Source organism: uncultured Salinicola sp., from assembly GCF_937921195.1.
Classification (GTDB): domain Bacteria; phylum Pseudomonadota; class Gammaproteobacteria; order Pseudomonadales; family Halomonadaceae; genus Salinicola.
Window position 1 is genome coordinate 1 of sequence record NZ_CALFQK010000013.1, and the last position, 52,067, is coordinate 52,067.

Sequence of the window (52,067 nt, forward strand, 5' to 3'; positions counted from 1 at the left end):
AGACGAAAGTCTGCGGCGGTATAGACCTCGGCCGGATCGCGAATGTCGATCAGACGATGCGGCGCCGCTGCCAGTTCTTCCCGGGACGGCTTGGCCGTGCCGATATCCATGCCGCGATAGACCATCGCCGAGTCGACACTGATCAGTTCCGCGTCGAAGCGCCGATGCAGCGCAATCGCGCTGTCGGTCTTGCCGGCGGCCGTCGGTCCGAGCAACAGGATCGCCAGCGGACGATCATCCCGCCTCGAGCCACCGTGCTCTCTCGGACCAGAAGATTCGTCGTGCATGCGACCATCGTTTTCGTTCACAGACATCCTCGTTCACTGGCCGCGAAGGAACAGCTTGTCGAGCTGCGCCATCGACATTTCGGTCCAGGTGGGGCGCCCGTGATTGCACTGCCCGCTACGCTCGGTACGTTCCATGTCGCGCAGCAGCGCATTCATCTCGGGCAGCGTCAGCAGGCGATTGGCGCGCACGCTGCCGTGGCAGGCCATGGTGCTGAGCAACTCGTTGATGCGGGTCTCGAGACGATCGGAACGGCCAAACTTCTCGAGATCGCCGAGCATGTCCCGCACCAGCGGCTCGATGTCCGCGTCGGCCAGCAGCGCCGGAACCTGGCGAATCAGCAGCGTCTCCGGGCCGGCCGCATCGAGCACGACCCCCAGCCGGGCGAACGCCTCGCGCTCCTGATCCGCCACTTCGGCCTCACCCGCACTGACCGCCATGGAGACCGGCACCAGCAGCGGCTGGGCATCGAGTGCGCCCGAATGAATCTGCTGCTTCATGCGCTCGTAGACGATGCGCTCGTGGGCGGCATGCATGTCGACGATCACCATCCCGCGCTCGGTCTGCGACAGGATGTACACGCCATGCAGCTGCGCCACCGCGTACCCCAGCGGCGGGGCCTGGGTGTCGTCCGTGGCCGGAAGGGTCGTCACCGCCGCCGGGGGGCGCTCCTGCTGGGCAACACTGGCCGCCTCGCCGCCGGGCGCGCCACCATCCGCTTCCCGCGGCGTGAGAAGCGTCGACTCATGATCCGGGTGCAGCGCGTGATAACCGGCCATGAATTCGCGAATGCGTTGCGTGCCGGGCCGATTCTGCCCGGCCTGCCCGCCCGGTGAGTGCTGCCCGGCCAGCGTCATCCGCTGTTGCTGCCAGTTCGGAGCCTCGCCCCCGGCCGGCGGGTACGTCGGATTGTCCGGCCGTGACGAGATCGATGCGGCAGCGCCCTCGCCGGCCGGTTCATGCGCGCCCTCTGCGCCGCCTTCCACCATGGCGTCGTTGGGCTTCACCGATGCCAGCGCCCGATGCAGGCTCGAGAACAGGAAATCGTGGACCAGACGGCCGTCGCGGAAGCGCACCTCATGCTTGGTCGGGTGCACATTGACGTCCACCACCCGTGGATCGAGCTCCAGGTAGAGCACGAATACCGGATGCCGGCCGTGAAACATCACGTCGCGATAGGCCTGACGAATGGCATGGGCGACCAGGCGGTCCCGGACGATGCGCCCGTTGACGAAGAAGTACTGCTGATCGGCCTGGGCCCGCGAATGGGTCGGCTGCCCCACCCAGCCCCACAATCGCAGCCCCGTGGCCTCCAGATCGACGTGCAGCGCCTCGTCCAGAAAGCGCCGGCTCAGCAAGTTACCGATCCGGCGCTCGCGCCCGGCCTGATCCGATGCCACACCGGGCAACTGATGAACGACCTTCTGATTGTGCCGCAGCACCCAGGTGATGTCGAAACGGGACAGGGCCAGCCGGCGGAACGCCTCCTCGACGTGACCGAACTCGGTCTTTTCGGTGCGCAGGAACTTGCGTCGCGCAGGCGTATTGAAGAACAGGTCACGCACCAGCACCGAGGTGCCCCGCGGGTGTGGTGCGGGCGTGACACGGGGCTCCATCTGGCGCCCCTCGGCCACCACGCGCCAGCCGCCGGCAGGATCGTCGGCGGCGTTGGAAATCAGCTCCAGCCGCGAGACCGAGCTGATCGACGCCAGCGCCTCGCCGCGGAATCCCAGGCTGGAGACATCCTCGAGATCATCGAGCGAGGCGATCTTGCTCGTCGCATGCCGGGAGAGCGCAAGCGGCAGATCCTCCTCGCCGATGCCGATGCCATCGTCGCGCACCCGGATCAGCCGGGAACCGCCCGCCTCGAGTTCGACCTCGATACGCTGGCTGCCGGCATCGATGGCGTTCTCGACGATCTCCTTGACCACCGACGCCGGACGCTCGACCACCTCCCCCGCGGCGATCTGGTTGGCCAGCCTGGGGTCGAGTATGCGGATGCGTGATGACTCGCTCACCGACGGTCTCCTGCTGCTGCCGCATGGATTGTCATCGTCATCCTCCTGGAATGGTCAACACCTGCCCGACCCGCAGAATATCGCTATCCAGCCCATTGGCCTGCTTCAGCGCCTTCATGCTGATGTTGTGGTTCGCCGCCACCTGGGACAACGAATCGCCTCGCTGGACGCGGTATTCGTTGCTGGCGCCGCCACGCCCCTGATCGCGCTGCCACGCCAGCAGGCTCGAGGGCGGCGGATGCTGGCGGAAGTGGGCCACGATCCCCTCGTAGATCGCCTGGGCCAGCTTGGCCTGATGCGCGGACGACTTGAGCTGGGCCTCTTCGCGCGGGTTCGAGATGAACCCGGTTTCCACCAGCAGCGACGGAATGTCAGGTGACTTCAGCACCACGAAGCCGGCCTGCTCGACGCTCGACTTGTGCAACTTGTTGATCCGCCCGAGCTGGTCGATCACCTGCCCACCGGTCGCCAGCGAGTCGTTCATCGTCGCGGTCATGGTCAGGTCGAGCAGCACGCCGCGCAACACCTCGTCCTTGTCGTCCAGACTCAGGCTGCCGTCGACACCGCCGATCAGGTCGGACTGGTTCTCGCTCGCTGCCAGCCACCGTGCGGTCTCCGACGTCGCCCCCCCTTGAGACAGCGCGTAGACCGAGCTGCCGGATGGCTGGCTGCTGCGCACCGCATCGGCATGCACCGATACGAAGAAATCGGCTTTCTGCTGGCGCGCGATCAGGGTGCGCTGGCGCAGGCCGATATAGTAGTCGCCGTCTCGGGTCAGGAACGCCTTGAATCCCGGCGTCTGGTCGAAGCGCTGCTTGACCTTGCGCGCGATATCCAGCACCACATCCTTCTCGCGGGTGCCGTGGGGGCCGATCGCGCCCGGGTCCTCGCCGCCATGACCCGGATCGACGGCGACGATGATGTCACGCTTGGGATGTGGCTGGGCCTCGACGGCGGACGCCACCGCCTCGGCCTGCTCCGGATTGCCCTCGACAACGGCCTCCTTCTGCGCCCGCTGCGCGGCGATCTCCTGATCCCGGATCATCGCCTCGATGGGATCGATGGGATCCTTGACCGCGCTGGCGCCGGGATAGTCGAGATCGACCACCAGACGATCGCTGTACTGCTCGTTAGGCGGCAGCGTGAAACTCTTGGGTGCCACGGCCCGATTGACGTCGAGCACGACACGCAGCCCACCGCTCTCGCGCACGCCGGTGCGCACCTTGGAGATGGCGCTGTCGTCAAGGTCCAGCTTGTCGACATCGAAATCCAGGTCGGTGCTGTCCAGATCGATCACCACCCGGTCGGGGCTGTCCAGCGTGAAGACGTTGGCGTTGACCGGTCCCGACATGTCGAACACCAGCCGGACGTGATCCGGCGCCGACCACAGGCGCATGTTGTGGACCTCCACCGCCTGCGCCTGCGCGGCCATGCCCAGGCAGCAGAGAGACATCAGCGCCGCGACCGTTGCCCGCCCATGCCTCGCCAGACGGCCCATCCGGCGACCAGTGAGACGGCTCACGGCCGCCCCGACCAACCCGGCCGAAGTGACCAGCGAGCAGATCAGCGCCAGCAGCAGCCGTAGCAAATGCCCGCCCCCACCGGAGACGGGTGACGGGGCATCGCGACGAGCGCTCGTGACCGCGGCCGACATCTCTCGAACGTCTTTCAGCATTCATCTTCCTTGTGACTCAAGCTCGCCGGCATTCTTGCCAGGGCGGCTCGTCCCTGTTGACTGTAAGCAGTTCCCGCCACCCGCCGGCCATCGGATACCAGTTGCAGATGAATCTCCAGATCCGGGACCGGCAACCAACCCGCGCCGCGGCTCGGCCACTCGATCAGGCACAGCGCGTCGCTGCCCAGCATGTCGCGAGCGCCCATGAACTCCAGCTCTTCGGGATCGCCGAGGCGGTAGAGGTCGAAATGAAAGATCCGGGCCGACGCGGTCTCGTAGGGCTCGACGAGCGTGTAGGTCGGACTCTTGACCGCCCCGTCATGGCCATAGGCCCGCAGTATGCCACGCGCCAGCGTGGTCTTGCCGGCGCCAAGGTCGCCGATCAGGTGCACCTGGCCGCGACCGGCCAGGGCCTGGCCCAGCATTTCACCAAAGGCCACCTGGGCGGCTTCGTCGTTAAGCGTGATCGGCATGACTCGAGACAGGTCGGGGGTTGGCCAAAGTTCGCGCATAGGATGCCAGATCAGTCGCCAGCAGACCACGCTCGCCGGCATCCAGCGCTGCCGCATCCGCCGCCAGGGCATGGAGCAGCACGCCGATCCTCGCAGCCTCTCCGAGCGAGGCGAGCTGGCCGGACAGCCCGGCGATGATACCGGTCAGCGCATCGCCCATCCCGCCGCTGGCCATGCCGGGATTGCCGAACGGGCAGAGCGTGAGCCGATCGCCGTCGTAGACCAGCGTACCGGCCCCCTTGAGCACGACCGTGCCGCCCCAGCGTCGTTGCAGGGCGATCACGGCATCGCGCCGATCCCGCTCCACTTCGGCGGTGGAAATTCCCAGCAGCCTCCCGGCCTCCCCGGGATGCGGCGTCAGCACCCAGTCGTCGCGGTGGACACCGCTCTCCTCGCGAGCCAGCAGGTTGAGCGCATCGGCGTCGACCACGCAGGGCTTGCCGGCGTCGAGCACGCTGCGCAGCGCCGCCTGTCCCCAGGCACCGTTACCGATGCCCGGGCCGATGGCCACCGTGTCGGCGGACTCGATCATCGCCTCCAGATCCGGCGCGCCACGCACGCCTCGCGCCATGATCTCGGGGAACCGGGTCAGGCTGGCGGAGACGTGCGCGGCGTCGGTGGCCAGACTGACCTTGCCGGCACCGACGCGCGCCACCATCTCGCTGGTCATCAGCGCCGCTCCACCCATGCCCGGGGCGCCGGCCACGACCAGCACATGGCCGTAAATCCCCTTGTGGCTGCCGGGCTTCCGCGGTGGCAGGGCCCGGGCCAGATCCTGACGCGTCTGCAGCCAGGCGACCGGCGCGATGTCGCCATGCGACCGTGGATCGACGCCCAGCGGGGCATATATCACATCGCCGACCACGTCGAGGGCCGCACCGGTATGCAGACCCAGCTTGTCGCCAACGAACGTGACCGTCAGCGTCGCCGCCACCGCTTCCGTCTCGACATGACCGGTATCGACATCGACGCCCGACGGCACATCCAGCGCCATGACCGGGCAGCCACTGGCGTTAACCTCCGAAATCGCCGCGGCATAGGGGGGACGCGGCGCACCGTGGGCCCCGGTCCCCAGCATCGCGTCGACCATCAACTCCCCATCCAGCGTCAGTTCGTCATTCCACGCAACCGGCACGACCCCCGCTTCCGCCGCCAGCTCGGCCGCTCGCCGCGCATCGCCCGCGAGCTCGGCCACCGGCTTCAGCGCCACCAGTTCGACCGCCACACCATCGGCGGCAGCCAGCGCGGCGACCATATAGCCATCGCCCCCATTGTTACCTCCGCCGCACAGCACGCAGATACGACGGATGCCAGGCCACCGGGCACACAACGCCTCGTAGGCCGACTCTCCGGCGCGGCGCATCAAGGCAAAGCCGTCACCCTCGGCATCGATGGTGCGGCGGTCCAGTTCACGGACCTGATCGGCCAAATACAGCGGATGCCAGTGAGAGGAGAGCGGCCGCTGCGAGGAGGAAGAAGTAGACATCGTGACTCCTGTGGTCTTGAGACGGCTCGGGGCATCGAACATGGCCCGCCCCGCCGTTCGGCCGGATAATGAGGTGACTCGATAATGAGTTGGTTAGTGGTGTAGGGTAGCGCACCCGACACCCCCATCCCTGCATGCGTCCCTGCGGTATGTCACAACGATCCAGCGTCGATTTCAACGACCTCGCCTCACGTGTCAAACAGTGGGGTCGAGAGCTCGGTTTCCAGGCGATCGGTATCACGGATACCGATCTGCAGACCCATGAGCGCTACCTGCAGCGCTGGCTGGCGGCCGGGCACCACGGCGAGATGCACTACATGGCCAGGCACGGGAGCAAGCGCACGCGACCGCAGCAACTCGTGCCCGGTACGCTGCGTGTAATCAGCGCCCGCATGGATTACCTGCCGCCCGAGGTCGAGACCACCAGGACACTGGGACAGCCGCACAAGGCGTATGTTTCACGCTACGCTCTGGGCCGCGACTATCACAAGCTGATCCGCAAGCGACTGGACCAGCTGGCGCGCAAGATCGAGAACGAAGTCGGCCAGATCGGCTATCGCGCCTTCGTCGACTCCGCCCCGGTGATGGAGCGCGCCCTGGCCCAGAAGGCCGGACTGGGCTGGTTCGGCAAGAACGCCATGCTGCTCGATCCGCAGGCCGGCTCGCTGTTCTTCCTCGGCGAGCTCTATACCGACCTGCCGCTACCGGTGGACCCGCCCTTCGAGCGCGAACACTGCGGCTCCTGCAGCAGTTGCCAGACCGCCTGCCCGACCGATGCCATCATCGACGACAAGGTGATCGATGCCCGGCGCTGCATCTCCTACCTGACCATCGAGCTTCACGGCAACATTCCGCTCGAGTTTCGCCGGGCCATGGGCAACCGGGTCTACGGCTGCGACGACTGCCAACTGTTCTGCCCTTTCACCCGCTTCACTCGCGCCAGCGCAGAGCCGGACTTCGCGCCGCGCCATGAGCTGGACCGCGCCGAACTGATCGACCTGTTCGCCTGGGGCGAGAGCGAATTTCTCAAGCGCACCGAAGGCAGCCCGATCCGGCGCATCGGCTACGAGCGCTGGCTGCGCAACCTGGCGATCGGCCTGGGCAATGCGCCCTGGAGCGAGCGCGTCGAACATGCCCTGCGAGCCCGCCTGGCGTATCCCTCCGACCTGGTTCGCGAGCACGTGCGCTGGGCGCTCGAGGAGCAGCGGATCAAGCGTGAAGCGCGCATCGCCAGCGCCTGAGGCGTGGCCGCGAAGGACCGGCGCCCCGTCGGCGATCAGTCCGGAAGCTTCAGGAAGGTTTCGCGGTAGTGCCTGAGCTCCGCCAGCGACTCGCGAATGTCGTCCAGTGCCTGATGGGTGTTCTGCTTGGTGAAGCCGTTGGCCGCCGCCGGATTCCAGCGCTTGGCCAGCTCCTTCAGCGTCGAGACGTCCAGGTTGCGATAGTGGAAGAAGTTGTTGAGCGCCGGCATCTCGCGCTCCATGAAGCGCCGGTCCTGGTGGACGCTGTTGCCGCAGACCGGAGAGGTGCCGGGCAGGACATAGGTGGCCAGGAACTCGAGCGTGCGCCGCTCCGCTTCCGAGGTGTCGATGGTGCTCTCGCGCACCCGTCGAACCAGTCCGGATTCACCATGCGTCTTCTGGTTCCATTCGTCCATCCCGTCGAGCAGGGCATCCGGCTGATGCACCGCCAGTACCGGGCCTTCGGCGATCAGATTGAGTTCACCGTCGGTGATCAAGGTCGCCACTTCGATGATTCGCTCCCGATCCGGGTCGAGGCCGGTCATTTCCAGGTCTATCCAGACCAGAAGATCGCTGCGGGCGCCAGCGGCGGATGGTTCAGACATGAACAACTCCAGGGTCGGTGTCCCCGGTCACACGGACGCGGGCGGACACGGCAGGTCGGTAACGGCTACAATGCCGCCATTCTACCCCCGTGACACGAGGAAGGGGCAAACGCCAGAGGTGAGCTTCACTCCCCTCTTGAGCCTCAGACAACCGCGAGCCGACACCCATCATGAGCCGCCGAAAACTGACCCGCCAGCAGCGCTGGCGGGTCGAGAAGATCCAGGCCGAGCGTGCCGAGCGCGCCTCGAAGAAGGACGAGCGCGACAGCGAGCGCCTCGACGCCGGCGAATACGGCGCCGAGCGCCCGGGCCGGGTCGCCGCCCATTTCGGCCGCTCGCTGGAGGTCGAATCCGTCGAGGGCGACCAGGTTCGACTGCACCGCTGCCATCTGCGCGCCAATCTCGAAGGCCTGGTGACCGGCGATCAGGTGATCTGGCGCCAGGCCAACGACGACAGCGGCGTGGTGGTCGCCCGCGGCGAGCGTCACAGCGTGCTCGAACGCCCCGATGCCCACGGTCAACTGCGCCCGGTGGCCGCCAATATCGACCAGATCCTGATCGTGGTGGCGGTCGAACCGGAACCGCACCCCAATCTGATCGACCGCTACCTGGTCGCCGCCGAGAGCACCGGGATTCCTCCCGTGCTGGTGCTCAACAAGAGCGACCTGCTGCCAGCCGAGGGCGGGCCGTTGCGCGCGACGCTGGCCCGCTACCGTGAGCTGGGGTACCCACTGATCGAAGCCTCGGCGCGCGGCGAGCAGGGGCTGGAAGGGTTATGGGCGCAACTGGCGGCTCGAACCTCCGTCTTCGTTGGCCAGAGCGGGGTCGGCAAATCCTCGTTGATCGACCGGCTGCTTCCCGACGAGACCCTGCGGATCGGGGCGCTGTCGACGGACACCCGCAAGGGCAAACACACCACCACCACGGCCCGCCTCTACCCGCTGCCGCTGGAAACCACGGTCGATGGAGAGCGTCGCGGCGATCTGATCGACTCGCCCGGCATCCGCGAATTCGGGCTATGGCATCTCGACGAGCACGAGCTGGCCGAAGGTTTCATCGAGTTCCGCCCCTATCTCGGCCGCTGCCGCTTCCGCGACTGCCGCCACCGCCAGGAGCCCGGCTGCGCCCTGCTCGACGCCGTCGAGCGCGGCGGGATCCATCCCCTGCGCTTCGCCAGCTTCCAGCGCATCAGAGACGACATCACGAACTCCTGATTCTCAAAATACGATCGCCGCGTCCTGAGACGCGGCGATATCTGATCATCCATAAATGCCTGAGCTGACTCATTCAAACAGTACCAGGTCACCACTGACGAAGCCGCTACCGTCCTCCTGCACGTTACTCTTGAGGGGCAAGCCCCTCAAACTCCCCTTTTTGACGCCACAGAACGGCGGACTCCGAACGCTAGAGCGCCTGCGCTCGGGTCGGCGCGAAAGGGCATCCTGCCCAACGCGCCTCTCGCGTCATCCATGACGCGAGACCCGGCTCGACGCTCTGCGTTCAGCGCCGTTCTGGAAGGCGTCCAGGGTGCGAGACTTCGAGCAAATCAACCTGACCAACAACAAACCAACTTGGCTCGGGAGTGCCCATGCCGCGTTAACGAAGGCTGATTAAGCAAAAGCAGCCTGGATCAGCCCTGGATCAGCCCTCGAACAACATCAGAATGGACAGGAAGAACAGTACCCACATCGCCGGGCGCACTTCCTTTGCCTTGCCGACGCCGACCTTGACCACCACGAACGTCAGGAAGCCGAACACCACGCCGTGGGTGATCGAGTAGGTCAGCGGGATCAGCATCATCGCCACGAAGGCCGGGATCGCGTCGTCGTACTGCTGCCAGTCGATGGTGCGGATCGGCGAGAGCATGAAGACGCCCACCATGATCAGGGCCGGCGCGGTGGCGATGGCCGGCACCAGCGCCAGCAGCGGCGACAGGAACAGGAACGGCAGGAACAGCAGGCCGGCGACCACGGCGACCAGGCCCGACCGACCGCCCTGACTGATCCCGGCCGCGGACTCGACATAGGCGTTGGCCGGGCTGGTGCCCAGCGGTGCGGAGATCAACGCCGAGAAGGCGTCCACCATCATCGAACGGCGAATGTTGCGCGGCTCGCCGTCCTCGTCGAGCAGGTTGCCCGCCTGGCACACGCCGATGAAGGTCGACATCGCGTCGAAGAAGGTGGTGAACAGGATCACGAAGATGAACGGCCAGTAGGCCACCGCCAGCGCACCGACGAAGTCGACCTGCCACAGCGCCCCGAAATCCGGCCAGGCAAAGATGCCCTGGAAGTTGACCAGCGTCGGCGCCCCGGTGGGCGACATGGCACTGGCATCGCCCCACAGCCGGCCGATGGGAATGGCGAGTATCGTGGTGACGACGATCCCCAGGATCAGCGCGCCCTGGACGCGACGAGCGACCAGTACGGCGGTGATGCCCAACCCGATCAGGAACGTCACCAGCGTCGGCGTCATCTTGCCCAGACCGACGACCGTCGCCGGATTGGAGACCAGCATCCCGGCATTGACCAGGCCGATGACGGTGATGAACAGGCCGATGCCACAGGCGATGGCATGACGCAGCGTCGCCGGAATGGCGTCGACCACGTAGCGGCGCACGTTGAACAGCGCCAGGATCCCGAACAGCACGCCGGACCAGAACACGCAGCCCAGCGCGGTCTGCCACTCGATGCCCGCCCCCAGCACCATGGTGTAAGTGAACAGCGCGTTGATCCCCATACCCGGCGCGACCAGGATCGGGTTGCGCGCGTAGAGCCCCATCATCACGCTGCCGAAGAAGCTGATCAGCACCGTCGCCGTCAGGGCGCCGGCAAACGGCACGCCGGCACTGGAGAGGATCGAAGGATTGACCACGATGATGTACATCGCCGCCAGGAAGGTCGCGACACCCGCCAGCACTTCGGTCTTCACCGTCGTTTCCAGCGAGCGCAGAGAGAACATTTTTTCGAGCACGCAGCAATCTCCTGGCCATGATGATTGTTATTGATGACGCGAACCGGTCGCGTCCGTGAATTTTGTATACGAAGTTGATTTCAATAAAAAGGTCTGGGCGAAACTTCTTGTAAAAAAGCCGAGAGGCCAAGCCGAGCGGCGCGCAGTATAACGAATCCGGTCGATGGCGCCACCCGCTACCTAGTGCCGGGTGCATGTGCCATCATCACGGGGATCGCCAACATAACCACGCCAGGAGTCGCCCATGAGCTCGGAAATCCCCCAGCTGCCGCTGATTCTGGAGCCGGCCACGCTAGCCCACCACCTCGATGACCCGAATCTGCTGATCATCGACGTACCGCTCAAGGCAGAGAGTTACGACTCGGGTCACGTGCCTGGGGCTATCTTCCTCGAGTCCCGGCGTCTGCTGGCCGGCAGCGGCGACGTACCCAACGATGTGCCCTCAGAAGCCGATCTGAGTGCACTGTTCTCCGAACTCGGACTGACCCCGGAGACCCACGTCGTCGCCTATGACGATGAGGGCGGCGGCTGGGCGGGTCGCCTGCTGTGGACGCTGGAGCTGATCGGGCATCGCCGCTACTCCTATCTCAATGGCGGCATCCATGCCTGGCGGGCCGAAGGCCAGCCGGTCTCCACGACGCCGGATTCGCCGACCCCCAGCGAGTACGAAGCGGCCTACCTCAATCCCCAGGTCCAGATCCGGCGCGAGGAGTTGCTGGAGCGCCTTGGCGACCCGGCGCTCGCCATCTGGGACGCCCGCTCCATGGATGAGTATCGCGGCCTCAAGGGCGACAACCGCAAGCTCGGGCATATTCCCGGGGCGGTCAATCTGGACTGGCTGGAGGTGATGGACAAGGATCACGACCTGCGTCTGCGCGACTACGCCGAGCTCGTCACCGAACTGGAGGCACGCGGCCTGACCCAGGACAAGGAGATCGTCACACACTGCCAGACCCACCACCGCAGCGGTCTGACCTGGCTTGCCGCCAAGGCACTCGGCTACGACAACGTCCGCGCCTACCCCGGCTCCTGGAAGGAGTGGGGCAACCGCGACGATACCCCCGTCGAGAAATAGTACTAGTCGCTCGTAGCTCGTAGCTCAGTCTATTGCGCGGACCGAGGACTCTCGCTACCTTGTCCGCCTTCCGTCAGTCCCTCTTCTTTCACCGGGGTCGTTATCGTGGATCGCCAGGAACTCTTCGCCAGAATTCAGTACCCGCTGCCTCAGCATGCGATCTCGCGACTGATCGGCCAAATCGCCGATAGTCGGATCCCTTGGGTCAAGGACCTGTTCATCCGGCGCTTCATCCAGACCTACGGCGTCGACATGAGCCAGGCCTTGCAGCCGGATCCTGGCGCCTATGCCTGCTTCAACGATTTCTTCACCCGCGCGCTCAAACCCGAGGCCCGCCCCATCGGCGAAGGCCTGGTGTCTCCCGCCGATGGCGTGCTGTCACGCTACGGTCGTATCGAACACGGCACCCTGATCCAGGCCAAGGGCCAGACCTACTCGCTCGGCGCCCTGCTGGGCGGCGACGTCTCGCGCGCGGCGCCGTTTCGCCAGGGCAGCTTCGCCACGGTCTATCTATCGCCCAAGGATTATCACCGGGTACATATGCCGATGACCGGCACACTGCGTGAGATGACCTACGTACCCGGACGGCTGTTCTCGGTCAACAGCGCCACCGCCAACCATGTTCCGGGGCTGTTCGCGCGCAACGAGCGACTGGTCTGTCTCTTCGATACCGAGCACGGGCCGCTGGCCATGGTGCTGGTCGGCGCGATGATCGTGGCCGCCATCGAAACCACCTGGGCCGGTCAGGTCACGCCGCTGAGCGGGCGCATCCAGACGACCCGCTTCGACGAGCCGATCGTGATCGAGAAAGGCCAGGAGATGGGCCGCTTCAAGCTCGGCTCCACGGTGGTGATGTGCCTGGGGAGAGAGACCGCCTTTGGCAACTTCGATCCCGAAGGCAGCCCGATCAGCATGGGGCAGACGATGGGCGCCCTGCCAGGGACAGCCTGAACCGACTGGCGCCGGCTATCAGTCGAGCCGGCCCCGCACATAGGGCCCCAGCGCCCGATCGATGACCGCTTCGACGAAATCCTGGTCGATCTCGCAAAAGGAGACCGACAGCCGGTAGTAGACCGCGCCGTAGATCAGATCCATGCTCAGGTCCGGATCGATCTCCGGGCTGAGCTCGCCTCGCTCGACGGCACCGACGATGGCTTGCCGGCCCATCTGGCGACGCGGTCCGATCCAACGCTCGACGAAGGCACGGCTCAGTACGGGGTCGGATTGGGCGGCGCCCAGCAGATACTGCAGCAAGCGGCCATGAGGGCCGTTGAGAACCTCGGCCAGCGCCAGCACGCTGCGCCGGAAACTGGCAACGACGGGCAGTTCGTCATCGTAGGCGATGCTCGGCCCTACCGCTTCCAGAAAGGCATCCATGACGATGGCAACCGCATTTGGCCAACGTCGGTAGATGGTCGACTTGGCCACACCCGAGACGCTGACTATCCGCTCGACGGTGGCATGGTGAATTCCTCCCTCCAGCGCCAGTTCCAAGGCTGTTCGCATCACCTCGGCAGAAGCCGTGGCGCTGCGTGGCCGACCTGGGCGTGCAGGAGAAACGACGGGCATGGAAGACATCCTTGTCAAAAACAGCTCCTGAAAGATACGATAATATAGGATACGCAGCGTATCGTATCATTTTTTAGTAAAAAACTGTTACTCCTGCCGCGACCCAGATCCCGCCGACCTCGTTGTCACGGGCATCCCATCGTCGTTCGACACGCATTACTGCTCGAGGCCTCATCATGGAGAGTTATGATGGAGAGTTATGACGTCACCATCGTCGGAGCCGGCCCCGCCGGACTGGCCGCCGCCCAAAGACTCTCTGGTCAGGGACGTCGGGTACTTCTCATCGATCGAGGTCCGGATATCTCGAGGCGCGACAGAAGCGACGAAGCCAATCTGACTCAAGGCCAAGGCGGGGCCGGACTCTACTCGGACGGCAAGTTCTCGTTCTTCCCATCCGCAACGCGGATATGGCAATTGCCGGAACGCGAGGCCTTGCATCGCGCTTACGCCTGGACCTGTGAGCTGCTCGAATCCTACGGCATGCAGACGCCACCGTTCCCGGACAGAACCGACGTCTACACGCCGGAGGAGGGCCGCTGGAATCTGAAGGACTACCCCTCCCGCTACCTGCCGCTGCAGGCGCGGGAGGAGATGGTATTCGGCCTGGTCAATGGCGTCGATATCGACATCCTGACCGGAACCTGCGTGACCTCCCACCGCTACGACGCCAACGAGCAGCGCCATCACCTGCAATTGGAAGGTCCCGACGCAGCGCCCGGCGCGCTTGTCAGCAGGACAATGATCTGGGCCACAGGGCGTTTCGGCGCACTGGACATGGGCAACATCGAGAAGGTCTTCCGCCGCCTGGAAGTCGGCTTCCGTATCGACCAGCCCAGCGAGCAGGCCTTCTTCCAGACATTCTCCAATCTCGATCCCAAGCTGACGCTGCAGACGGCCGAAGACGGTATCGAATGGCGCACTTTCTGCGCCTGTCGCAACGGCACCACCGTGCTGACCCGAACGCAAGGCCTGTGGACGGTATCGGGACACTCGGACGGCCCTCCCACGGCGCGCTCCAATGTCGGTTTCAATACGCGCATCCTCGACGAATCGATGGCGCGGGAGGCGATCTCGGCATTACAGGACGCCATGGCCGAGCGGGACGCCTACTTCGAGATCCCCCTGTCGGCATGGCTGGAAGAGGACGCAGAAACCATGGCCCGGATGCGACGCCTCTATGGCGACGCCGTGGCGTGTGCGATGTTGCAGGGGCTGCGCCAGCTCGTCGACAGCTTCCCCCGGATCGAACATGAAGCGACGCGCCTGATCGGCCCGACCCTCGAGGGCGTCGGCTGGTATCCCGGCGTCGACGGCCACCTGCGCCTGCCCGGACAACCGACCTGGGTGGTCGGTGACGCCTGCGGGCTGTTCCGGGGCATCGTGGCCGCCTTCATCAGCGGCCACTATGCGGCCAGCGCAGTGCTGTCGACCTTGTCGGAAGCGTCGCTACAGGAGGAACCGCTCTGATGGCTGCCCCCGTTTCCCGCGTGGGTGTCGGTGTCATCGTCACCCGCCCCGGCGGCGACCTGCTGCTCGGCTACCGTATCAAGGCCGGAGAGACACCCACCTGGTGTCTTCCCGGTGGACACGTCGAACCCGGGGAGACCTTCGAGGCCGCGGCACTGCGGGAACTGCACGAAGAGACCGGCATCGTCACTCGGCAGCCGGTAGAGATATTCGCCTTCCTGCAACAACTGGACAGCGACCGCACCGCGATCACCGGCGCGGCACTGATTTCACTCGGCGACGAAATCGCCGAGCCCCGCGTAACCGAGCCGGATGTCTTCGATCGCTGGACGTGGTTTCCGCAAAAGGAGCTCCCCACGCCGCTGTTTCCGGCCAGCGACGCCATGCTCAGCCTGTGGCAGGATAGGCCCTGCCCCGAAGGCTGGCGTATCTATCGCGTCGACTAAGCGAGGCATTACCCTCATTTTCGAACACTCAGGGAGCAACCGATGCCACTGGAAATCTCCCGCAACGTGTCGATCCCCGACAACGAGATCGAACTCATCGCCGTACGCGCCCAGGGTGCCGGTGGCCAGAACGTCAACAAGGTCTCCTCGGCGATCCACCTGCGCTTCGACATCCGCGCCTCCAGTCTGCATCCCGGATTCAAGGAGAAGCTGCTGGCCCTGAGTGACAAACGCATCACCCGCGACGGCGTCATCGTGATCAAGTCGCAGGAGCACCGCACCCAGGAGCTCAACCGGGAAGCGGCACTCGTTCGTCTGAAACAGCTGATCAAACCCGTGCTCTACGGCGACAAGCCACGCCAGGCCTCCAAGCCCAGCCGCAGCGCCAAACGCAAGCGCGTCGACAGCAAGACCCGTCAAGGGCAGAAAAAGCGCCTGCGCGGACGCGTCGATGACTAGATCGAGCGACAATTCCACACGCTAGCGATCAGCGCAGCACCGCCATCAGCCCGGCCATCAATCTCGAGCGCTCGACCAGACTGTCGACCTCGATATGCTCGTCCAGCGTGTGGATTCCTGCACCGCGCACGCCTAATCCATCGAGCGTCGCCAGCCCCATCGCACCGGTGAAGTTGCCGTCGGAGCCGCCACCGCTGCTGGCGTGCGGCAGCGGCATCTTCAGCTCATCGGCAACTCTACTGGCCTGGGCGTAGAGCGATAGCGTCGCCTGGCCCGCTTCCCATACCGGCCGAACCACACCGAGCTTGACCTCGAAGCCGATCCCGTCGGTATCGCGCTGGGTGAGCGCCAGCATGCGTTCGATACCGCGATCCAGGTCGGCCTGACGCTTGGCCATGCTCAGCGCCTCGCCACGGCAGCTCGTCGAGACACAGTTGACCCATTGACCGCCCTGTACCACGCCAACACTGAAGGTGCAGTCATCGTCGGTCATCGACTCGATCTCGGGAATTCGTGCAGCCATCTCGCGAATCGCGGAATGGCCATCCGCCAGCGCCGCCCCGGCATGGCTTGGCCGACCGTGAGCGAGCAGCTCGAAACGCGCGATCGCATAGCGCCCGGTGATTACGCCATTGCCCGCGCGCGCCGGTTCCGGAACCAGGATGTAACGATGCCTCGCCGCTTCCCGCTCGATCAGTTCGCGGGTGCCGGGGCTGCCGATCTCCTCGTCGCAGGTCAGCAGCACGTGAATCGGCAGCGCCATGTCGACCCCCGCCTGCTGAAGCGCAACCACGGCGCGAAGCGCCGCATAGGTGCCGCCCTTCATGTCACAGATTCCGGGGCCATAACAGCGATCACCGTCGCGCCGAAACGGCAATGTCTCCAGCGTGCCGACCGGATGGACGGTATCCAGATGCGCCATGATCAGGATGCCGCCTTCAGCCTGCCTCGGATGTGGAAAGCTCGCCTTGAGACAGTCGCCCAGCCCCGCAGGCCCGGAAACGCGTTCGACGCTCGCCCCCATCGCCACGAGATCGTCCGAGGCCAGCGTCATCATGCGATTGACGGCATCGATATCGAAGGTCGGACTCTCGCATTCGACCCAGCGCTTTAGCCCGGCCAGCATGTCATCGATATCTAATTCGAGGGTGGCGGCGAGACTCATGCGCTCACCGCCTGGGTAGCGCTCATCTCCACCGGTTCGTTGAGACGACGTTCAGCGATCCGCGCCAGCAGGCTTGCCCCGACCGGCAGGATCCCGTCGTCAAGCACGAACGCCGGATTGTGCACCGGAATATCGCCGGCATGGCCGACCCAGCAGTAGGAACCCGGCACAATTTTCAGCATGTCGGCGAAATCTTCGCTACCCATCGCCGGTCGGCCGAGATCGGCCACGTTGGCATCACCGACGATATCCCTGGCCGCGGCCGCCAGCGCTTCGGTCTGCTCGGGATGATTCTCCAGCACCGAGAAGATATTGCGGATATCGACCTCTATCTCGACGCCGTAGGCGTTGGCCAGGCCGGCTGCCAGTTCGCGGATGCGCTCGTGAATCAGTGCGGCAACGTCGTCGTCGAAGGTGCGAATGGTGCCGGAGAGTGTGGCCGACTGGGGAATCACGTTATAGGCGGAGCCGGAGTGCAGCTGGGTGATCGACACCACCGCTGCGTCCAGGGGATTGACGTTGCGGCTGACGATGCTCTGCATGGCCTGGGAGAGCTGCGTCGCCACCACGATCGGATCGCGGGCGTTGTTGGGCTGCGCGCCATGACTGCCCCGACCGCGAATGACGATATCGAAGAACTCGGCGCCTGCCATCGCCTTGCCGGACATCACGCGGACCTGTCCATGATCGAGATGCGGCGCGTTATGCAGCGCATAGACCTCGTCGCAGGGGAAGCGCTGGAACAGCTTCTCGGCGATCATCGCCCGCGCGCCGCCCAGCCCCTCCTCGGCCGGCTGGAAGATCAATATCGCACGACCGGAGAAATCCCGAGTCTCGGCAAGATAGCGCGCCGCGCCCAGCAGCATGGTGGTATGGCCATCGTGGCCGCAGCCGTGGAATCGCCCAGGGCTCAGTGAGGCAAACGGCAGGCCCGTCTCCTCGTCCATCGGCAATGCATCCATATCAGCGCGCAGCCCCACGCTCTTGCCCGGCCCATGCTTACCCTCGATCACACCGATCACCCCGGTCCCGCCGATGCCGGTATGGACCGCGATGCCCAAGCGTTCGAGATAGGCACTGACGATTCCGGCCGTGCGCAGCTCCTCGAAGCCGATCTCGGGATGGGCGTGAATGTCGTGACGAATCTCGATCAGTTCGTCGGTAAAGCCATCGATACGGGGCAACGTAGTCATGAGAACTCCTCGGTAGGGGAAACATCGGCATTGGCATAAGTCGCGCTCAGGCGGGTTCGACGACAGGGACGAAGGGCCTGCCGAGAGGCGACGTCCGGATGCCTGGGCGAAGGCGTTGCCACGGTAGATCGGCCGGATCGACGGCCATCGGTCCGGGGGCGGCACAGACCAGAATCGTCTCAGCGATCGGGGCGAAGTCGGCGCGAAAATGGACCGAACTCTTGTTGACCAGAATGGCCTGTTCGAGCGGTTCGATGCCCACCGAACGGTACATCGCCAGATCGGCCATCTGGGCCTTGCGGCTGACCACGACGATCCGCACCTCGTCGATTCGTAGACACGCTGACGACCCCATGTCGAGGCGGCCGCCTCCATAGTAGGGGCCCGGGGCAACGAAACGGCCGTCGGAGAGCGCCTCGATCGTGAATGCCGCCTCCAGCGGCGAGTCGCCGGGCACGCCGGAGCGTCCGCCCAGCGCCAGCCGGACGACGGCGCCGACACCCGCTTCGTGCGCCGCTCTCGCCGCCGCCGGATCGAACACGTTGCCGATCGCCGCTCGCCGGGCCCGACAGGCGACGAGCGCCTTGAGCATGCCCACGGTGTCGGAATTGCCGCCGGCGCCAGGATTGTCCTGGGTGTCGGCGATCACCACCGGCCGGGCAGCGTCTTCCGCCAGCCGCATCGCCTCGCGCACCCCCTCCTCCGGTTCGAACACCCGCCCCGAGAATGCCGATTCCTGGGCGGCGACGAGCGCCGTCAACGCGTCGGCAGCCGCATCGGCACTGGCCTGATCCATTCCGTAAACGATGACGCTGGGGCCGCAGTGGGCGAAGTCCGCCGCCGGGAATCCGGTCAGGAAAGAGATCGAAGGGAGCGATTCGCTCTCCATCGCCGTGACTTCGGCATAGAGCGAACGGCAGGGCTCTTCAGCCGTGCACTGCCAGGCGATCGGCATCAGGAAATCGAGCTGACGAAACGCCTTGGCCGGGCGCTTGTCACTTGCCAGCAGCACCGCCATGGCGGCGGCACAGCGGGCGCCGGTCTCCGCCATATCGACGTGGGGATAGGTCCGATAAGCGATCAGCCTATCGGCCTGCTCGACCATCGTCGGCGTCACGTTGCCATGCAGATCCAGCGAGACGACGATCGGGACCTCGTCACCCACTAGCCCCCGCACACGGCTCAGCAACTCGCCCTCGCCATCGTCGAGATGCTCGGCGACCATCGCGCCATGAAGGTCGAGATAGACACCGTCGAGCGGCATGGCTTCCCGCATGCCCGACAGTAAACGTAGGACGATGCGCTCGAAAGCATCCTCGGTGACGTGCGCCGACGGACTCGCCGCCGTCCAGAGCGTCGGGATCAGCGTCCATGCCCGGGACTCGGCAGCGTCGACAAAACCGCACAGACCGATATTGCTGTCGGCGACGGCCGCGAAGATGGCCTCGCCTTCGCTCAGCGGCGGTGCTCCGCCACCACGCAGGAAATCCTCGTAGGTCGCCGGGCTGGGGGCGAAGGTGTTGGTTTCATGGAGAAAACCGCCGACGGCAATACGGGGGATCGACATGCACAATTCCTTTAATACTGAGTCCTTGAATACTAAGCCCTTGAATACTCAGCCCTTGGATACCGAGTTTTTGGACGACGTGTCTTTAGGCAGTGAGAACCACCTGACGGCATCGACCACACGGCCGGTGCCGTAAAAAGCCCGATCATCGGGCGGTAGCGGTTACCGGCGACGTCTCTTCGAACACGCTTTTCAGCGGCCGGAATCCCGCGAAATCCCAGTGTCGACCGGGCGCCGCCAGCATCAGCGAGCGGGTGTAGGCATGCTCAGGCGCCCCTAACACGCGGCTCGCCGGGCCATACTCCACCACCACGCCCTTCTGCATCACCATTACCTCGTCGCAGATCTGGGCAGCGACACGCAGGTCGTGAGTAATGAACAGCACCGCGACGCCGAGCCGGCGCTGAATGTCGTCGAGCAGCCCGAGCACCTGGGCCTGCACCGAGACGTCCAGCGCCGACACCGCCTCATCGGCGACCAGCACGTCGGGCTCCATCGCCAGCGCCCGGGCAATGGCGATGCGCTGACGCTGGCCACCCGAGAACTGATGGGGATAGCGAGCCAGCGCGTCCTTCGGCAACCCCACCAGCTCCAGCAGCTCGGCGGCACGCGCCAGCGCTTGCTCGCGTGGGGTGCCGTAGTTGACCGGTCCCTCGATCAGGCTGGTGCCGATGGTCAGACGCGGATTCAGCGATCGAAACGGATCCTGAAAGATCATCTGTATCCGCTTTCGATGGGGTTTCAGCGCCGCCCTGCCGAGACTGGCGATATCCTTGCCCATGACCCGCACGCCCCCGCCGGTCGGCTCGATCATGCGCATCACGCAGCGGGCCACGGTCGACTTGCCGGAGCCGCTCTCGCCGACGATGCCCAACGTTCGCCCGCGAGTCAGCGCGAAGTTGATATCGCTGGCCGCCAGTGTCTGGGCGGAAGCCTTGCCAGCGAGCCGGGCCCAGCGCGAGGCTTGCCCATAGCGCTTCTCGAGTTCGATCGCTTCCAGCACGATCTCCCGATCCGCCACCTCACGCGATGCCCGGGGCCGCAGGCTCGGCACCGCGGTGAGCAGCTGGCGGGTGTAATCCGTCGTCGGTCGACGCAGCAGCGCGTCGATCGGCTGGGTCTCCACCACTTCGCCGTGGCGCATGACACAGACGCGGTCGGCGATGTCCGCGACGACCCCCATGTCGTGGGTGATGAACAGCACCGACGTACCGTGCCGCTCCTGCAACTGTTTGATCAGCTTGAGGATCTGCTTTTGCGTGGTGACGTCCAGCGCCGTGGTGGGCTCGTCGGCGATCAGCAGCTTGGGTTCGAGGACCAACGCCATGGCGATCATGATGCGCTGGCGCTGGCCACCGGAGAGCTGATGCGGCCAGCTGGCATGGACCCGTTCGATATCCGGCAGTTGGACCTGATCGAGCATATCGAGCACGCGATCGCGTCGCTGCCTGGCGGAGAGCCCTCTCTGGTGCATGACCAGGACTTCCTCGATCTGCTCGCCGACTCGCATCAGCGGATTCAGGGCGGTCATCGGCTCCTGGAAGATCATCGCCATGCGGCTGGCCCGCAGATCCCTGAGCCGCGTCGGGGAAGCCTCGAGCAGCGAATCACCCTCCAGCTCGATGCGCCCGCCGACCGCTTTCAGGCTCCCCTTGGGCAGCAGCCCCATCACAGCCAGCGAGGTCACCGACTTGCCGGAGCCGGACTCCCCCACCAGGCAGAGCGTCTCGCCCGGCGCGATCGCGAAATCGATGCCCTTGAGAATGGGCTTGGCCGGCGACGACTGCGTTGCAACTTGCAGCCCACGGATATCGAGTACCGGCGCCGGCGCGGCCCCGGATGGAATGAGGTCATCGCTCATTGCGCAGCTCCTCGTTTCTGCAGCCGGGGATCGAGACGGTCACGCGCGGCATCGCCGAGCAGGTTGATCGACAGGATGCAGACCGACAGCAGTATCCCGGGCCAGAAGATCAGCGACGGCTTGATCAGGAAATAGGTCCGCCCCTCCGCCATGATGTTGCCCCAGGTTGGCGTCTCGGTGCCGATCCCGGCGCCCAGGAAGGAGAGGATCGCTTCGGTCAGGATCGCCGAGGCGCAGATATAGGTACTCATCACGATCAGCGGCGCCAGCGTGTTGGGCATGAGGTGCCGCCACATCACCGTGAACAGGCTACTGCCCAGCGAGACCGCGGCTTCAACGTAGGGCTCCTCCCGTGCGGAGAGCACCACAGAGCGCACCAGGCGCACGACCCTCGGGATTTCCGGAATGGTGATCGCCGCCATCACCGTCCACAGATTGGCGCTGACCAGCGAGACGATGGCGATCGCCAACAGCACGCTGGGAATCGCCATCAGCCCATCCATGACGCGCATGATCACGGCATCCAGGCCACGAAAGAAGCCGGCGAGAATCCCCAGCGGCAGGCCGACGACGACACTGATCAGCGCGCTGCCGATCCCCACCATCAGCGAGACCCGAGCACCATAGAGCACCCGCGACAGCAGATCGCGGCCATAGGCGTCGCTGCCCAGCCAGTATGCCTCGCCGGGTGGCTTGAGACGGTTGGCCGGAGACATCTCGAGCGGGCCGTGGGGCGCCAGCCACGGCGCGAGAATGGCGACGATCACGATCAGCGCGAGACAGACGGCGGCGACGATCACCGCCCAGCCGGGACGTTGACGCGGCAGCCACCGCAGCCGACGTCGAGACGGCTTGGCGACGGCTGCACCGGGGGATGCATGAGGGGATGTCAGGCTCATTGGTAGCGAATCCTCGGGTCGAGCAGCGCATAGGAGAGGTCGATGGCCAGGTTGATCAGCACATAGACACCGCTGGTGACCAGGATCAGCCCCTGGATCACCGGGTAGTCGCGCGCAAGAATTGCATCGACGGTCAGCCGGCCGAGCCCGGGAATGTTGAACACGCTTTCGGTCACCACCACCCCGGTGATCATCAGCGCGAAGCCGGTTCCGATCACCTCCAGAATCGGCACGCCGGCATTGCGCAGCGCGTGCTTGAACAGCACCCGCTTCTCACTGGCGCCCTTGGCGTGGGCAGTACGCACGAAGTCCTCTCCCAGCACGTCGAGCATGCTGGCACGGGTCATCCGGGCGATCAGCGCGATGTAGATCGTCGACAGCATCAGTGCCGGCAGAATGGCGTGCCTTATGAAAGGCCCGAAACCCTCCTCGGAGACACGCTTGAAGCCCTGCACCGGAAGCCACCCGAGGTCGATGGCGAAGATCTTGATCAGGATGTAACCGATCACGAAAACCGGCACCGAAAAGCCCAGCACCGAGACCGACATCACCACGTTGTCGATCAGACTCCCGTGCTTCCAGGCCGCGATGACGCCCATCGGCACCGCCACGACCACCGACAGCACGATGCTGAGCAGTGCCAGGCTGACGGTCGGCTCGAGGCGCTGCACCATCAGTTGCGTCACCGGCAGGTTCGACATCAAGGAGGTGCCGAAATCGCCGCGCAGCAGCTCACCGCCCCAGTTGAAGAATTGCAGGTAGATCGGCTGATTCAGCCCCAGGGTTTCACGGATGCGATCCAGCTGTTCCGGCGTGGCCATATCGCCGGCAATGATCGCGGCGGGGTCGCCCGGCGAGAGCCGCAGCAGCAGGAAGACGAACAGCGCCACCACCACCATGACCGGCACTGCCGCCAGCGTTCGACGCAGACAGTAGCTGAACATGAGCGTACTCCGTTGCAGTTCGCGGCAGGCATGGAGCGCGACGGCGATCGCGCTCCAGCCCCTTTACTCGGCCTTGGTGATATTCCAGAACACCGGCACCGGCGAGTGAAGAATGCCGGACAGGTCGTTGTTCCAGGCCGCGGGGATCGAATATTCGCCCAGCGGGATGTAGGTCACCTGTTCGAAGGCGTGCTGCTGAATACGCTTGGCGATCGCCTTGCGGTCCTCGGCGTTGGTCGCCTTGGCGAACTCGTTGCGCATCGATTCGAGTTCGGGGTCGTCCGGCCAGCCGAACCAGCCGCCGTCCTTGCCCCGGCCGTTGAGCATCGGGCTGACCAGCGGATTCCACACCTCCGGGATGTACCAGTTGGTGAAGAACATGTTCCAGCCCCCTTCCGACGGTGGCTGCTGGCTGGCGCGTCGCGTCACCAGCGTCTGCCAGTCCATCGGCTGCAGGTCGACCGTGAACCCGGCCTGGCGCAGCAACTGGGCAGCGATGACCGGCTGCGGGCTGACGGTCGGCGCATCCGTCGGCTGCATCATCACCACTGGCGTGCCATCGTAGCCGGCCTCCTCGAGCAGTTGCCTCGCGGCCGCCGTGCCCCCTCCCTCCGTCAGCGATGCCGGCGCGCCAGCGTCGGTGGCCAGCGGTGTCTGGCAGCCGTACATGGAGGGACAGAGCGAATAGTGATCCGGGTTACCGACCAGCGAGGCGAGCACATCGGTCTGGTTCATCGCCATTAGCGCGGCGCGGCGAATCTGTGGGTCGTCGAATGGCGGATAGAGGAAATTGAAGCGCCCGATGGTCTGGCTGCCCAGTTCGTTGATCTTCTCGACGGTAAGATCCGGATTGGCCTGGAGCACCGGAAGCAGATCGACGGAGGGCGATTCGAGGAAATCGATCTCGCCGGAGTTGAGGGCGTTGAGCGCGGTCTGGGCATCGCTCATGTTGATCCATTCGACACGATCGACGTTGACCACCTTGCCGCCGGCGGTCCAACTGGCCGGCTCATCGCGCGGCACGTAATCGGCGAACTTCTCGTAGACCACACGGCTGCCGGGATCGTACTCGTCGGCAATGAACTTGAACGGCCCCGAGCCGACCTGATCTTCCACCGTCAGCGTCTCGTCGGGAGATTTGCTCGCGATACGCGCCGGCATCACGAACAGCGGCACCGACGAAGGCTTCGCCATCAGCTCGAGCACATAGGCGAACGGTGACGAGAGCGTCAGCGTCATGGTCTGTGGATCGGTGGCCTCGACGCTGGCGACATGGTCCATCAGCATCTGGCCGCCGCCATCCCGTGCGGCCCAGCGCCGGAACGAGGCCACCGCATCGCTGGCGGTCACTTCCCCGCCGTCATGCCACTTCAGGCCATCGCGCAGGGTAAAGGTGTAGGTCATGCCATCGTCGGAGACCGACCAGTCCGCCATCTGCGGCTGTGGCTGGAACTGGTCGTCCATGCCCAGCAGCGTATCCCAGATCATGTAGCCGTGATCGCGGGTGATATGCGCGGTAGTGGTGATGGGATCGAGGACCCGCAGGCCCGAATGCATGACCGCCCGGAGGGTGCTGGCCTCCGCTGGAGCCGCAGCCAGCGACGAGATCGCACCGCAAGTGGAGAGAAGTGCCATCATCGCCATGCCACCCAGAAGACGGCGGCGCACCATGGAGAAACGACACGATAAGGGAGTCGCCATGAGAAACCTCGTTGTCGATCTTATGATTGTCGTTGGCGATACGGTCGGACGCGTTTGTTGTTGTTACTCCACGAGCAGGATCGCCCGACCCATGTCGCTCCTCTCCGAGAGTAGATCCCTTAGGGAGGAAAACAATACTTTCGTCGACAAGCTTGTGTTGCTTGAAAAGCAACGCTCGAAGCATGCTTTGTCACTCTGACCTTTCGGAATCGTCTCCGTGGCCAATGACAACGACAAGTTCCCTACCCACCTGAACAGCCGCTGGCTCTATTACCTCTCGCAGGCGCTCGACGCAGGCTCGATTCGCACGGCATCGGACCGTCTGGATGTCGAACCCTCCGTCATCAGCCGCCAGATCCGGCAGCTCGAGCAGGTGCTCGGCCTGACGTTGGTCGAGCGTCACGGTCGCGGTGTGCGCGCCACCGAGGCCGGCGACATTCTGCTCGACTTCTACCGGGAACGAGACGTCGCCGAGCAGACGCTGTTCGGACAGCTAGCCGAGCTGGACGGCCTTCAGCGCGGCCATATCAGCCTGTCGATCAGCGAGGGGTACAGCGACCGACTGATGAGCGGCGTGATGAACGACTTCTGCGCCCGCCATCCGCAGTTGACCATCGAAATGAACCTGGCCAGCGTCAACGAGGTGGTGCGCCAGGTCTACGAGGGCCAGGCACACATCGGCATTGCCTATGCGCCCCGGCTGATTGCCGGTATCGAATCGGTCGCTGCCGTCCGTCAGCCGCTCTGCGCCATCGTTCACCCCCAGCATCCGCTCACCCGGTTGCCCCAGCCGCTCGCTCTGGACGCCATACTCGAATGGCCCCTGGGCCTGGTGGGTCACGGCTACGGTATCCGGCAGTTGATCGATGCCGTGGAAGTCCTGAGCAAGCGCCATTTCCATGCCAGCCTGGTCAGCAACTCCCTGGCGACACTGAAGCAGTACGTCAGTTCCGGCAACGGCGTGACCTTCATCGGCAGTGTGGCGCTATTGCACGAATTGCGACGCGGCCAACTGGTGGCGCTGGAAATCGATCATCCGGTGTTCCGGGAGGCCGAGTCCCACGTCATCGTGCGCCGCCAGCGGCCGCTCTCGCCGGCAGCCAAGCAGCTGCTAAGAGAGATCGTGACGCTTTGGCCCTTCGGTGAACGACGACGGGTGGAGTGGTAGCAGCGAGACGGCCGGTCAACACCGCGGCGTCGGGAACGCCATGACCTCGGCAATGGAGTCCTTGCCCAGCGCCAGCTGGATCAGGCGGTCGACACCCAGCGCCACCCCGCTGCCGGCGGGCATGCCGTGCTCGAGCGCGGCAACCAGCCGGCGGTCGACATCGACGGCCGGCTTGCCCAGGGCGGCACGTTGCCGGTTGTCCGCGGCGAAACGCGAAGCCTGTTCCGCGGCATCGGTCAGCTCGTCGTAGCCATTGGCGAGTTCGAGGCCGTGGAGATAGATCTCGAAGCGCGCGGCGACTTCGACCCCATCCTCGGGATCGGTCCGCTTGCGTGCCAGCGCCGCCTGGGAGGCGGGATAGTCGATCACCACGTCGATGCCCTCGCCTCCCAGCGTCGGCTCGATGACCAGACTCATGAGCAGATCGAGGCAGCCGTCGCGGTCGGCATCGTCCATCGACAGCGCGCCGATCTCACCGGCGCGCCGGCGCAAGTTCGACAGCGGCGATTGAAAAGGGTCGACATCGAGATGGTCACGCAAGAGATCCCGATAGCGGTGCCGACGCAGCGGGCCGGGATCGCTAGGCAGCACCGTTCGAATCAGCGCCTCGCACTCCTCGATCAGCTCGGCCAGCGAGAAGCCGGGGCGGTACCATTCGAGCATGGTGAATTCGACATTGTGGCGCCGTCCCACCTCGCCGTCACGGAAGCTGCGGGCGAGCTGGAAGATCGGCCCGCTGCCCGCCGCCAGCAGCCGCTTCATGTGGAACTCGGGCGATGTCTGCAACCACAGCGTCTCGCGCCCGGCGGGGGTGGTCGCGTCGAGCGAGAGCGAATCGAGATGCGGATCGGTGCTGCCCGCATGGCCGAGGACCGGCGTCTCCACCTCGAGCACGTCTCGGGCCGTGAAGAAGGCGCGAATCGTCGCCAGCAGCCGCGCCCGCTGGCGCAGCGTCTCGATCGTCGCGGCGGGCTGCCAGTCGTCTGGCCGAGGCGTATTCGTCACGAGTGATAGACCTGGCTGCGGCCACCGTCGATCAGGATATCGGTGGCGTTGATGAACCTTGCTTCGTCGCTGGCCAGGAACAGCACGGTATTGGCGACCTCCTCCGGTTCGCCCAGCCGCTTGCCGGGCAGCAGATCGACCTGCCGTTGGCGCTCCCGCTCGTCGCACTGCGCCAGCCAGGCCTCGGCGGCGGGCGTGCGAATCAACCCCGGCGATACCGAGTTGACCCGGATTCCGCGATCCGCGTACTCGATGCCGAGCGCGCGGGTCAGCCCAATCAGGCCATGCTTGGCAACCGGATAGGGGAAGGCGCCGGGAATGATCTTGTGGCCATGCACCGAGGCGATATTGACGATATGTCCGTACCGCGCCGCCAGCATCCCCGGCAACAGGGCCTGGATCATGCGCCACGCGCCCTCCAGATTGATGGCCAGGCAGCGACGCCATGTCGATTCCGCCAGCGACAGCGGATCGCCGAACACGTTGACGCCGGCCGAGTTGACCAGGATATCGATACGTCCGGCCGTGGCGAGTGCTTGCTCGACGCCGGAGGCGACACTGTCGGCATCGGCCACGTCCGCCTCGACCCCGGAACAGCGCCCGCCGGACAGGGCGCCGAGCCTCGCGGACTCGCATCCGAGAGCGTCTCCGTCACGATCCAGCATCACCACCTCGGCGCCTTCGGCGAGAAAGCGCTCCACCGTCGCCAGACCGATACCGCTGGCGCCGCCGGTGATCAACGCCTTGCGTCCCGTCAATCTGGCCATTTCACTGTCCCTCACTCACTGTCCGGCAAACGACCTAAGCACTGTCTGAAAAATCGACGAGCGACAGCCAGATAAGGCAAAATCGGCGAAAAAGCGGAGTTTACGCGGTGTAAATGAGCATTTTGAGCCGATTTTTAACGCCGTATGGTTGAGCGCAGGCATCTTTCAGACAAAGCGTAGCCAACATGATGCGATCGGCGAATGGCAGTCGATGCGGTCCCGGCCACCCAGACCATCGCCCTGACGACGAAAGCCACGCGCAGGCGTGGCTTTCGAAGAATCAATGTCGAGGTTCTTCCGCGAACGCCGTGTTATCTCAGCGCGTGCCTGGCAAGGCGGATTCCAACGAGACAGCGGAGTTTGGCGGTTCCCAAATGCGCATGTCGAGGCGGAATCCAATGCCGCGAGGCACGCGCACAGGAAGAACCTCTTGGGCTTTGTACGAAAATTAGCTGCGCTCGCTGACTTTTCGTATAAACCCTAGGCTCGGGAGACGTACTCGCCGCTGCGCGTATCGACCTTCAACACTTCGCCCTGATTGATGAACAGCGGCACGCGCACCACCGCCCCGGAGGAGAGCGTCGCCGGCTTGGAGCCGCCCTGGGCGGTGTCGCCCTTGAGGCCGGGATCGGTCTCCACCACCTCGAGCTCGAGAAAATTGGGCGGCGAGACGGCGATGGCGTTATCGTTCCACAGCGTCACGGTGTAGACGGCCTGCTCCTTGAGCCACTTCTCGACGTCGCCGATGGCTTTCTTGTCCACCGCGTACTGCTCGAAGGAGCCGTCGGTCTTCATGAAGTGCCACATGTCGCCGTCGGTGTAGACGTACTCCATGTCCAGGTCCATCACGTCGGCACCTTCCAGCGATTCGCCGGACTTGAAGGTACGCTCCCAGACGCGCCCGGTGATCAGATTGCGAAGCTTGACGCGATTGAAGGCCTGCCCCTTTCCCGGCTTGACGAATTCGTTCTCGAGGATGTTACACGGGTCGCCATCCAGCATCACCTTAAGGCCGCCCTTGAATTCGTTGGTAGAATAGTTCGCCATGATTCCTCACTAGTAAACGTTCGCGGGCCGTCCGCGACGAGAATTCCGTAACAGCGCTACCAGGGCGCGTTCTAACTCAGGTGGACCGCATGATAACCCGAACCCCGATCGCTGTGCATTGCGAAGAGGTCGTATCCGACGTGGCCGTGGCCGATACGCCGAAGGGCGACTGGCAGCGGCAACTGCGCGAGGCGGTCCGCGACCCGGTCACGCTGTGCCGGCGCCTGGCACTGGGCCCCGAGTGGATGGAGGGCGCCCGGCGCGGGCATTCGCTGTTCCCCGTGCGCGTGCCGGAAGCCTACCTGTCCCGGATGCGGCGCGGCGATCCCGGCGACCCCCTGCTGCGCCAGGTGCTGCCACTGGGGGTCGAGAGCGACGCCGTCGCCGGCTTCAGCGACGATCCGCTGGAAGAGCGCGACCACACGCCGAAACCGGGGCTGATTCACAAGTACCCCGGCCGGGCGTTGCTGATTGCCAGCCCGACCTGCGCGATCAACTGCCGCTACTGCTTCCGCCGCCACTTCCCCTACGCCGACAACGCTCCGTCGATGCGCGAATGGGATACGACGCTGGAGTACCTGCGCCATGACGACTCCATCCAGGAGGCGATTCTCTCCGGCGGCGACCCCCTCGCTTCGCCGGACCGCCGGCTGGCGGCGCTGGTCCGGCAACTGGAGGCGATCCCGCATCTCAAGCGGCTGCGCGTTCATACCCGCCTGCCGGTGGTGATACCCGATCGTGTCGACGACGCCCTGCTCGAATGGCTCGGCGGCACTCGATTGCAGAAGGTGATGGTGCTGCATGTCAACCACGCCCGGGAGATCGACGATGCAGTGATCGCCGCCTGTGGGCGGCTGAAGGCGGCCGGCGTCACCCTGCTCAACCAGAGCGTGCTGCTGCGCGGCGTGAACGACGACGTGGAAGCGCTGGCCGCGCTGTCGGAACGGCTGTTCGAAGCGGGCGTGCTGCCCTATTACCTGCACGTGCTCGATCCGGTCTCGGGTGCCGCTCATTTCGACGTCCCAGACGCCGAGGCGCGTCAGTTGATCCACGCCCTGCGCCAGCGTCTTGCCGGCTTTCTGATGCCGCGTCTGGTGCGCGAAATCCCCGGCGAGCGGAGCAAGACGCCGCTATGAAGCTCGGGCTCGGCGGCTCACCGCCGTGTCCGGCGATAGTCATGCCAGCCACGCAGGGTCAGGTAGGCCAGCGGGCCGGCCGAGCCGAAGCAGAAGGTGATGAGGTAGAACAGCGACAGGTAACCAGGGCCGTGGCCCCGCTTGCGGGCATCGAAGAACATCCAGGTCGCGATCATCAGCAGCGCCAGATAGACATCGAACACCACCAGCGCCGACGTCGGCCGGCTCATGAGTTCGGACGCGAACTGGCCGAGCGATTGCTCACTGGTCGCGATCGCGAAGACCGTGTAACCCATGAACAGAACCAGGGCCAGGAAGGGGATCAGAAAACGAAGCATCGGCAAACTCCTGTTGACGGACGACGATTGGGCGGGCACGAGACGGCATCAATCCCGCGGCAGCGTGACGTGAACGCTCAACCCACTGTCGACCGGCAGCGACGTTTCGTCGAGCCGGATCTCTCCGCCGAGCCTCTCGGCGAGTTCCTGCACGATCGACAGGCCCAGCCCCGACCCGCTTGTCTGCTGCCCCGCCAGGCGCACGAATCGCTCGAAAACGCGCTCGCGCTCGGCGACCGGTATCCCCGCGCCACTGTCGGCGATCTCGATATGCAGGCGATCCCCGGCCTGCCATATCCGCAACCTCACCTCGCCGCCTTCGGGGGTGTAACGCAAGGCGTTGTCGAGCAGATTGCGCAGCAGCACGTAGAGGCCGTTCTCGTAGCTGCGAATCTGGAGTGCATCGGGAATTTCCTGGGTGAAGCGGATGCCCCGCCGCTCGATCAGCGGCTGCATGTCACGCTGTAGCTCGCGCCCCAGTCGATTCAGATCCACGACCTGCCGGTTCATACCCTCGCCGCTCTCGAGTCGGGATAGCGTCAGCAGCTGTTCGACCACGCGCGTCATGCGGTCGACCCCGTTGATGATGGAGCGCGCACCGCGCAGAGATCGCTCCTCGGTGCTATCGCACATCAGGTTCTGGGCGTGCACCTTGATCGCCGCCAGGGGAGTGCGCAGCTCGTGGGCGGCATTGGCCGTGAAGCGGCGCTCCTTCTCCAGCGTCTCGGCCAGTCGCACGAACAATCCGTTGAGCGCGTCGACCATGCCCCGGATCTCGTCGGGTGCCTGGCTGCCATCGATAGGCTCCAGGTAGCTCGGCCGGCGCGCCGTGATCTGGCGACTGATACGCAGCAAGGGAGAAAAACCGCGCGCGATGACGAAAGGGATCAGCAGCGCGATAAACAGCACCCCGATCACCGGGGGCATCAGGTTGCGCAGTGCGATCTGCCAGGTCAGCTCGTCGCGTACGTCGTCGCGCTGGGCGGCACTGGCCCAGACGCCATGAACCTCGTCATACAGCGTGAATGTCCGCCAGTCGTGCTCATCTCCTGCCGTCTGCGCGTAACCTGGCACGGGGATCAGCGTATCCAGCACGCCCGGCGTCTTCATGCCCAACAGGGCGTGTCCCTCGTCGTCCCAGATCTGAAACCCCAGCTTCTTCTCGTAGGGATGCCCCAGCGGGGTCGGCGCGTCGGTCGGGTTGTCGGGCACCATGACCGGCTCGATCTGCAGATCGTGAATCATCTGCTGGGGCGCGCGCCCCTGTCCGCCGCGGTACTCGAAATAGAGCGCAACCATCGTCCGTGTGGTCTGCGCCAGTTCGGCATCGAACAACTCGTTGATCTGGTCACGAGTGTCGTGATAACTCCAGAGCGCCGCGATCGAGGTAATCAGCGTCACCGAAATCAGCAGAACGCGCCTGAGATAACGACGAATCGATATCAACCCGCCGCTCCCAGGCGATAACCGACGTTGCGCACCGTCGCCACCACGTTGGCGCCGAATTTTCGGCGCAGATGATGGACGTGCACCTCGATCACATTGCTCTCCACCTCGGCATCCCAGCCGTAGAGCACCTCCACCAGCTGGTCCCGGGAGAACACCTGCCCGGGGTGCGTCATCAGATAGGCCAGAAGATCATGTTCGCGGCGCCCGAGCGCCACGGCGACCCGGTCGAAGCGTATCTCGTGGGCGGCCGGGTCGAGCGATAGCCGGCCACATGTCACCACGGGTGACGCACGTCCCGCGCTGCGTCGAACCAGCGCTCTCAGGCGGGCCAGAAGCTCGCCGTTGTCGAAAGGCTTGACGAGATAGTCGTCGGCGCCGCTGTCGAGACCGCGGATACGGTCGACCACCTCGTCCCGCGCCGTCAGAACCAGCACCGGAATCTGGCTCTGCCCCTCCCGCAACTGCCGAAGGATCTCGAAGCCGTCGATGTCGGGCAGTCCCAGATCCAGTATCAGCGCATCGAAGGTGGACCCCTCGAGTGCTTCACAGACCCCGCGCCCCTCGGTCAGCCACTCGGGCACCATCTGTTCGCGTTGGAGTACGTCGACCACTCCCTCGCCCAGCAACGGATCGTCCTCAACCAGCATTACCCTCATGGCGTTCTCTCTCACGGTCACCACCCTGTGGCGACACTCGGCTCTATCAATACGGCTCTAATTAACACGGCTTTATCAATACAATGGCACCAACGGGTTGGTTCCCTCCATCTGACTTTCCACTGTCATGGACCTGTTCGACAATAAGCCGTCGATCCGATGGCTGACTAAGCCGGTTTTAAGAATAGGCTGTCATAGTGGCGATTCCGAACGGGACGAGCAAAGTCTACGCTTTGGAAACCAACAGGATTTCATCATGCTCGAACTACCCAAGCTATCACTTGTCATCACCGTCCACGATGCCTCCCATCGCGTCGAGCACGTGGTAGCGGAGGCATCCAGTGCGCTGCGACAGGCTGCCGGGCTGGAATTCGTCGTGGTCGACGATGCCTCGGGCGAGAGCGACCATGGCCGACTGGCACAGCTGGCCGCCGCCGACAGCCGGGTCAGGCTCTATCGCCAGCCCGCGGCCACCGGCGCAGATGCCGCGTCGTGGCGAGCCGGCAATCTGGCGCGTGGCGAGTGGATCGCGACGCTGGCCGCCGATGGTCGTGACGACCCCCACGACATTCCCGACATGCTCTGCCTGGCGGAGCACCAAGGATTGACGCTGGTCGAAGGAATTCCGCTCGATCCCCGCTGCCGCTGGAAAAGAGCCTTCGTCCGTACTCTCAGGGGCATCGGCATCGAACTCGCCGGCGGCGAATGCTGCGGACTGCGCCTGGTCAAGCGGGATGCGCTGGTGGCGCTGCCGTGCGTCGACAAGCTGCAGCGATTCCTGCCGCTGTTGATTCGCCGCCGTGGCGGCCAGACCGGCAGCTACCGCGTCAACCTCCGGGCGACATCGACCCACGCCTCTCCCTGGCAACTGCCCGTCAGATCAATGGAACACGCCCGGGATTGGCTCGGCATGTGGTGGCTGTCCCGCCGCTGGCACTCTAGCCATACGCCGACCAAACGCCGGGTGCGGATCTACGCTCGCTGACCCCGGGCGGCGGCAGGCGCTCCAGGCTGCGTCTGGAGAGTCAGCGAGCGCCAGCAGCTCCCGGGCGCGCCTACCGATGGCGCTTCTATCGGTAACACCTCTACCGATAACGCCTTTATCGATAGCGCCTGCCCCGATACTCCAGCCAGCCTCCCAAACTATCGTCACCGGGATCGTGATGAGTCCAGTGGATCACGCCGCCCCGGTCATTCCAGACATATTCGCCCCGAAAACGTAGATGACCGCCCGGTTCGAGGGATTCGACCCGCGGGGCCAGGTCGATGTTATGGGCGATCAACAAGGTCTGGCCCGTATCGAGGGCGACGATGATTCGCTGGTGGCGACTCCCGTCGAGGTCGTCCGGCAGCAGCCGTACGACCTGCCCCGAGGCCTCGATCCAGAAACCCTCTCTCTGCGCCTCGAAAGCGTGCTGCAGCCGCTCCTCGGCCGTAACGGATCCACGATCGACGGTGGTCCGAATCGCTCCCTCCTCGCCGAACCGAGCCGCAATCAGAAGGACCACGACCGTCAACAGCAGACCGACGATTGCCCAACGCCATGACCGCGCGGTAATTCCCTGACCCATAAGCTCCCCCGTGCCATGGGGCGATAGGATGCACCGCCGCCCACCAACAGGGCAACGGCGTTTCATGACCGGCAGACGCAAGAAAACGAGCCGAACGGGCTCGCCATAGGGTAGGTACTATCGATGTGTAGGTACTATCGAAGGGTAGGTACTGTCGATGCCGAGGCCAGAGGCGTGGGAAACGTGAGACAAAAAAGAAGCCGGACCCAATTCAGGCCCGGCCTACGCTGTGCGCCCGTCCTGGGCTACTAGGTCAGAGTGCGCTAGCGCGATGGAGTTCCTCGAAAATTCAAAAAAACTCCCGCGCCCCCTGCTTTTGCGCTTAGTCGGTATTCTCGTCCAGTTCCTCGACGCCTCGTTTCCACAGCCCAATCAACGACCTGGGTGCCGCGCTCTCGTCCAGCTCCCACTCACGCTCCGGGCGTCCCGCCGTGACTTCCAGCGTCACCCGGAAGGAACGCCTGTCGGCTCCCGCCGGAACCGACTCGCCGCAGTGTCGATCGAGTTCGTCGAGCACCGCCTGGAGTCGTCGTCGTTGATGCTCGTTCAGTTGCCGGCACTCGATCTTCCTTGGCGCCGACAGGCCGGGGGCGACCACGAATCCCCCTTCCCGGGAGACGAGGATCACGCTCGCCGGTTCGAGCCGGAGGTCATCGCCGGTCATGACAGCACGCCCACGTCGATCCAGGCCTGCTTGACCGCCCGCATGGCGTCGCTGTCGTTGCCGAAGCGCTTGGCGGCACAGTCGACCGTCAGCCGGGCAAACTGGGCGAAATCGCCATCGCGTTGCAGGCGCGGATCGGTCAGCGCATCGAACCAGACGGGGCCCGCCTGCTCCCAGGCAAACCCGCCCAGGCTGGTAGCCGCCAGGTAGAACGCCCGATTGGGGATGCCCGAGTTGATATGTACCCCGCCATTGTCCGATGACGTTCGCACGAAATCGTCCATATGCCCCGGCTGGGGGTCCTTGCCCAGCACCGGGTCGTCGTAGGCGGTTCCCGGCTTGGCCATCGAGCGCAAGGCCCGCCCGTTGACCCGCTCGGTCAGCAGTCCCTCGCCGATCAGCCAGTCGGCCTCCTCGACGTCCTGCTCGAAGTGATGCTGCTTGACCATGGCACCGAAGACGTCCGCCAGCGACTCGTTCAGGGCGCCGGACTGATCGGCGTAGACGAGACCGGCCTCGCGTTCGATGACGCCGTGGGTCAGCTCGTGGGCGACGACATCCAGCGCCGCGGTGAAACGGTTGAACAGCTCGCCGTCACCATCGCCGAACACCATCTGGGCGCCATTCCAGAAGGCGTTGTCATAATCCTCGCCGTAGTGAACCGTGCCCAGCAACGCCATCCCGTTGCCATCGATGGAGTCACGCTCGAAGACCTGCCAGTAGAAAAGATGCGTGGCACCCAGCCACTGATACGCCTCATCCACGGCCACGTCCCCGCTCTCCGGTGCCCCTTCCTCGCGCACCAGATTGCCGGGCAGCGTCTGCTGGTTACCGGCGGAATAGATATAGCGCGCGGCCTGGCCCGGCCGGCCACTGTCCGCCGGGCGAGCCATGGGCGCGGAAGCATTGCGCAACCGGAACTGGGCATCGGCCTGCAGCGTCATCCGTGCGCACTGCTGAAGCCGTGTATTGCCGTGAGACATGATGCGCTCGAGGACGTGAGGCGGCATGAAGCCCGCGAGGGCTCTGGAACCGTGTATTTCGACCATGCGATTACCTCCTGTGCGTTGAAGCTCGAGGCTTTCAGTGTGGTCCAATCCGCTCCATGTCTCCGCTGCGCCAATGTTCCTTTTTGTCAACGGATGCCTGCCAATCGCCAGGTCCACCAGCAACGCCAGCTCCTGTCACCCCCGCCCGCGGCTCTCCGTGGGAGAGAACGGAGAGCAGCGTCGCTATGGGTGTCGCGGCGAACGCGACGCGCTATTCGCCAACGACAGGCCGTAGACTTCGGGCTGGGCCACGCCCTCCAGGCGCCCCAACTGATCGAGATCCCGCTGCGCCAGCACCAGATCCAGCCGCCGCCGCGGGCTGTTGGCATTGAGCACCATATGAACCTGCGACGGGCGGGCTTGCGCATCCAGACGCTGGACCCAGGCCAAGGCACCGGAGGCGTATCGGACGAGCGATCCCACCGGGGTGACTCCGAACAGGCGCACGTAGCGCCGGGCCCAGACATTGTCGAAAGCCGTCGCGTCGCCCAGCACGTGACGGTAAGCCTCGACCAGCGGCCAGGCGGCGCGGTCCGCGCGAACTCGCGTCAAGGCATCGATGACATCCACCACCGCGACCATCCGACCGAGATCGCCGATGGCGCCGCCGTGAAGCCCGAGCGGATAGCCGCTGCCATCGAGCCTCTCGTTGACCTGCCCGATCACCTGCGCGGCGATGTCCGGCGACAGCCAGCGGCAATCGGCCACACGTTCGCTTATCCGATGAACGTGGCCCGGCAGCAACGCCCGCTGGGCTTCGGTCAGCGCGGCGCGGCTCTCCAGCAGATCCACCGGCAACGAGGCCTTGCCCAGATCATGCACCATGGCGCAGGCCGCGATCGCCTTCAGGGTTTCGTTATCGAGACCTTGCTGGCGCGCCAGATCGACGGCGCGGATCGCCACTGCCAATGCATGTTGCACGGCCGCGGGCTGCGCATCGAGACAGCCCAAGGCGTACAGGAGTGGTTCACGCCCTTGCAACCCGAGAGCGACGATCGTATCCGCGTGACGCGACAGCAGCGTGGGGGATATCGTGCCGCCGTTCTGAAGCTGCAGGCTCTGGGCAATGAGGTAGTCCGCGATCCTCTGCAACTGACGCGCCACCGCGTTGCCGACCAAGGCCGCGGGCTTCTCGGTGGCACCCCCCGATACAGGCTGCGATGGCCGACACCCTTCCGGTGTCAGGAACAGGCCCGAGGGTTCCAGGGGCTTTTCGCTGCTCAGCGCCCGTCTCGCGCCTTCACGTTCGATCTCCTTGACGCAGAACCAGAGCAGGCGCTCGCTATCGATCGGCAGGTCGTCGAACTCGCAGCCGACCAGCGCTCTCGTCCACTCATCGTTGGTGCGGATGTGTCGGACATACCCCTTAAGTTCGAGACGCTGCTGATTGGGAAAATGCAGCGCCAGGGAGAAGATGGGTTGATCGGGGGTCAGCGCCACCGCATCGGCCAGCCGCATCGCCAGCAGGCATCCGCCGAGCGACAGATTGCAGAGATCGACACCGACGGCGGGGCCCTCCTCCGAGAGGGCAAGGCGGGTAATGACACCCATCTCGGCACGCAGCGGCGCTCGAAACGTCCCCCTGCGGTGAATGGTGCTCAGATATTCAGGATAGAGGCAGCGAAACCGGATTCGCGAAGCGTCCTCCAGCCGCTCGATGACGGTGAGTGCGGAGGTCCGAACCAGCGCCCCCGTGACGTGGCCGAAAAGGTGAAACTGGTCGCCTCTGGCCAGAGGGTCCGCCAGCGCCGGCACTGCCGACACGTCGATGACGAGCGCCTCATCCACGGTGAGGTCGTCCAGCAGCACCGGCCAGGACGACCCTCCGGCATGATTGAACGCGAGATCGACGCCACCTTGAAGCCAGAGCGGCTCCAACCACTCCCATTTGGCCTTGGCTTGATGAATGTCCGTCGAGGCGGAGTCAGACATGGAAGCTCCGATAACGATAAGCGGTCACAAGACTCGACCCTGTAAGTTTTTGTAAAAACTTCGTTATCGGCCATCCAGAAGTGAACTTGATAGGTGTCGGGTATCAATCGCTCGCCGACAGCGCCTCCAGCTCGGCGGCGGAGTAGCCGAGCAGGTAGAGCAAGCCATCCAGCCCCAGGGTGGAAACCGACTGCCGGGCCTGACGACGAACCAGGGGCTTGGCGTGAAAGGCCACGCCGAGCCCCGCCACCGACAGCATCTCGAGGTCGTTGGCGCCATCGCCCACGGCGACGGTCTGGGCCAGATCCCAGCCCTCGCGCTCGGCGATCTGCCTGAGCATCATCGCCTTGCGCCCGGCATCGACGATCGGCTCGGCGACCTCGCCGGTCACCTTGCCGTCGCGGATCACCAGCTCGTTGGCGTGGATCTCGTCGAACCCGAGGCGCTGCTGCAGGTGACGAGCGAAATAGGTGAACCCGCCGGAGAGGATCGCGGTCCGGTAGCCCAGGCGCTTGAGATAGCGCATCAGTCGCTCCAGCCCCGGCATCAGCGGCAACGAGTCGGCGATCTCCGCCAACACGGATTCGTCCAGGCCCTCGAGCTTGCTCATGCGTTCGCGAAAGCTCTGCTGGAAATCGAGTTCACCACGCATGGCGCGCTCGGTGACGCTGGCCACTTCTTCGTAGACGCCATGCCGGCGCGCCAGCTCGTCGATGACCTCCGCCTGGATCAGCGTCGAATCCATGTCGAAGCAGATCAGTCGACGATGTCGACGCCATGCATTCGATGGCTGCAGCGCCACGTCGACCCCGAAGCGCTCGCTCAGCGCCAGGATCTTCTCGCGCAGTGACACGGAATCGGCTACCGCGCCGCTGAGCCGCCACTCCAGGCAAGCCCCGGCGCCGTCCGGCGAGGTGTCCGCACCGAGCCCGGCTGCGGCGGACAACCGCTTCACTCGCTCGATGATCAGTCCCTGCTCGGCCGTCAGCGCACCGACTTCCGCCATCACCTCCGCGGATAGCGTAGGCGCCATCAGGGTCAGTACCCAGCGGGAATCCTTGGCCACGTCCGCCCACAGCGCTTCACTTTCAGCGGACACCTTCTCGACCCGGCAGTCCAGCCCGAACACGTCTCCGGCCATCGGCAGCATGGCCCCGAGATCGTCGGCGGTTTCGACCAGCGCCTCCAGCGTCACCTCCCCGAAGGCGACGTGCTGGCTCAGGTCCAGCAGGCGGCAGTTGGCACTGACCAGTGCCGTACCCAGTGCAGCCGTCTGACCTGGCCGCGCCGGGCCGGTAGCTCGCACCACAAAACGTTGTGACATCTTTTCCCCACGAGGCGCCCCGAGGCGCCTTCTCTTTATAGATTCAACCGATCGTCATAGATTCAACCGACCGTCATGGATTCAACCGACCGTCAGCCATGGCAGGGGCTTGGCGTCGCCCCTCGCTGGTGACGACGCCCAACGGCAACCGCCCTCAGGACTCGACCTCGAGCCGATCCACTTTCTGGAATCCCCGAGCCAGCTTGCTGCCGCGGCGACCGCGCTCGCCGGCATAGTAATCGAGATCGGCCGCTTTCAGCGTCTGCTTGCGCCTGCCGGCATGCACGATCAGCGCCGCACCTTCCGGCAGCAACACCAGATCGCGAACGAACTCCTCGCGATTGGCGGCACGCTGGCCGGGGATCGAGATCATCTTGTTACCCTTGCCCTTGGCCATCTCCGGCAACTGGGACAGACCGAATACCAGCAACCGCCCCTCGTTGGACACCACGGCCACCCGAACGTTGTCTCCCGCGGGAATCGCCTGCGGTGGCATCACGTTGCAGCCGGCGGGCACCGACAGCACGGCCTTGCCCGCCTTGTTCTTGCCGAGCAGGTCTTCGAGCTTGACCACGAAACCGTAGCCGGCATCGGAGGCGAGCAGGTAGCGCGCGTTGGGGACGTCGAGCATCAGCCCGACCATGGACGATCCGGCCGGCGGATTGATTCGTCCGGTCACCGGCTCGCCCTGTCCCCGCGCCGACGGCAGGTTGTGCGCGGAGAGGGTATAACTGCGACCGCTGTCGTCGAGCAGCACCAGCGGCTGATTGGTCTTGCCGCGGGCGGCGAGATGGAACTTGTCGCCCGCCTTGTAGGAGAGCCCGGCGGGATCGATATCGTGACCACGGGCGGACCGGATCCAGCCTTTCTCGGACAGCACCACGGTGACCGGGTCGGCGCCGACCAGCTCGACCTCGGAGAGCGCCCTGGCCTCGGCACGCTCCACCAGCGGCGAACGGCGGGCATCGCCGTAGGCTTCGGCCGCCTCGCGCAGCTCCTTCTCGATCAGGTCGGTCATTGCCGTTTCGCTGCTCAGCAGCTTCTTCAGACGCTTGCGCTCGGCCTCGAGCTCGTCCTGCTCGCCGCGAATCTTCATCTCCTCGAGCTTGGCGAGATGACGCAGGCGCAGCTCCAGAATCGCCTCGGCCTGGCGATCGCTGATGCCGAAGGCATTCATCAACGCCGGCTTGGGCTCGTCCTCCTCGCGGATGATGCGAATCACTTCATCGATATTGAGGTAGGCGACCAGCAGACCCTCGAGGATGTGCAGGCGATCCTCGACCTTGCCGAGGCGATGCTCCAGACGCCGGCGCACCGTGGTACGCCGGAACACCAGCCACTCACCGAGCATCTCGTTCAGCGGCATCACCCGCGGCCGGCCGTCGAGCGCGATCACGTTGAGATTGACGCGAATGTTCTTCTCGAGATCGGTGGTGGCGAACAGGTGCGCCATCAGCCCCTCGACATCGATGCGGTTGGAGCGCGGCTCGATCACCAGCCGGGTCGGGGTCTCGTGGGTCGACTCGTCGCGCAGATCCGCCACCATCGGCAGTTTCTTGGCCTGCATCTGGGCGGCGATCTGCTCCAGCACCTTGGCTCCGCTGACCTGATACGGCACTGCGGTGATCACGATATTGCCGTCCTCGCGCTCATAGCGGGCGCGCAGCTTGACCGAGCCTCGCCCGGTTTCGTAGAGCTTGCGCAGATCGCTGGCCGGCGAAATGATCTCGGCATCCGTCGGGAAGTCCGGTGCCGGCAGATACGCCATCAGATCCGCGACGCTGGCCTCGGGCTGGCGCAACAGATGGCAGGTCGCCTCGACCACCTCCACCACGTTGTGGGGCGGGATATCGGTGGCCATGCCGACGGCGATGCCGGTACCGCCGTTCAGCAGCACGTGGGGAAGTCGCGACGGCAGCACCGCCGGCTCGTTCATGGTGCCATCGAAATTGGGCGTCCAGTCGACGGTGCCCTGGCCCAGCTCCGCCAGCAGCGTCTCGGAGAAGCGCGACAGCCGCGCCTCGGTATAGCGCATGGCGGCGAACGACTTGGGATCGTCCGGGCTACCCCAGTTGCCCTGGCCGTCGACCAGCGGGTAACGGTAGCTGAACGGCTGCGCCATCAGCACCATCGCCTCGTAGCAGGCGCTGTCGCCATGAGGATGGAACTTGCCCAGCACGTCGCCAACGGTGCGCGCCGACTTCTTGTACTTGGCATTGGCGTTCAGCGACAGCTCGCGCATGGCGTAGACGATACGCCGCTGCACCGGTTTCATGCCGTCGCCGATATGCGGCAACGCCCGGTCGAGAATCACGTACATCGAGTAATCGAGATACGCCTTCTCGGTGTACTCCTTGAGCGAGAGGCGCTCGACGTCGCCTTCCGCTACCTGAATATCCATGGTCATAGCACGGTGGCCTTGTTCACACTTGTGGAGTCATCGAGGACTGCGCCCCCTACAACTGCTGTGATGAGCTGTAAGCTTTAAGCCGTAAGAAAAGCCAGTACCCATGGGGGGTACTTACAGCTTAACGCTTACGGCTTACAGCTCCCGGCGAAGCCGGATCAGACTTCGATCTCCGCCAGATTGCCGTAGTCTTCCAGCCAGCTCTTGCGATCCCCCGCCCGCTTGCGCGCCAGCAGCATGTCCATCATCTCCAGCGTGCCGTCGTTGAGCTCCCGGGTCAGTTGGACCAGCCGCCGGGTATCGACGGCCATGGTGGTTTCGCGCAGCTGCAGCGGGCTCATCTCGCCCAGGCCCTTGAAGCGCTGCACGTTGGGCGTGCCCCGCTTGCCCTCCAGGCGCTTGAGCGTCGCCGCCTTTTCGCTCTCGTCGAGGGCGTAGAAGACCTCCTTGCCCAGGTCGATACGGTAGAGCGGCGGCATGGCGACGAAGACATGGCCGGCATCCACCAGCGCCGGAAAATGGCGTACGAACAGCGCGCACAGCAGCGTGGCGATGTGGAGACCGTCGGAGTCGGCGTCGGCGAGGATGCAGACCTTGTGATAGCGCAGCTTGGAGAGGTCGTCACTGCCCGGATCGAGGCCGATCGCCACGGCGATGTCGTGAACCTCCTGGGAGCTGTAGATATCGGCGGATTCGACTTCCCAGGTGTTGAGGATCTTGCCGCGCAGCGGGAGAATCGCCTGGGTCTCGCGGTTGCGCGCCTGCTTGGCGCTGCCGCCGGCGGAGTCCCCCTCGACCAGGAACAGCTCGCTCGAGACCGGATCCTGCCCGGAGCAGTCGGCCAGCTTACCCGGCAGCGCCGGGCCCGATGTGATCTTCTTGCGCGCCACCTTCTTGGCGCTCTTCTGGCGTCGCTGGGCGGCGTTGATCACCAGGTCGGCCAGCTGTTCGGCCTGGTCGACATGGTGGTTGAGCCACAGCGAGAAGGCGTCCTTGACCACGCCGGAGACGAAGCCCGCCACCGTGCGCGACGACAGCCGCTCCTTGGTCTGGCCGGCGAACTGCGGATCGAGCATCTTGATCGAGAGCACGAACGACACCTTCTCCCACAGATCCTCCGGCGTCAGCTTGATGCCGCGTGGCAACAGGCTCCGATACTCGCAGAACTCCCGCACCGCCTCGAGCAGACCACTGCGAAAGCCGTTGACGTGGGTGCCACCGAGGGGCGTCGGAATCAGGTTGACGTAGGACTCCAGCACCGGCTCGCCGCCCTCCGGCAGCCACTGGATCGCCCAGTCGACCCCCTGCTCCTCGTCCTCGAAATGGCCGGTGAACGGCGATGCCGGCAGCACCTCGAAACCGTCTACCGCCTGCGCCAGATAGTCGCGCAGACCGTCTTCGTACTGCCAGACGCTCTCGGCGCCGTCGGACTCCTTGAGCACCACCTTGAGGCCGGGGCAGAGCACGGCCTTGGCGCGCAGCAAGTGCTTCAGCTTCGGCAGCGAGAGTCTGGGGCTGTCGAAGTACTCCACTTCCGGCCAGAAGCGCACCACAGTGCCGGTGGCGCGTTTGGCGCAACTGCCGATGACCGATAGCTCCTCGACCTTCTCGCCCTTCTCGAAGGCGATGCCGTAGCGATTGCCCTCACGACACACCTCGACCTCGAGGCGGGTCGACAGCGCATTGACCACCGAGACGCCGACCCCGTGCAGCCCCCCGGAGAAGCGGTAGCTCGACTGGGAGAACTTGCCGCCGGCATGCAGCCGCGTCAGGATCAGTTCCACCCCGGTCACGCCGTGCTCGGGATGCACGTCGATCGGCATGCCCCGCCCGTCGTCGGAGACCTCGATCCCGCCATCCTCCATCAGGACGACGCGAATCTCGCGAGCATGCCCCGCAAGCGCCTCATCGACACTGTTGTCGATGACTTCCTGCACCAGGTGATTGGGACGGGAGGTGTCGGTATACATACCCGGTCGTTTGCGGACCGGGTCGAGGCCGGAGAGTACCTCGATGGAGCTAGCACTGTATTGCGTCATGCAGGGTCTCGCCGTGTTTACTGGGTCAAAGTTCACAGGGTCAGCGTCGCGACGATCATACACGACTGGTCAAATGTCCAGTATCGGTTTCGCCACTTGCCTTGGGCAGGAGCGGGTCACGACATCGAGAACGACGTCGGGACCTGCCAGCCACCGTGGGCGAACAGCGCCGGCAGATATTCGGGCAGGACATCGAAACCGTGATCGCCGCCGGGATGGATCAGCGCGCGACTGCCGGCGTAGGCGCGCAACGCATCACGGCAATCCAGCGTCTCGTCGTCACTACCGAGCAGCAGCAGATAGCGCGTGGGATGCACGATGCGTTCCCACTGCTGCGAGGTCAATTGATCGAAATAGCTATTGTCGATCGTGAAACGCTCGCCGGAGGCCTCGTTGATCAGCGTCTGTCCCAGATAATCGGCCACGAAGCGAGCCGGCCGAACCGCCGGGTTGATCAATACGGCGCGCAGGCCGTGGCGCTCTGCCAACAGCGTGGCCAGGAAACCGCCCATGGAACTGCCGACCAGTAGCGTGTCCTGGCGCCCCAGGGCTTCGAGGGCCGCCTCGGCCTGCTGCAGGGCCAGATCCGGACGGTGCGACAGATCCGGCGTCAGGCAGGCGAACGGGCGCCCCTGGTGACGCGCCAGCGCCTCGCAGGCCGCCTTGACCAGCCGGGCCTTGGGCGAGGCGCTGCTGCTGTTGAAACCGTGCAGGTAGAGCAGCGCCCTGGCGGGCTGCACGGCCGGTGTCGGCTCGGCTAGCACCGGCCGCCCCCGAACGTCCGCGCCATCACCGGGAGGTCTGCCCTCTCCAGGTCGCCTCGATCAATCCGCGACTGGAGTCGTCGAGCGTATCCAGGCCTTGCTGAGTGGCGATGATCTCCTCGGTCTCGGTGGCGATCTTCTTGCCAAGCTCCACGCCCCACTGGTCGAACGAATCGATATCCCAGATCACGCCCTGCACGAATACCTTGTGCTCGTAGAGCGCGATCAAGGCGCCCAGGGTGGCCGGATTGAGGCTGTCGAACATCAACGTGGAAGATGGCTGGTTGCCGCGATACCGCTTGTAGCTCGGCGGCGTGCTCTCGGATTTCACGGCATCGTCGCCCAGCATCAGCACTCGGGATTGCGCGAAGCAGTTGGCCAGGGCCAGCCGGTGCTGAGCCATCAGGTCGCCGCGAAAGCGCTCGTCCTCGACGTCGTTGTAGCGATTGACCGGGGCGATGAAATCGCACGCCACTGGCTGCGTGCCCTGGTGCAGCAACTGGTAGAACGCATGCTGGCCGTTGGGACCGATCTCGCCCCAGATCACCGGGCAGGTGGAGTAGTCGACCACCGCGTCGCCGTTGGTCACCGACTTGCCGTTGGACTCCATCTCCAGTTGCTGGAAATATCCCGGCAGGTGCTTGAGACGGCCGTCGTAGGGCAGTACCGCGTGGGACCGGATATCCAGGAAATTGACGTTCCAGATGCCGATCAGCCCCAGCTGTACCGGCAGATTCTCCGCCAGGTCGGCGGTGCGGAAATGCTCGTCCATGGCATGGGCCCCTGCCAGCAGCTGGCGGAAGTTATCCATGCCGACACGGATGGCAATGGGCAGTCCGATGGCGCTCCACAGCGAGTAGCGGCCGCCCACCCAGTCCCAGAACAGCAGTTGGTTGGCGGGATCGATGCCCCACTCGGTCATCTTGTCGGGCTTGGTGGAGACGCCGACGAAATGGAAGCGCTTGATCAGCGCCTCGTCGCCGCCCAGGCGTGTCGCGATCCAGTCCAGCGCGGTGGAGGCGTTGGAGAGCGTGTCGATGGTGCCGAAGGACTTGGACGACAGGATGAACAGGGTCGTCTCGGGGTTGAGCCAGCTCAGGAAATCGGCCAACTGAGAGCCGTCCATGGTCGAGGCGAAGTGCGTCGACACCTCGAACACGTCGTCGGGCTCGAAATCGGTCAGCGCCGAGGTCACCATCAGCGGCCCCAGGTCCGAACCGCCGACGCCGAGATTGACCACGTCGGTGATCGGCTTGCCGGTGGCGCCGCGCCACTGCCCGTTCAGCAGCTTGTCGACCAGCGTTTCCATCTTGTCGAGGGTGGCGTGGACCTCGCCGACCACGTCGACGCCCTCGACCTCGAGCTGGGCGTCTCGCGGCAGGCGCAGCGCCGTGTGCAGCGCGGGCCGATCCTCGGTCCGGTTGACCCGTTCTCCCGACAGCAGGCGCTGGATCGCATCGGGCACGCCGGCATCCCGCGCCAACGAGAGCAACCCTTCCCGGACTTCCGTCGTCCAGCGCTGCTTGGAAAGATCCATCTGGATACCGGCGGCTTCCAGATAGAACGTCTCGAAGCGCGGCGACTGCTGGAACAGGGTCTTCAGATGAATATCCCGCATGCCGTCTTCGAGCTGCCGCTCGAGCGCTTTCCATGCCTGGGTTTCACGAATCGACATCTATGGCTCTCCTTGTCACGTGCAGCGAAGAGACGCAAAACGTACACTATGGCCGCAGCGGGCGTATCACAGGCGCTTCGCTCGCTTCACGCTCTCCCAATTAAGAACATCTTCCGGCAATGACTGACGCATCTTACCGTGACGCCATCTTTTCGACACCCCTCGATCGCGTGGCGAGCTTTTCGTTCGACGAGCGGGTCGTGGCCTGCTTTCCCGACATGGTCCGGCGCTCGATCCCCGGTTACGGCCAGATTCTCGGCATGTTCGGCGTCATCGCCGAGCGCCACCTGCGCCACGCTGCCCACGTCTACGACCTGGGCTGTTCGCTGGGCGCGGTGGGCCTGGCCCTGGCCGGACGACTGCCCGCCGATGCCTTCGAACTGACCGGCGTCGATCTCTCCCCGACGATGATCGGCCGCGCTCGGGAGATCGCCGCCGCCGAGAGCCCCGACCATCGGATGCAGTTCGTCGAGGGCGATATCCGCCACCTGGACTACCGGGCCAGCGGCATGATCGTGCTCAACTTCACGCTGCAGTTCCTGCCGCCGGCAGACCGCGACGCGGTGATCGACAAGCTGTTCGCGGCGCTGGAGCCCGGTGGCATCCTGGTGCTGTCCGAGAAGATCGTCGCGGAAGACGAACAGGAGAACGCCTGGCTGGTGGAGCGCTACCACGATTTCAAGCGCGCCAACGGCTACAGCGAGATGGAGATCAGCCAGAAGCGCACGGCCCTGGAGAACGTGCTGGTGCCGGATACGCTGGCCGCGCACCACGCGCGTCTGACCCAGGCCGGATTCTCGCGGGTGACGACCTGGTTCCAGTATCTCAACTTCGCCTCTCTCGTCGCTTTCAAGGACAAGGACGCGCTCATCGGGGCGAAGGCGGCCACCCAGGATGCCTGACACGCCCTCCGACACCCTCGCGCAGGCCGAACGCCGGCTCTACCTCGCCTTCCTGGAGCAGGGCCTGACCGGCTGGCTGGCGCGGCTGCCCGAGCAACTGGCACGAGGGCTCGACCGGCGCCGCCACGGCGACCTGCCGGCGTGGGAGAAAGCCGTGGCCAAGCTGCCCACGCTCCCGGCGTCCCGCGACGTCGATCTGACCGGCGATACCGTGACGGTGGATGTGGAGCTGGGCGACGCCGATCGTCGCCGCTGCCGCAATCTGCTCGAGATTCTGATGCCGTGGCGTAAAGGCCCTTATCGGCTCGGCGGTATCGGGATCGATACCGAATGGCGGTCGGACTGGAAATGGCAGCGCGTCGCGCCGCACCTCTCGCCCCTCGCCGGACGGCGAGTACTCGACGTCGGTGGCGGCAACGGCTATCACGCCTGGCGCATGGCCGGGGCCGGGGCGGCCTTCGTACTGGTGATCGACCCCTCGCCGCGGTTCCACTACCAGTTCCACGCCGTACGACACTTCGTGGGCGACGCGGATGACTACCGCACCCATTTCCTGCCAGTCGGCATCGAGGACGTGCCGGAAAAGCTCGCCGCTTTCGACACCGTGTTCTCGATGGGCGTGCTCTACCACCGCGCCTCGCCACTGGACCACCTGCGCCAGTTGAAGGACGCCCTGGCGCCCGGCGGCGAGCTGGTGCTGGAGACCCTGGTCGTCGAGGGCGACGAGAAGACCGTGTTCATGCCCGGCGAACGCTACGCCAGCATGCCCAACGTCTATTTCCTGCCCTCGTCACGCGCACTGGCGCACTGGCTCGATCGTAGCGGCTTCGAAGCCATTCGCTGCGTCGATGAGACGGCCACCACCCTCGACGAGCAGCGCTCGACGGCGTGGATGACCTTCCATTCGCTGGCCGATTTTCTGGACCCGGACGACCGTGGGAAGACGATCGAAGGTTATCCCGCGCCCCGACGGGCGACGCTGATCGCCCGCAAGCCGGGATATTGATCGCCGCGAATTCTCGATCGACGACGCGATCCCATCGATACGGCCGGCACCCCGGTGCCGGCCACTCGCCGTGCGACGAACCGGATTACGGGCAGGGCCCGGACTGGATATTGGCCTGGGTGATATTGCTCTCGGGGGGCACGCTGCAGATCAGCCAGACGTTACCGCCGATGATCGACCCCTTGCCGACCGTGATGCGCCCCAGGATGGTCGCGCCGGCGTAGATGACCACGTCGTCCTCGACGATGGGGTGGCGCGGCAGGCCCTTCTCCAGATGCCCTTTCTCGTCCGCCGGGAAACGCTTGGCACCCAGCGTGACCGCCTGATAGAGACGCACGCGATTGCCGATGATCGCCGTTTCGCCGATCACCACGCCGGTACCGTGATCGATGAAGAACCCTTCGCCGATCTGCGCGCCGGGATGAATGTCGATACCGGTATCGGAGTGGGCCAGCTCGGCGATGATCCGCGCCACCAGTCCGGCCCCCGCCTGGTAGAAGTAGTGAGCGATGCGATGGTAGATCACGGCATGAACGCCGGGATAGCAGAGCAGGACCTCATCGACGCTGCGCGCCGCCGGATCGCCGTAGAAAGCCGCCATGACGTCGTCATCGAGACGTCGACGCAGGCTCGGCAGGCTATCCGCGAACCCCTGGACGATCTGCGTCGCCGTGGCCGTGTGCTCGGAAGCCTTGTCACCGCCGAGCCGCGCCATGTAGCGCAGTTCCAGCAGCACTTCCTCATGCAGCGCGTTGAGCGCGCGGTCCAGGGTGTGGCCGACGTAGAAGTCCTCGCTCTCCTTGCGCAGATCGGAGGGACCCAGGCGCATGGGGAAGATGGCCCCGCTCAGGAACTCCAGCGTCTCGCGGATGCGATGTCGCGACGGCAACTCACGACAGCCCTTCTCCTTCTCGCGACCGTTTTGGGCGCGCCACTGCTCGCGCGTGGCGCGGAGCTGGGACACGATGCCATCAAGCTGCCAGTTGACGTGCTGCATGAAGATTTCCTTTCAGTCGCGGACGCAAGCGTCGGGCCGGAGCGACATGATACACCCGGGGGCGCCTGGGCCAAATGCCGCCGGACGCCGCCTCGCGAAGCGATCCCTGCCTTTTGCCAAGCCTTGTCGCTCGCCTAGCGCTCTTGATGCGTTCCGCGCGTGATCCCTGCCAACAACTCACCCATGTCCTTCGCCTCCCAGTGCGGGAAATGCTTGCGGATCAGCGCATTGAATTCGATCTCGAACGCCTGCCAGTCGACAGCGCCATCAGTTCCGTTGGCCGCCACTTCGACGGCACCGCGGATAAGCCCGGCCCCGACAGTGATATTGGTCAGCCGGTCGATCACCACGAAGCTCCCGGTTCCCGGGCTCTTGCGATAGTCGTCCAGCGGCACGCTCGCGGTCAGCTCGACCCGGCAGCGGCCGATGGCATTGAGCGGCAACGTCTCGGCGGTGTGATGCTCGAGGGTGTTGACGTCGATCTGGTAGTCGATCGCAGCGAACTTGCCGGCGATCTCCTGGGTGCCGATCTTGAAGTCGTAGAGACGACCTGGCTCGAGAGCGGTGTCATGCATCCAGACGATGTCGGCAGCCAGTGCGCTGGACTGTGCGACCTCGGCGTCCGCGGCGACCAGCCAGTCGCCGCGGGAGATGTCGATCTCGTCTTGCAGCGTCACGGTGATCGCCTGACCGGGATAGGCCTCCTCCAGGTCGCCGTCGAAGGTGACGATACGCTCGACGGTGGAGCGCTTGCCCGACGGCAGCGCCTTGACCGCCTGCCCGGGGCGCAGGATGCCGGCCTCGAGCGTGCCGCAGTAGCCGCGAAAATCGAGGTTCGGGCGGTTGACGTACTGCACCGGCAGGCGCAGGTCGGAGAGGTTCGAGTCATGGGCGACCTCGACGCTCTCCAGCAGTTCGAGCATGGCAGGCCCGGGCCGACCGTCGACCTGGTACCACGCCATCTTCTCGCTGCGATTGACGACGTTGTCACCGTCGAGTGCCGACATGGGGACGAAACGAATGTCCCTGGCGTCGAGCTTTTCGGCGAACTCGCGATAGTCGGCGACGATCTCGTCGAAGCGGGCCTGGGAGTAGTCGACCAGGTCCATCTTGTTGACCGCGATCACCAGATGCTGGATCCCCAGCAGGTCGGCGATGAAACTGTGACGTCGGGTCTGCACCTGCACGCCGTGACGGGCATCGATCAGGATGATCGCCAGGCTCGCCGTCGAGGCCCCGGTGGCCATGTTGCGGGTGTACTGCTCGTGGCCCGGCGTATCGGCAATGATGAACTTGCGCTTGTCGGTGGAGAAGAACCGGTAGGCGACATCGATGGTGATGCCCTGCTCCCGCTCCGACTGCAGCCCATCCACCAGCAGCGCCAGGTCCACCTTGTCGCCGGTCGTCCCGCTGGTCTTGGATGCCTGGGTAATCGCCGCCAGCTGATCCTCGTAGATCATCTTGGAGTCGTGCAGCAGCCGCCCGATCAGCGTCGACTTGCCGTCGTCGACGCTACCGCAGGTGATGAAGCGCAGCAGGTCTTTTTGCTCGTGCTCCTTCAGGTACTCGCTGATATTGTCGGCGATCAGATTCGATGTGTGTGACATTGGGCAACCCCGCTAGCTGTAAGCTGTAAGCTGTAAGCTGTAAGTCCCCCCACAGCCCGCCGCTTCCAGCTCTAGATTCATTCGTTATCCAGAGTGACTATCAACCCGTTGAGCATCGAAGATATCTCTCGGGTTTCCTGTAACCATCGCTGGCCTTGCTGATGTTCGATATAGCCGATTTCCATGCCGATATAGACCTGAGTACGCAACTCGGCACAAGAGCCTCTGGCAACGATCAGGAAGTGGCGTTTGTCCTTGCTCGTATACCGGCTCATGCCCTCAGCAATATTGCTAGGAATGGAAAGTCCTGAACGTGTGACCTGGTCCCGAAAGCCAAAATCACGCAGGGCGGAAAAGGTCTTATAGAGCTCAGCTGACAAGCGTGCCGAGCGTTTCCAAACCTGCAATCTTTCAAAATTCATGCTTCCACTCCCAGCCGTAAGCTAACGAAAAGCGCTTTTACCTGCAGAATCAAAAGGTTTTGGCTTTTGATTTTTCTTACAGCTTAAAGCTTATGGCTTACAGCTGGTTTCTCTTCCGGCTTCCAGCTTTCTAATTCGCCTGAGGCGAATTAGAAGTACCCCTCCCGCTTCTTCTTCTCCATGCTGCCCACCTGATCCCGGTCGATGGCGCGGCCGGAGCGCTCGGAGGTGCGCGTCAGCAGCATCTCCTGGATGATCTCGGGCAGCGTGGCGGCTTTCGATTCCACCGCGCCGGTGAGCGGGTAGCAGCCGAGCGTGCGGAAGCGCACCCACTTCTCTTCGGGCACTTCGCCGGGCTCCAGCGGCAGGCGCTCGTCGTCCACCATCACCAGCATGCCGTCGCGCTCGACCACCGGGCGCGGCGCGGAGTAGTAGAGCGGGACGATGGGGATCGATTCGAGGTAGATGTACTGCCAGATATCCAGCTCGGTCCAGTTGGAGAGCGGGAAGACGCGGATCGATTCGCCCTTGTTGACCTTGCCGTTGTAGAGGTTCCACAGCTCCGGGCGCTGGTTCTTGGGATCCCAGCGGTGGTGCTTGTCGCGGAAGGAGTAGACCCGCTCCTTGGCACGGGAGGCTTCCTCGTCGCGCCGCGCGCCACCGAAGGCGGCATCGAAGCCGTACTTGTCCAGCGCCATCTTGAGCGACTGGGTCTTCATGATGTCGGTGTACTTGGCGCTGCCGTGGTCGAAGGGGTTGATGCCGGCGGCCCGCCCCTCCTCGTTGATGTGCTCGATCAGCTCCATGCCGACCTCCGCGGCCATCTTGTCGCGGAACTCGATCATCTCCTTGAACTTCCAGGTGGTGTTGACGTGCATCAGCGGGAACGGCGGCGGACCGGGATGGAACGCCTTGCGGGCCAGGTGCAGCATCACCGAGGAGTCCTTGCCGATGGAGTAGAGCATCACCGGGTTGCCGAACTCGGCCGCGACCTCGCGGATGAT

General features: G+C 64.8%; 46 protein-coding genes. 12 read left to right on the top strand and 34 right to left on the bottom strand.

Going from position 1 to position 52,067, the window contains the following annotated elements; all coding sequences use genetic code 11:
• From Q0602_RS00845 to Q0602_RS00865, 5 genes are all read right to left on the bottom strand, one after another.
• Positions 1-287 (bottom strand): isopentenyl transferase family protein (locus Q0602_RS00845; protein ID WP_298837520.1); only part of this gene is annotated, 287 nt, incomplete at its 3' end.
• 33 nt (positions 288-320) lie between these two features.
• Positions 321-2,303, bottom strand: a complete 1,983-nt coding sequence (gene mutL / locus Q0602_RS00850) for a DNA mismatch repair endonuclease MutL (RefSeq protein ID WP_298837522.1) — start codon at positions 2,301-2,303, stop codon at positions 321-323.
• Positions 2,304-2,340: 37 nt separating this feature from the next.
• Positions 2,341-3,756 (bottom strand): N-acetylmuramoyl-L-alanine amidase, encoded by a 1,416-nt coding sequence (locus Q0602_RS00855; protein ID WP_298837630.1) that lies wholly within the window; start codon positions 3,754-3,756, stop codon positions 2,341-2,343.
• Between the two features lie 215 nt (positions 3,757-3,971).
• On the bottom strand, positions 3,972-4,451 hold the full coding sequence (tsaE, locus tag Q0602_RS00860) for a tRNA (adenosine(37)-N6)-threonylcarbamoyltransferase complex ATPase subunit type 1 TsaE (protein ID WP_298837524.1): 480 nt from the start codon (positions 4,449-4,451) through the stop codon (positions 3,972-3,974).
• Complete coding sequence (locus tag Q0602_RS00865) at positions 4,435-5,976, bottom strand: NAD(P)H-hydrate dehydratase (protein WP_298837527.1); 1,542 nt, start codon at positions 5,974-5,976, stop codon at positions 4,435-4,437. The genes tsaE and Q0602_RS00865 overlap by 17 nt, the downstream gene beginning before the upstream one ends.
• 149 nt (positions 5,977-6,125) lie before the next feature.
• Between Q0602_RS00865 and queG the strand changes: the two genes are divergently transcribed.
• Complete coding sequence (gene queG, locus Q0602_RS00870; protein WP_298837530.1) at positions 6,126-7,217, top strand: tRNA epoxyqueuosine(34) reductase QueG; 1,092 nt, start codon at positions 6,126-6,128, stop codon at positions 7,215-7,217.
• Positions 7,218-7,252: 35 nt separating this feature from the next.
• Here the strand turns inward: queG and orn are convergent, their stop codons facing one another.
• Entirely contained in the window at positions 7,253-7,822 is a 570-nt protein-coding gene (gene orn / locus Q0602_RS00875) for an oligoribonuclease (protein WP_298837533.1), read from the bottom strand.
• A gap of 170 nt (positions 7,823-7,992) precedes the next feature.
• Between orn and rsgA the strand changes: the two genes are divergently transcribed.
• Positions 7,993-9,036, top strand: coding sequence for a small ribosomal subunit biogenesis GTPase RsgA (rsgA, locus tag Q0602_RS00880; protein ID WP_298837537.1), 1,044 nt, complete (start codon positions 7,993-7,995; stop codon positions 9,034-9,036).
• Between the two features lie 427 nt (positions 9,037-9,463).
• Here rsgA and Q0602_RS00885 read toward each other — a convergent pair whose 3' ends face one another.
• Complete coding sequence (locus Q0602_RS00885; RefSeq protein ID WP_298837635.1) at positions 9,464-10,780, bottom strand: NCS2 family permease; 1,317 nt, start codon at positions 10,778-10,780, stop codon at positions 9,464-9,466.
• 256 nt (positions 10,781-11,036) lie between these two features.
• On the opposite strand from Q0602_RS00885, the gene Q0602_RS00890 reads away from it, so the two are divergent.
• Together Q0602_RS00890 and asd are read left to right on the top strand one after the other, a co-directional pair.
• A complete protein-coding gene (locus Q0602_RS00890) occupies positions 11,037-11,867 on the top strand; it encodes a sulfurtransferase (protein ID WP_298837540.1) in 831 nt (276 codons plus the stop codon).
• A gap of 102 nt (positions 11,868-11,969) precedes the next feature.
• Positions 11,970-12,818 carry an archaetidylserine decarboxylase gene (gene asd, locus Q0602_RS00895; protein ID WP_298837638.1) on the top strand — a complete coding sequence of 283 codons (849 nt, stop codon included), beginning with the start codon at positions 11,970-11,972 and terminating at the stop codon, positions 12,816-12,818.
• An 18-nt stretch (positions 12,819-12,836) separates the two neighbouring features.
• On the opposite strand, the gene Q0602_RS00900 is transcribed toward asd, so the two are convergent.
• Positions 12,837-13,436, bottom strand: a complete 600-nt coding sequence (locus Q0602_RS00900) for a TetR/AcrR family transcriptional regulator (RefSeq protein WP_298837542.1) — start codon at positions 13,434-13,436, stop codon at positions 12,837-12,839.
• 189 nt (positions 13,437-13,625) lie between these two features.
• Between Q0602_RS00900 and Q0602_RS00905 the strand changes: the two genes are divergently transcribed.
• From Q0602_RS00905 to arfB, 3 genes are read left to right on the top strand one after another with little or no spacing between them, the layout of a single operon-like run.
• Positions 13,626-14,903, top strand: a complete 1,278-nt coding sequence (locus Q0602_RS00905; RefSeq protein ID WP_298837544.1) for an FAD-dependent oxidoreductase — start codon at positions 13,626-13,628, stop codon at positions 14,901-14,903.
• On the top strand, positions 14,903-15,349 hold the full coding sequence (locus Q0602_RS00910) for an NUDIX domain-containing protein (protein WP_298837546.1): 447 nt from the start codon (positions 14,903-14,905) through the stop codon (positions 15,347-15,349). Before Q0602_RS00905 ends, Q0602_RS00910 begins: the two co-directional genes overlap by 1 nt.
• Before the next feature lie 42 nt (positions 15,350-15,391).
• Positions 15,392-15,808, top strand: a complete 417-nt coding sequence (gene arfB, locus Q0602_RS00915; RefSeq protein ID WP_298837549.1) for an alternative ribosome rescue aminoacyl-tRNA hydrolase ArfB — start codon at positions 15,392-15,394, stop codon at positions 15,806-15,808.
• A 28-nt stretch (positions 15,809-15,836) separates the two neighbouring features.
• On the opposite strand, the gene Q0602_RS00920 is transcribed toward arfB, so the two are convergent.
• From Q0602_RS00920 to Q0602_RS00950, 7 genes are all read right to left on the bottom strand, one after another.
• Positions 15,837-16,973 (bottom strand): M20/M25/M40 family metallo-hydrolase, encoded by a 1,137-nt coding sequence (locus tag Q0602_RS00920; protein WP_298837552.1) that lies wholly within the window; start codon positions 16,971-16,973, stop codon positions 15,837-15,839.
• A complete protein-coding gene (locus Q0602_RS00925) occupies positions 16,970-18,166 on the bottom strand; it encodes a M20 aminoacylase family protein (protein ID WP_298837557.1) in 1,197 nt (398 codons plus the stop codon). Before Q0602_RS00925 ends, Q0602_RS00920 begins: the two co-directional genes overlap by 4 nt.
• Before the next feature lie 46 nt (positions 18,167-18,212).
• Positions 18,213-19,733 (bottom strand): M81 family metallopeptidase, encoded by a 1,521-nt coding sequence (locus tag Q0602_RS00930; RefSeq protein WP_298837560.1) that lies wholly within the window; start codon positions 19,731-19,733, stop codon positions 18,213-18,215.
• Positions 19,734-19,878: 145 nt separating this feature from the next.
• Complete coding sequence (locus tag Q0602_RS00935) at positions 19,879-21,594, bottom strand: ABC transporter ATP-binding protein (protein ID WP_298837564.1); 1,716 nt, start codon at positions 21,592-21,594, stop codon at positions 19,879-19,881.
• Positions 21,591-22,493 (bottom strand): ABC transporter permease, encoded by a 903-nt coding sequence (locus Q0602_RS00940; protein WP_298837566.1) that lies wholly within the window; start codon positions 22,491-22,493, stop codon positions 21,591-21,593. The genes Q0602_RS00935 and Q0602_RS00940 overlap by 4 nt, the downstream gene beginning before the upstream one ends.
• Positions 22,490-23,437: an ABC transporter permease gene (locus tag Q0602_RS00945; protein ID WP_298837569.1), complete on the bottom strand. Its 948-nt coding sequence runs from the start codon at positions 23,435-23,437 to the stop codon at positions 22,490-22,492. The genes Q0602_RS00940 and Q0602_RS00945 overlap by 4 nt, the downstream gene beginning before the upstream one ends.
• Before the next feature lie 63 nt (positions 23,438-23,500).
• On the bottom strand, positions 23,501-25,138 hold the full coding sequence (locus Q0602_RS00950; RefSeq protein ID WP_298837572.1) for an ABC transporter substrate-binding protein: 1,638 nt from the start codon (positions 25,136-25,138) through the stop codon (positions 23,501-23,503).
• Between the two features lie 217 nt (positions 25,139-25,355).
• On the opposite strand from Q0602_RS00950, the gene Q0602_RS00955 reads away from it, so the two are divergent.
• A complete protein-coding gene (locus tag Q0602_RS00955; RefSeq protein ID WP_298837574.1) occupies positions 25,356-26,306 on the top strand; it encodes a LysR family transcriptional regulator in 951 nt (316 codons plus the stop codon).
• 15 nt (positions 26,307-26,321) lie between these two features.
• Here the strand turns inward: Q0602_RS00955 and epmA are convergent, their stop codons facing one another.
• The 3 genes from epmA to efp all read right to left on the bottom strand — a co-directional run bounded on the left by epmA (position 26,322) and on the right by efp (position 29,125).
• Positions 26,322-27,311, bottom strand: coding sequence for an EF-P lysine aminoacylase EpmA (gene epmA / locus Q0602_RS00960; RefSeq protein ID WP_298837577.1), 990 nt, complete (start codon positions 27,309-27,311; stop codon positions 26,322-26,324).
• Positions 27,308-28,078 (bottom strand): SDR family oxidoreductase, encoded by a 771-nt coding sequence (locus Q0602_RS00965; RefSeq protein ID WP_298837580.1) that lies wholly within the window; start codon positions 28,076-28,078, stop codon positions 27,308-27,310. Before Q0602_RS00965 ends, epmA begins: the two co-directional genes overlap by 4 nt.
• Before the next feature lie 480 nt (positions 28,079-28,558).
• Positions 28,559-29,125 carry an elongation factor P gene (gene efp / locus Q0602_RS00970; RefSeq protein ID WP_071231664.1) on the bottom strand — a complete coding sequence of 189 codons (567 nt, stop codon included), beginning with the start codon at positions 29,123-29,125 and terminating at the stop codon, positions 28,559-28,561.
• Between the two features lie 89 nt (positions 29,126-29,214).
• Here efp and epmB point away from each other — a divergent pair, with 89 nt between their 5' ends.
• On the top strand, positions 29,215-30,261 hold the full coding sequence (epmB, locus tag Q0602_RS00975; protein ID WP_298837583.1) for an EF-P beta-lysylation protein EpmB: 1,047 nt from the start codon (positions 29,215-29,217) through the stop codon (positions 30,259-30,261).
• Between the two features lie 17 nt (positions 30,262-30,278).
• On the opposite strand, the gene Q0602_RS00980 is transcribed toward epmB, so the two are convergent.
• Genes Q0602_RS00980 through Q0602_RS00990 form a run of 3 tightly spaced genes read right to left on the bottom strand, consistent with a single transcriptional unit; the run spans position 30,279 to position 32,704 of the window.
• On the bottom strand, positions 30,279-30,599 hold the full coding sequence (locus Q0602_RS00980; RefSeq protein ID WP_295035669.1) for a DUF2834 domain-containing protein: 321 nt from the start codon (positions 30,597-30,599) through the stop codon (positions 30,279-30,281).
• A gap of 48 nt (positions 30,600-30,647) precedes the next feature.
• A complete protein-coding gene (locus tag Q0602_RS00985) occupies positions 30,648-32,045 on the bottom strand; it encodes an ATP-binding protein (RefSeq protein WP_298837586.1) in 1,398 nt (465 codons plus the stop codon).
• A complete protein-coding gene (locus Q0602_RS00990) occupies positions 32,042-32,704 on the bottom strand; it encodes a response regulator transcription factor (RefSeq protein WP_298837589.1) in 663 nt (220 codons plus the stop codon). Before Q0602_RS00990 ends, Q0602_RS00985 begins: the two co-directional genes overlap by 4 nt.
• A gap of 256 nt (positions 32,705-32,960) precedes the next feature.
• Between Q0602_RS00990 and Q0602_RS00995 the strand changes: the two genes are divergently transcribed.
• On the top strand, positions 32,961-33,689 hold the full coding sequence (locus Q0602_RS00995) for a glycosyltransferase (RefSeq protein ID WP_298837592.1): 729 nt from the start codon (positions 32,961-32,963) through the stop codon (positions 33,687-33,689).
• 115 nt (positions 33,690-33,804) lie between these two features.
• Here the strand turns inward: Q0602_RS00995 and Q0602_RS01000 are convergent, their stop codons facing one another.
• The 9 genes from Q0602_RS01000 to pgi form a co-directional block, all read right to left on the bottom strand.
• Positions 33,805-34,275 (bottom strand): DUF3465 domain-containing protein, encoded by a 471-nt coding sequence (locus Q0602_RS01000; protein ID WP_298837594.1) that lies wholly within the window; start codon positions 34,273-34,275, stop codon positions 33,805-33,807.
• A 322-nt stretch (positions 34,276-34,597) separates the two neighbouring features.
• Positions 34,598-34,939: a protealysin inhibitor emfourin gene (locus Q0602_RS01005; protein ID WP_298837597.1), complete on the bottom strand. Its 342-nt coding sequence runs from the start codon at positions 34,937-34,939 to the stop codon at positions 34,598-34,600.
• Entirely contained in the window at positions 34,936-35,988 is a 1,053-nt protein-coding gene (locus Q0602_RS01010) for a M4 family metallopeptidase (protein ID WP_298837599.1), read from the bottom strand. The genes Q0602_RS01005 and Q0602_RS01010 overlap by 4 nt, the downstream gene beginning before the upstream one ends.
• Before the next feature lie 183 nt (positions 35,989-36,171).
• Positions 36,172-37,920 (bottom strand): HD domain-containing phosphohydrolase, encoded by a 1,749-nt coding sequence (locus Q0602_RS01015; protein ID WP_298837603.1) that lies wholly within the window; start codon positions 37,918-37,920, stop codon positions 36,172-36,174.
• Positions 37,921-38,023: 103 nt separating this feature from the next.
• On the bottom strand, positions 38,024-39,244 hold the full coding sequence (gene serB, locus Q0602_RS01020) for a phosphoserine phosphatase SerB (protein WP_295035651.1): 1,221 nt from the start codon (positions 39,242-39,244) through the stop codon (positions 38,024-38,026).
• Positions 39,245-39,398: 154 nt separating this feature from the next.
• On the bottom strand, positions 39,399-41,651 hold the full coding sequence (gene parC / locus Q0602_RS01025) for a DNA topoisomerase IV subunit A (RefSeq protein ID WP_298837607.1): 2,253 nt from the start codon (positions 41,649-41,651) through the stop codon (positions 39,399-39,401).
• A gap of 158 nt (positions 41,652-41,809) precedes the next feature.
• On the bottom strand, positions 41,810-43,690 hold the full coding sequence (gene parE, locus Q0602_RS01030) for a DNA topoisomerase IV subunit B (protein ID WP_298837610.1): 1,881 nt from the start codon (positions 43,688-43,690) through the stop codon (positions 41,810-41,812).
• Positions 43,691-43,806: 116 nt separating this feature from the next.
• Positions 43,807-44,454 carry a YqiA/YcfP family alpha/beta fold hydrolase gene (locus Q0602_RS01035; RefSeq protein ID WP_295041082.1) on the bottom strand — a complete coding sequence of 216 codons (648 nt, stop codon included), beginning with the start codon at positions 44,452-44,454 and terminating at the stop codon, positions 43,807-43,809.
• A 25-nt stretch (positions 44,455-44,479) separates the two neighbouring features.
• The gene (gene pgi / locus Q0602_RS01040) at positions 44,480-46,129 is read right to left on the bottom strand and encodes a glucose-6-phosphate isomerase (protein ID WP_295041084.1); all 1,650 of its coding nucleotides are present in this window, start codon (positions 46,127-46,129) and stop codon (positions 44,480-44,482) included.
• 119 nt (positions 46,130-46,248) lie between these two features.
• Between pgi and cmoA the strand changes: the two genes are divergently transcribed.
• On the top strand, positions 46,249-47,031 hold the full coding sequence (gene cmoA / locus Q0602_RS01045; protein ID WP_298837615.1) for a carboxy-S-adenosyl-L-methionine synthase CmoA: 783 nt from the start codon (positions 46,249-46,251) through the stop codon (positions 47,029-47,031).
• The gene (cmoB, locus tag Q0602_RS01050) at positions 47,024-48,037 is read left to right on the top strand and encodes a tRNA 5-methoxyuridine(34)/uridine 5-oxyacetic acid(34) synthase CmoB (RefSeq protein WP_298837618.1); all 1,014 of its coding nucleotides are present in this window, start codon (positions 47,024-47,026) and stop codon (positions 48,035-48,037) included. Before cmoA ends, cmoB begins: the two co-directional genes overlap by 8 nt.
• A gap of 85 nt (positions 48,038-48,122) precedes the next feature.
• On the opposite strand, the gene epsC is transcribed toward cmoB, so the two are convergent.
• The 4 genes from epsC to cysD form a co-directional block, all read right to left on the bottom strand.
• A complete protein-coding gene (gene epsC / locus Q0602_RS01055) occupies positions 48,123-49,034 on the bottom strand; it encodes a serine O-acetyltransferase EpsC (RefSeq protein WP_298837621.1) in 912 nt (303 codons plus the stop codon).
• A gap of 134 nt (positions 49,035-49,168) precedes the next feature.
• Entirely contained in the window at positions 49,169-50,641 is a 1,473-nt protein-coding gene (gene cysN, locus Q0602_RS01060) for a sulfate adenylyltransferase subunit CysN (RefSeq protein ID WP_298837624.1), read from the bottom strand.
• A gap of 77 nt (positions 50,642-50,718) precedes the next feature.
• Positions 50,719-51,063, bottom strand: a complete 345-nt coding sequence (locus Q0602_RS01065) for a four helix bundle protein (protein ID WP_110630620.1) — start codon at positions 51,061-51,063, stop codon at positions 50,719-50,721.
• A gap of 149 nt (positions 51,064-51,212) precedes the next feature.
• Positions 51,213-52,067: sulfate adenylyltransferase subunit CysD (cysD, locus tag Q0602_RS01070; protein ID WP_298837627.1), on the bottom strand; the 855-nt coding region annotated here is incomplete at its 5' end.

Bases quoted from the DNA above. Each gene is read 5' to 3' on its own strand.
- Q0602_RS00855 (WP_298837630.1), bottom strand. From the start codon at position 3,756: ATGTCTCTCTGCTGCCTGGGCATGGCCGCGCAGGCGCAGGCGGTGGAG.
- tsaE (WP_298837524.1), bottom strand. From the start codon at position 4,451: ATGCCGATCACGCTTAACGACGAAGCCGCCCAGGTGGCCTTTGGTGAA.
- Q0602_RS00865 (WP_298837527.1), bottom strand. From the start codon at position 5,976: ATGTCTACTTCTTCCTCCTCGCAGCGGCCGCTCTCCTCTCACTGGCAT.
- queG (WP_298837530.1), top strand. From the start codon at position 6,126: ATGTCACAACGATCCAGCGTCGATTTCAACGACCTCGCCTCACGTGTC.
- orn (WP_298837533.1), bottom strand. From the start codon at position 7,822: ATGTCTGAACCATCCGCCGCTGGCGCCCGCAGCGATCTTCTGGTCTGG.
- rsgA (WP_298837537.1), top strand. From the start codon at position 7,993: ATGAGCCGCCGAAAACTGACCCGCCAGCAGCGCTGGCGGGTCGAGAAG.
- Q0602_RS00885 (WP_298837635.1), bottom strand. From the start codon at position 10,780: ATGTTCTCTCTGCGCTCGCTGGAAACGACGGTGAAGACCGAAGTGCTG.
- Q0602_RS00890 (WP_298837540.1), top strand. From the start codon at position 11,037: ATGAGCTCGGAAATCCCCCAGCTGCCGCTGATTCTGGAGCCGGCCACG.
- Q0602_RS00900 (WP_298837542.1), bottom strand. From the start codon at position 13,436: ATGCCCGTCGTTTCTCCTGCACGCCCAGGTCGGCCACGCAGCGCCACG.
- Q0602_RS00905 (WP_298837544.1), top strand. From the start codon at position 13,626: ATGGAGAGTTATGACGTCACCATCGTCGGAGCCGGCCCCGCCGGACTG.
- Q0602_RS00910 (WP_298837546.1), top strand. From the start codon at position 14,903: ATGGCTGCCCCCGTTTCCCGCGTGGGTGTCGGTGTCATCGTCACCCGC.
- arfB (WP_298837549.1), top strand. From the start codon at position 15,392: ATGCCACTGGAAATCTCCCGCAACGTGTCGATCCCCGACAACGAGATC.
- Q0602_RS00920 (WP_298837552.1), bottom strand. From the start codon at position 16,973: ATGAGTCTCGCCGCCACCCTCGAATTAGATATCGATGACATGCTGGCC.
- Q0602_RS00925 (WP_298837557.1), bottom strand. From the start codon at position 18,166: ATGACTACGTTGCCCCGTATCGATGGCTTTACCGACGAACTGATCGAG.
- Q0602_RS00930 (WP_298837560.1), bottom strand. From the start codon at position 19,733: ATGTCGATCCCCCGTATTGCCGTCGGCGGTTTTCTCCATGAAACCAAC.
- Q0602_RS00935 (WP_298837564.1), bottom strand. From the start codon at position 21,594: ATGAGCGATGACCTCATTCCATCCGGGGCCGCGCCGGCGCCGGTACTC.
- Q0602_RS00940 (WP_298837566.1), bottom strand. From the start codon at position 22,493: ATGAGCCTGACATCCCCTCATGCATCCCCCGGTGCAGCCGTCGCCAAG.
- Q0602_RS00945 (WP_298837569.1), bottom strand. From the start codon at position 23,437: ATGTTCAGCTACTGTCTGCGTCGAACGCTGGCGGCAGTGCCGGTCATG.
- Q0602_RS00950 (WP_298837572.1), bottom strand. From the start codon at position 25,138: ATGGCGACTCCCTTATCGTGTCGTTTCTCCATGGTGCGCCGCCGTCTT.
- Q0602_RS00965 (WP_298837580.1), bottom strand. From the start codon at position 28,078: ATGGCCAGATTGACGGGACGCAAGGCGTTGATCACCGGCGGCGCCAGC.
- efp (WP_071231664.1), bottom strand. From the start codon at position 29,125: ATGGCGAACTATTCTACCAACGAATTCAAGGGCGGCCTTAAGGTGATG.
- epmB (WP_298837583.1), top strand. From the start codon at position 29,215: ATGATAACCCGAACCCCGATCGCTGTGCATTGCGAAGAGGTCGTATCC.
- Q0602_RS00980 (WP_295035669.1), bottom strand. From the start codon at position 30,599: ATGCTTCGTTTTCTGATCCCCTTCCTGGCCCTGGTTCTGTTCATGGGT.
- Q0602_RS00990 (WP_298837589.1), bottom strand. From the start codon at position 32,704: ATGAGGGTAATGCTGGTTGAGGACGATCCGTTGCTGGGCGAGGGAGTG.
- Q0602_RS00995 (WP_298837592.1), top strand. From the start codon at position 32,961: ATGCTCGAACTACCCAAGCTATCACTTGTCATCACCGTCCACGATGCC.
- Q0602_RS01000 (WP_298837594.1), bottom strand. From the start codon at position 34,275: ATGGGTCAGGGAATTACCGCGCGGTCATGGCGTTGGGCAATCGTCGGT.
- Q0602_RS01005 (WP_298837597.1), bottom strand. From the start codon at position 34,939: ATGACCGGCGATGACCTCCGGCTCGAACCGGCGAGCGTGATCCTCGTC.
- Q0602_RS01010 (WP_298837599.1), bottom strand. From the start codon at position 35,988: ATGGTCGAAATACACGGTTCCAGAGCCCTCGCGGGCTTCATGCCGCCT.
- Q0602_RS01015 (WP_298837603.1), bottom strand. From the start codon at position 37,920: ATGTCTGACTCCGCCTCGACGGACATTCATCAAGCCAAGGCCAAATGG.
- serB (WP_295035651.1), bottom strand. From the start codon at position 39,244: ATGTCACAACGTTTTGTGGTGCGAGCTACCGGCCCGGCGCGGCCAGGT.
- parC (WP_298837607.1), bottom strand. From the start codon at position 41,651: ATGACCATGGATATTCAGGTAGCGGAAGGCGACGTCGAGCGCCTCTCG.
- parE (WP_298837610.1), bottom strand. From the start codon at position 43,690: ATGACGCAATACAGTGCTAGCTCCATCGAGGTACTCTCCGGCCTCGAC.
- pgi (WP_295041084.1), bottom strand. From the start codon at position 46,129: ATGTCGATTCGTGAAACCCAGGCATGGAAAGCGCTCGAGCGGCAGCTC.
- cmoA (WP_298837615.1), top strand. From the start codon at position 46,249: ATGACTGACGCATCTTACCGTGACGCCATCTTTTCGACACCCCTCGAT.
- cmoB (WP_298837618.1), top strand. From the start codon at position 47,024: ATGCCTGACACGCCCTCCGACACCCTCGCGCAGGCCGAACGCCGGCTC.
- epsC (WP_298837621.1), bottom strand. From the start codon at position 49,034: ATGCAGCACGTCAACTGGCAGCTTGATGGCATCGTGTCCCAGCTCCGC.
- cysN (WP_298837624.1), bottom strand. From the start codon at position 50,641: ATGTCACACACATCGAATCTGATCGCCGACAATATCAGCGAGTACCTG.
- Q0602_RS01065 (WP_110630620.1), bottom strand. From the start codon at position 51,063: ATGAATTTTGAAAGATTGCAGGTTTGGAAACGCTCGGCACGCTTGTCA.